The sequence below is a fragment of the Mesorhizobium sp. M0751 genome, assembly GCF_040320265.1.
Taxonomy (GTDB): domain Bacteria; phylum Pseudomonadota; class Alphaproteobacteria; order Rhizobiales; family Rhizobiaceae; genus Mesorhizobium.
The window spans coordinates 1-57,076 of sequence record NZ_JAMYPH010000022.1 but is presented as its reverse complement, the minus strand read 5'-3'; the positions used below and the strand labels follow the sequence as shown (position 1 = coordinate 57,076).

The window sequence follows — 57,076 nt, the reverse complement described above, 5'->3', positions numbered from 1 at the left end:
CCTTCAGCCTCGGCGGGCGCCGGCTTGCCGTGCTGCGGACGCTCAACCTCGACATTCGTTCGGGGGAATGCCTGGTTATCGTCGGCGCCAGCGGCTCGGGCAAGACCACGTTGCTGCGCATTCTGGCCGGGCTGGAGGCTGCCGACAGCGGCGCCGTCGCGATCGACGGCCAGCCGGTACATGGCGTCGGCGCCGAGCGCGCGGTGATCTTCCAGGAGCCGCGGCTGCTGCCCTGGCTGACCGTACTCGGCAATGTGGCCTTCGGTCTCGAGGTGCGGGGCGTCGCGAAGGCGGACGCCGAGGAGAAGGCCCGCTTCTACATCGCGCTCGTCGGTCTCGCCGAATTCGCCGACGCCTTTCCCCGGCAGCTTTCCGGCGGCATGGCCCAGCGCGTCGGCATTGCCCGCGCACTCACTGTCCAGCCCGAGATCCTTCTGCTCGACGAGCCGCTGGGGGCGCTCGACGCCATGACCAAGATCGGCATGCAGGAGGAACTCGCCCGCATCTGGAGAGAGGAGAACGTCACCATGGTCATGGTCACCCATGATCTGGAAGAGGCGATCTACCTTGCCGACCGGGTGCTGATCCTGCCCAGGGAGAAGGGCGGCGCGGCGCGGCTGATCGACGTCGACCTGCCTCGCCCGCGCGACCGCAGCGAAACCAGGTTCGTGCGCTACCGTGAAGAGTTGCTGCGCGAGTTTGGCCTGCACTGACGGAAGTGAACGGATTAGCCCATCTCTATTGGCCGGTGTGGTAACCCCGCAGGATGGGCAAGAAAAACCGCTGAGGAATGCTCAAGCGCGATCGGTCCTACGCATGAAAAGACGATATCTCGACGCTTTGAGCCCATATGCGATAGCTCTGGAATAGTAGGGCGCAGGAAGCCCCTCCCCTTACGCGCCAAACAGCCGCCGGTCCCAGTAGACAGGCTGATGGAGACGCGTCTGGATACTTGAAAACTCCGGATGCGCTGGATTGATCAGCACATTGCTATTGAGACGCGCCACGACGCTCGGCACCAGCAGGATGACGCTGCGCCGTTCTAAACACCAGGTTTCGCCAAATCCCTTGCTTACCGTCGCCGGCATCGTGTCCCAGCCGGGCAGTGACGGCTGCGAAAAAACCTCGTAGCTCAGTCCGCGCGGGATTGTGATTTCGAGGTAGTGCTGGTTGGGCGGCAGTCTGCCGCTGCCATGCACCAGCTTTTCCAGGAGGGCCGTCGAATAGTGCTCGCTGGTGTAGATGATAGGACTTCCGGGCGTGTTCCATCGCCCTGGTGCGACTGTCGAGCCTGTCGCGTCGAAGATCGGGTAGGTGCCGGCCGGATCGCCGACACGAAAGGACGATAGGGTGCGATCGAGAGTCTGCGCCTTCACGCAGCACTGCCATACTTCAGACCTCCGAGGATATCGACCACCATTTCGGCGCCGAACTCGCTGAGGATAACAATGTCGATCGGTCGCTTGTCCTCAATCATCGGATGCGGCCGAAACAAGAAATCGCGTGCTTCCTCTTCGTTCTGCCAGACATCGACAGCAAGCCCCCAGACCCGCGCCACACGGGCCAATCGTGTGCCCTCATCCGACGACAGGCGATGCGCCGTCTTGCGCCGCTCGTAGGTTGCCTTGGGGATCAGCCGGTATTTGAACTGAGCATCTCCCGGGGCAACGAGATGGGCAACGCGCTCGACCACCCCAATGGGAAGTCCATTCTCGATCCGGGAGATCAGCCCGAAAGGCGACCGCGCCGCCACCTCCTTAGCAGGCAGCCCCAACACGTCGGCTACATTTCCGAACGCCAGCATTCCACTCTCCATTCATGTGAGGCACAATATAGCCTCACATGATGCGCCCTGCAAGTCCCTGCGTCAGCGCGAACCGATCCGATCACCCTGCGATCCTTGCTGCCACGCGTTAGCTTTGGCGCCCGCCAGCAGCATCAGTCCCACCGACACCTCGCCTGCGTAGCCCTGCGAAAAGCGCTAAGGCGGCGAGTGCGAACCGCCTTGGTCGCGAATGATTGACACCAGGAAAAACGCGTTTCCGCCAGCGCTGAACAAGGAAACCCGGAAGAAAGAATGGCCGGGCTCGGATACGGCCCGGCCAAAGAAGGTTAAAGCCTTCAGGGAGGAACACCGTCCGGTGGAAATGGGAGGAGACCATCGAACGATTTTACCTGTTTGATCTTATTTCAACGCCTTGGCGACGAATAGGATTCCAAAGATCATATAAAACGGCACAAATTCGTGCGCCACATTACAGAACGTCACAAGCGCGCGGTTCCGGTCTTGAGAGGTCACCATAGTGGCGTAGCTTCGTCGGATCGTCCGGCACGAGGACATGACCGCGTGCTCTTCATGCACGCCATCGATGAAACAGTCTAAGTCGAGGACCGGATTGTCATCATGCTTCACCATCCCAGGCGAATCACGCCGCGGACGGCTACATCGCCGCCACAGCCGCTGCTTGCGGCTCTATGGTCGCCTACCTGAAACATCAGCCCATTCGAGTCTGCTGGGTTAACCACTGTCAATCCATGGGAAGCATCGTTGAACCCAATGGGTTGAACGAAACATCGGTTCAATGATTTAATCATAAGGCGAACAATCTTAAGTCGGATGGCACCTTATGAGTGACTTTGCTGTTCTGGGTCGCACGGTTGGCCCCCAGCACCCGGAAATTCAGACGCTCTTGCGTCAGGCGCGGGATCAGCAGGCTCGCGTCTTGTGTTTGTGTCGGCATCCCGGGGTGCCGATGTACATCGCCGCCGTCGGCGAGGAATTGATCATCAAGCGCATGCCGAACACCGGCAAGGACCATGCGGTCGACTGTGATCGCTATGAACTGCCTCTTGCACTGTCGGGAAAGGCGGAGATCCTGGGTCAAGCAATCATCGAGGATCCTGCATCGGAGGCGGCGCGGCTGAAGCTGGCCTTCGCACTGACACAAGGCAAGGCGCGACAGGGATCATCCGGCGAGGGGACTTCCCACCATACTGTGAAGGCCGATCCGAAGAAGCTCACGCTGCGAGGCTTGCTCGACTATCTCTGGGAAGAGGCGGAGCTGACATTGATGGCACCCGGCTTTGTGGGAAAAAGAAATTGGGGGTTGGTCCGGAAATTTCTTTGGGGCGCGGCCGATGCGAAGTCGAGCCAGAAGTTCCAGTTGCGCGAGCTGCTGTTTATGCCGGCAATGTACTCCCCTGAGCACAAGGATCGCCTGGCAGCGGATCGGGAGCGGGCTTTCGCGGCGGCAGCCAAGGCGAAGCACAAGAAGATCGTGATCGGCATTGTGAAATCGCTCGATCCTGCCCGGTTTGGCGGCAAGCTGTCGATCAAGCATATGCCCGACGCGCAGCTCTTCATGGATGAGAAAATGTTCAGGGCAGTGCCGAAGCGCTTTGCAGCAGAATTCGACCTGTGGCGACTTCACGAAAATTCGCGCCTGATCACCATCGCAACGGTCATGCAGATGCCGTCCGGCATTCTGGCGATCGACGAAATCGGCTTTATGAACGTGACGGAGAGTTGGATTCCGTTTCAGCACAACGACGAAAAGGAATTGATCGAGGTCTTGACCGGGGAGCATCGGCGGTTTGTGAAAACGTTGCGCTACAACGTCGTGCCGGCGGTGCCGATGGCTTTCGGTCTTCTGACTGATGCTGACCAGCAGGGAACCGCGCTTTTTGTCGTACCGCACGATGCTAACGAGGCGGTACGGGCGGAATTCGACCATCTGATTTCAAGCTGCGAGCTCGAGACTTGGCGCTGGGACGCAAGCGGCCCCCGGCCGGCGCTACCGGGCAAACAGCAGCGGCTTTCGCCTCCGCCCGGCAGGCAGGCTTTGGAATATCGACCGAACAACTGAAAAGCCGAAGCGCCTGCGAGGCTGCAGCTGTAATTGGATGCAGCAAGGACATAAAAATCGTGAACAAGCGAAAGACAAGATGACGGCAATGATTCGATGCGGTTGGCGAGGGTCCGTGAGCGCGACGAAGCCCGGACGACGGCTGGCGCACCCGTAGGGGCAGCCTACGTCTGAGCTTGCGTCTGGCGCCCGCGTTTGCGCTGGAAGCGATCGTTGATCGGGGCCGTGACCAGGGAGTGCGAAAAGGAGAAAGCGATGCTGAAGAAATTCGACATGGATCCGGGAACGGGCATTGTCATCGCAACAGTCCTCATTTTGGTGCTGTCCGGCGCCCGGCTTTTGAACCAGTGGGACAGTCTATCGTTTTGGCGAGAGCCGGGGCTGGTCGCGGCTATTGTTCTCGGATTGATTTCGGCGATTGCGCTTGCCGTCGCGTTCGTGGTCCGGCGATGGCCTCAGCAGAATGTACAGTATGATCCAACGCGCCGGGGACCGGTTATCGATTTGCAGGCGGATTCGAAGACTGACCAGCCTGGTTAGATGCGTTTCGGATATCGCGGAGGATGATGGCATTCGGATCGGGCACGTCGGCAAACTGCCACAGGCCAAGGTGCTGCTTTTTAGCGACCTCCTGCGCGACGATATAGGGAGCATGGACCGGAGCGCCGTTCGGAGTGACGGCCGCGAACGCCCAGCCGGTCGAGATCAGCGCCGTGCCGAGATCGATGCGAGAACCGGCTGCGGATCCTGAAGTAGGCTGCGCGACGCAAACGACGAAGCGCGTTTTGGTCGCGGCCTGCCAAGCGGCCGTGTAGCATTGAGGTTTGAGATCCCGGATGAGAGACACGAGCATTGCAAGGCTTGCCTCGCCGCAATCGACATGCCCCCCTGCCGCATTTGTGAAATATGTGCCTCGCAGGCAGGCTTGAACGCCGTAGAGACGGTGGGTCTCACCGGCATAGGTCCAGGTGTCGCCGGTGCTGAACGATGCTGTAGCGGGGATCGAAAACCAGGGATTGGGTTTGTCCTCGGCCAGTGCCGGAACACTGGCGAGGACGGCCGCGAGAATGGCGGCGGCGGCGAAGCCAGGTTTCATTATTGATACCTGCTCAGATTGAACCAGAACCGTTGTTTGCCGTCGGTCGTTGTGAGATCGAGATAGTTTGGCTCCGTCCTCTGCTCGCGCCGCGTCACAGCCGATGTTGGACGCGCACCGTAACTTGAGCCTCTCGGGTAAGTGCTCCAAGAGGCATTCGTCGCATTCCGCGCAGCACAGAAAGCGCCGTTATTGTCGGGCTTGTAGACGGTTTGTGAGCGAGAGCTGTTGTCGCTTCCGCTCGATTCCGTCTCGGGCGAGACGGCGATCGTGCCGTCCGGGCAGGGTTTGAATTTCTCATATCCGATACGACCGGAACTACCGGCCTCGGGGCATTGGGGCCAGGGCTCCCCATGCGCGACCATCCGGAAAGCGCGCTCGACCGGAGGCACACATTCCCCGACGCTCGCCCAACCCTGCGGGTTGAGGATGCACAGCAAGACCTTGCAGCCAAAATCATCAGCATGGGCCGGCGCCGCGGACAAAGCCGCCAAGGTTGGCAAAAACGCAACAACGGGAAGAACCTTGCTCATTTTCATTGTGTCTGCCTCAATTTCGCGATTGCAGTTCATCGAGTCATTGTATTAATTCAGCATTCCAGAATCGGCAACGGCGCAGGATTATTTTAATGATTCGATCCCGCAAAACGGTACTTGCAGCGGGTGCGATCCTGGTGACGTGCCAAGCGGCGTCTGCACAGGAAGCTTCGCAAAGATTCCAGGACCGCGTTACGGCTCCCGCCACCAGCGTTAATGCTGCCGTCGACGTGAATGGCCGGGTGATGCCGGCGTACCAGGTTGAAAGCCAGGGCGTGCAGCGGGTCGGTGCGCCGGGCGACGCTGACAGCGCACCCACAACTGTGACGTCGGCCAAGGCTGACAACCCCTGCCCCGGCGTCGCTGCGCTGTCGAAGGAAGAAGGACAGCGGATCGTCGAAACGGTCGCGCGCCAGCAAGGCTTTGCTCCGCCGCTCGTCTTCGCGGTTGCCCGGGCCGAAAGCCGCTTCAATACCGGTGCGCTATCGCCCAAAGGGGCCTATGGCCTGATGCAGCTTCTGCCGTCCACGGCGGCAAGCTACGGGGTCAATATCTGCGATCCCGCGGATAATGTGAAAGGTGGAATCGGCTTTTTGCGGGATCTGCATCGCAAATTTCCGAACCCGATATACATGCTCGCCGCCTACAATGCGGGCGAGGTCGCGGTTCTCAAATATAAGGGCGTCCCGCCCTACTCCGAGACGGTTGGCTACGTCGCCAACGTCATCAACGATTTCTACCAATGGCCATCGGTCGGGTCTGAGGCGGTGATGCCCGTAGGGGCGGTAAGCCTTGACCTGGCCGGCGTTCAACAGGCTGCGGCCGGCGCAGCTGATCAACGAAATGATCCGACATCCCGCACCAACTCCCGCAATGGCAGCACAATGTCGTCTCGCGAAGCGACGGCGCCGGTCTGGCAGGGCGGGATGGTACAAAACTTTGACTGAGGAGAAGCTTTGATGACCTTGTGGAAGATGATTGCTGCACGCAGCGCTGGTGTGGCGATGCCGCTCATGCTCTTGGCAACGCAGGCGATGGCTGGGGGCGGAAATCTCCAGCCGGTGCAAAGCACGCTGCAGACGTTGGTGCAGACCTTGACCGGTCCGATCGCGACGGCCTTGGCCGTTCTTTTCTGCATTTTCATGGGCTTCATGGCCTGGGCGGCACGCCTGTCATGGTTTGTGGCCGGAAGCTGGGTCTTGGGTATCGTGCTGGTCTTCGGCTCGGCTCAGATCGTCGAATTCTTTCAATCCGCGGTCGGCAGGTGATCGGCATGGCAGATGGCCGGATCGATCCTGGCGAGCCCAAATTGTTGATCACTCCGCTGGTCAAGGGCTTGACCCGAGCGCCGACGGTGCTCGGTATCCCCTACGAGCTTGCGGGGTTCATCGGCGTGCTGACCGCTGTCGTGTTCCTTGCAACCCATAATCTGGTCATGCTCTCTATCTGCGTGCCGCTCTATGCGGTTGCCAGGATCGCGATCATGCGCGATCCCATGTTCATCGAGATCATGTTCATCCGTTCACGCAAGACGCCGCCCCGAAGCGCCAGCTTCTGGGGTGCGCGCAGTTATCGGGTGTGACCGTGGCGATCGCGCGGGCTCTTCGCGATGAACTGAGTTTCGGGGCCGTGTCTCGTCGGGAGAATCCGGTTTCGGCCCATATACCCTATTCGCGGCATGTGTCCGACGAGGTGATCAAGACGCAGGACGGCATGTTGATGTCCTTCGTTCACATGAGCGGACTGTGCTTCGAGACGATCGATATCGCCGAGATCAATTCGCGCCTGCTCGGCCGCAACGATCTCATTCGGGGGTTGGCGAATTCCCGCTATGCGATCTACTCGCATATCGTGCGCCGCGAGGTGAAGCCCGCGATCGAGTCGAGCTTCGAAAACAAGTTCTGCCAAGAGCTGGACCAGCGCTATACGGCGGCCCTGCGCACCCAGCGCATGTTTGTGAATGATATCTACCTGACCATCGTGCGGCGCGAGCTGCAAGGCACGGTCGGGACGGCGGATCTCGTGATCCGCAAGCTTTTGGGACGAAGGGCTGCGGACGGTCGCTCTTCGAGCGAGGAGCGGGCGCTGATCGAACTCACGGACGTGATGAAAGCCGTCAAAGAGAGCCTGCAGGCTTATGGCGCGCGGGTTCTCACCGTCGTCAAGCGCAGTGACGTTTGGCATTCCGAGCCGCTGGAATTCCTGGTGCTGCTCGTCAATGGCGGATTTCCGCGGCCGATGGCCCTGCCGCGCATGAAACTCGCGGAGGCGCTAGCGACAAAGCGGCTGTTCTTCGGCCCGAATGCGCTGGAAATTCGCGGGGCGTTCCCTGGCGAAACGCGATACGGGGCCATCATTTCGGTAGGCGAGTACCCCTCCATCACGGGACCGGGGATGCTCAACCCCATGCTGAAGGTGCCGCACGAATTCATCGTCACGCAATCCTTCGCCATCATCGACAAGCCCCAGGCACTGACCCAGATGGAGCGGGTCGGGCGCAAGATCGACATGTCGGATGAAGCCGGCTCGATCGTGGCCGATCAACTTGGTGAAGCGCGCGATGAGCTTCTCTCCTCGGAAGCGCTCTATGGCTTGCATCATCTGACGGTGCTGTGCCTCGGGAAAACCATGGACGACGTGGCGCGCTGTGTGACCGACGTCGGCACGGCGCTGACCGAGGTGTCCGCCCTGTGGGTTCGCGAGGACCTGAATTGTGAACCTGCGTTCTGGGCCACCCTGCCCGGCAATTTCGCCTATGTGGCGCGCAAGTCGATGATCTCATCGAAGAACATGGCGGGCTTCTCCGCCTTTCATAACTATCCGAGCGGCCGGACTGGCGGGGTGCATTGGGGAACGCCGATAAGCGTCCTCGAGACGACGTCGCAAACGGCCTACTTCTTCAACTTCCATGTTCGAGACCTCGGCAACTTCACTCTGAACGGCCCCTCGGGCTCGGGCAAGACGGTGCTGCTCGGCTTTCTCGCGGCACAGGCGCAGCGCATCACGCCGCGCCCCAAGCTGGTGATGATCGACAAGGACCGTGGCCTGGATATCTTCGTGCGGTCGCTTGGCGGCCGCTATGAGGTTTTGAAGGCCGGCGAGCCTTCCGGCTTCAATCCGTTGCGCCTGCCCGATACGCCGCGCAACCGGGAATTTCTCTTCCAGCTTTTCAGCTTCATGCTGCGTCGATCCGACGGACACGCCCACTCGACGCGCGAGGAGCAAGTCATCCGCAACGCGATCGCCCAGGTGGCGAGCGCGCCGCCGGAAGGTCGAACCATGGAGGAGTTCGCCGAGCTGTTGCGCGGTGCGATGCGCGCCGGCGATGACGATCTCTATTCGCGCTTGCAGCCATGGATGAGGCCCGATCAGCGCGGTTGGTTGTTCAACAACGCGGAAGACTCGTTTTCGATGTCGTCCATTTTCGGCTTCGACATGACGAGCGTGTTGAGCGACACAACGACCAGCACGGCAGCCTTGCTCTATATCTTCCATCGCATCGAGGAGCTGCTTGACGGGCAACCGGTCATGATCTTCCTCGATGAGGGCTGGAAGCTGCTGGACAATGATATTTTCAGCTACTTCATCAAGGACAAGCTGAAAACCATTCGTAAGCTGAATGGCATCGTTGGCTTCGGCACGCAGTCAGCGGCGGACATCGTGAAGTCATCGATCGCCAACACGCTGATCGAACAGACGCCGACCAATATTTTTTTCCCCAACCCGAAGGCCGACGAGGAATCGCACAGGGCGTTCGGGCTGTCGGAGCGCGAGATCAAATGGATCCGCGAAACCCCGCCCGAAGCCCGCAAATTCCTGATCAAGCATGATCAGGACAGCGTCATTGCGCGCCTCAATCTGGGCGCGATGCCTGACGCGATCAAGATCCTCTCCGGTCGAATTGAGACGGTTCAGGAGCTCGACGCGCTGCGCGCGCGCGTCGGCGACGATCCGCAGGTTTGGTTGCCAATCTTTCTTGGGAGGGACCCGGAATGAAGACCATTATGGGCGCGACGGCCGCCCTTGTGACGATTTTCGCGGGATCGACGGCCATGGCGGCCGTGCCGGTTTCTGACAGCCCTATTCTGTCGCAGCGGAGCGAGGACAAGGCCGACAAGGTTCAGATCAAGCTCATCCAGGAGGACACGAAGTCCGCCACGCAGGGCGTCAATTGCTCGGTAACGACACCCAAAAAGGCGCAGAACGTGAAGAGCCCGAAGGCTTCGGTCGATCCGGCGAGTGGCCAGGCGTCCTTGGAACAGGCCAATCCGGACATCAAGGGCTCTTCGGCGTTCGCCTCGACCGGGTCGGGATCGGGCGCTGTCGGCGGCAATGCCGGCGAAAGGGGCCAGTTGGATATCACTGGTCAGGTTCTCGGGGGCATGAATGGCAGCATGTCAACGGTGGCCCCCAATAGGCAGTCCTTTGAGACCATGGGTCAGGATATCGGGACTGACAAAACGGTCATGGAAGCCTTCGACCGCAACAGCGCAATCCGCGCCCAAGGCGGGCTGACCTTCAACGAGGTGATCCAGGCGACAGGGTTCTTCGCCCAAGCTTTCAACGTGCGAAACATTGGCACTGCCACACTGACAAGTCGGGGATCCTCCGGCCTGGTGGTGCCCACTCCCGCGTCCCCGCCGCCTGGTTCGGGTGGCTCGACAAGCTGTCCGGGGGCTACGAGCGGCGGCGGCACGGCCGGCAACCTGTGCTGCCCGTCGACGGACGGCGCATGCACTGCGCCGCGCACGACCGACACGGTTGAAAACGTCTCGCCCGTGCTTTCGCAAATCCAACGGGACGCGAACAGCGCTCCCGTGACAATGACGACCGACGAACTGATGTCGGCCATCAAGCAATATCAGGCTCAATAGGAGAAAGCGCTATGCGTGGAATTCCGTTAACAGCGGCACTCTTGCTTGGCTTGGGCGGCATCGCCTTTGCGCAGGTGCCTACGATCGACGAGGCCAATCTGGAGCAGGCACGCCAGATTGCGTCGGCCACGAGCAAGATCCTCAACACCGACCGCAACATCATGAACTATACGCAAAAGACGCTGCAGGCCGTCACCGGCGACCGGTCGAGCCAGGCCGGCCAGCTCGCGCAGATGGCTTTGGGCAATGGCGGCTTCTCCATGGGGGAGGCGCCTTCGCTTGGTAGCGTGATCTCGGGCGGCTCGTTGTCGTTCGCCGGCCTCGGCAATGGATCGCAGGGCATCGTTTCGAACATGATCAATGGCTTGCAGCTGGTGAAAACCATTTCGGGCCTGATCAATGGCCAGACGACGCAGATGGATAAGAACTACAGCGCCCTGGTGAACGTCGCGGCCACTGTTACCGGGCTGGTGGACTCCTCGCAAAATGGGGTGAAGACCCGTTCCAGCGCTTTTCAGTCGGGCGCTCAACGGATCGGCACGGCGCAGGACATCAAGGGCTCGATCGATCAGAACAGCCAGATCATGGTGCAAACGGGTCTGACCGTGAACGAGCTGATCGGCGCGGTGAACACCGCTACGGCGGCCGCCAACCAGGAAAACATCGATCGTATGAACCTGATCACCCAGGCCTCGCGGGGGCTCGAGTACAAATCCGGCCAATGACGGTGCGCTTTCTTCTATCAGCGGCCGCCATCATTGGCGCTGTCGCGACCTCCGGGTGCGGCCACAAGCCGCTCAAGGCTCCATGCTCGCGCGACGAGGGACCGATGCAGCCGATGGCGTTCGCGGCGCCTGAACCAAGAACAGAAACGAAGAAGCCATTCGAGTGCGGTCCGATGCAGGCACTCAATAGTGATCCATCTCTGTTTCCAGGGGGGACGGCGAAAAAATGAACTTCAATATCACGACGCTTCTGCAGCAGGTCGACAAGTTCGGCAATAACTATGTATCGCAAGCCTACCAGAACCTCGCGTCGGCCCTGACCGGCGGCGGCCAGGTGGGTGTCGCCGGCCTGGTGCTGACGCTGTACGTGATATTCTGGGCCATGGGCATCTGGCAGGGAACCTCGACCGGATCGGGAAAAGAGATGGTCTGGCGGCTGTTCCGCGCCTTCGTGATCTACGCTCTGGCGACGAGCTGGGGGGACTTTCAAACATATGCCTATTCGTTCGCGAATGAGACACCTTCCGCGATCGGGAACAGCCTTCTCACGAGCGTTTCGGCCAATGTGACCGGGACATCGGCCGGGCTGAACTCCGTCAATTCCGTGCAGACGGCGCTGCAAAATATCTGGGATTCGCTCGCCAATTCCACGTCCGCCTTTATCAAGAGCCTTGGGGTGTTGAACTTCGGCGGCTACGTGCTGGCGGCGATCATCCTTGTCGTCGGCGCGCTGCTCATCGGCTATGCGATCTTCCTCATCATCCTGTCGAAGATCTTTCTTTGGCTTTTGCTGGCGCTCGCCCCAGTGTTCATCATTCTTATGCTGTTCGGCTATACGACCCGGTTCTTCGGCGGCTGGATAACCGCGATCGTGCAGTACATGAGCGTGCAAATTCTGGTCTACGCCTTCTGTGCCTTCTTCATCTCGATCACCCAGACCTATTTCGACGCGGTCAACCGGTCGAATGGTGCTGCGACAACGACCTTGACCGAAGCCGCGCCGCTGATCCTGATCTGCCTCGTCGGCGTGCTGCTGCTGTCGCAAATCACCAACGTTGCCGCCTCGCTCGCGGGCGGAATTGGTATTGGAACGCCTTCGTTTGGGCGCTTCTACGGCGGCGCCTTCGCAGCGATGGGCCAAGCCGGTCAGCGCAGGCTGATGGGACGCTTGGGCTGGAGCACGCGGCAGGAACGCCTGGCGGGTCGCGAGCGGGCGCGCGTGAGCCTCGCACAGAGAAGGTATGAGGATTCAGCGGAATATGCACGGCTTTCCCGAAAGCTGACGGATCCCGCATAGGTTTGGGGCACCAATGAGTGATGTGAAGGAAATCGCTGGGCGACCGGCTAAGGAAACCGAGTCTCCCTTGCCCTACTACGTGGATGCGGCAATCTGGGAAAAAGATATCGCGCGGCGCAATCGCTGGTCGCGATCTCTGGCGTGGTGTGTGGCAAGCGTCGCCTCGGTCATTGCCGTTGCAGCGGTGGGCGCGCTGATCCTTGCGCTGCCGCTCAAGACTTATGAGCCCTACATGGTGGTGGTTGACAAATCCACCGGGTTTGTCGAGGTCAAGCGGCCGCTGGCCGACGGGCCTTTGCAGCAGGACGAGTCGATGGGGATGTTCGATATCGTCCGTTATGTGAAGGCTCGCGAGACCTACGATCCGAAGGCGCTGAAGGACAACTTCGATCTCGCGCAATTGCTGAGCGCCGGCGATGCCTCGAGGGAGCTCGTCGAGCTTTTCAGCCCGGCAAACAAGGTGACGAACCCGGTCGTGCTCTATGGGCGAAACACCGTCGTGGCGGTGACCGTGAAGTCCGTGACATTTCCCAACCAAAGGACCGCCCTGGTCCGGTTCATGACGGAAGAAAAGAGCCAGGCGAACACCGTGCAGCGGCATTGGGTGTCGTTGATCCGGTTCCGCTACACCGGCGTGCCGGCCAAAAACGAGATCCGCTTTCAAAATCCGCTCGGCTTCCAGGTGCTCGAATATCGGCGCGATCAGGAGACGGCGCCGGCACCCACCGCGGAGACACCGCAATGAAGGTCGCCGGCATCCTGATGGCAATCGGGCTCGGCGTTTGCGCGGTTCAGCCGGCCCTTGCCGAACAGACCCCTCGGGCGGGATCTCGTGACAGTCGCATTCGCTTCGTCTGGTATCAAAAGGACGATGTGGTGTCGGTGCCGGCCAGCTATGGCGCCTCGACCATGATCGAATTCGGCGATGACGAGAAAATCGAAACCCTCGGCGCTGGCGACGTCCCGGCCTGGAGCATCGAGCCCAACAAGAAGGGCAATGTGCTCTTTGTGAAGCCGATCGAGAAGAATGCGGGCGGGAATCTCAATGTCCTGACCAACAAGCGCAGCTATGTGTTCTTCCTCAACGGCGAGTTTCGGCCGGTTGCGCAACAAGTCTATGCGATCAAGTTCCGCTATCCCGAAGAGGTGTCGGACGCGGCGCTGATGGACGAAGCCCAGGCCCGGGCGGCACAGCCGAACCGGCAGGGTTTCAAGGCCGAAAACGCCAACTCGTCCTATGCCTATAAGGGGTCGTCGGCAAATAAGCCGCTCGTGATCTACGACGACGGCGTGAAGACCTGGTTCCGCTTCGATCCGGCAAGGGAAGTGCCGGCGATCTATGTCGTCGACAGCGAGCGCAATGAGACGCTTGTAAATTATCGCCGCGAGGGCGCGTACATCGTCGTCGACAAGGTCAATTACCAATGGACGCTGCGCAATGGCAACGAAGCAACCTGCGTCTTCAATCTGAGACTGAACAATGTGAACGAACCGACCGGGCTCGAACCTTACGAGCCGCAGCGTGTCGGGGGTGGGACTGTTCGGAAAGTGAGGGGGCCTGATGCCATCTCCCAATGAGTACAGAATGCTCGCCGAGGAAGGAACAGTGGTCGCCCCGCCAAAATTCGGGGCGAGCACATTCTTCAAGATCGTGGTGCCGCTAGGTGCGGTGGTCTTCGCCGGCTGGATGATCTATGCGGCGACGCGTGCGCCAGACAAGCCGCTGTTGACGGCGTCGGATGGCGAGGAGTTTCACACCACACAGTTTCCCGCACCTGGGCTCGATACGCCGCGTCCCCAGCTTGATAACGGCACCCTGAAAATCCCGACGGCTCCCGAGGAGCCGCCGGCGACGCCGGCACAGCCGCCGTCGACGGTCGAGGCTCCGCCTCCCCCTCCACCAGCCTTGCAACCGCCTGCAGCTCCACCACAGGTGCAGGATGATTCCGAGGCCCGTCGTCTGGCTGAGGAAGAACGGCGCAGGCAAGAAGAAGAGGAGCGCCGCAAATGGGAGCGCTTGCGCGCCAAGCAGCTCGTCGTCGATAGCGGCGATGCGCCTGGCAGTGCATCAGCGCTCGGCGGCAATGGAGCGGATGCAGCGGCGGCCGTAAATGCGGGCGAGGGCGAGGGCGAGGAGGACCCCAATCGGCGTTTTTTGGCAAGGGCGAGCCAGAGCGGAGCGGATACATCGAAAGCCACGATGAACCCGCGCACGGACGCTCTGGTCGCCCAAGGGACGATGATCAAGGGCGTACTCGAGACCGCGATCCAGAGCGATCTTGCCGGTATGGTTCGGGCCGTCGTGTCGGAGGATGTGTGGTCGTTCGACGGTCGCAGGGTTTTGATCCCCGCTGGCTCCCGCCTTATCGGTGAATATCGCAGTGGTCTCGCAACCGGCCAAACGCGGGTGTTCATAGTGTGGACACGCCTGCTTCGATCGGACGGCATGTCGGTGCAGCTCGGCTCGACCGGCACCGACGAGCTCGGTCGCAGCGGCATGCCGGGCGAGGTCGACAACCATTATTTCGAGCGGTTCGGCTCGGCGATCCTTCTAAGTGTCGTGGGCGGTGCGACGCAATTCATCGCCAACCTTGGCAACGACCAGAATGGGTCGAACACCAACCAGGCCTACACGGACCCGCAGACCGGACAGACGGTGACAATCCAGACGCAGCCCAACCAATACTTGCAGAGCGCGCGCCAGATCGGCGCGCAACAGATTTCGCAAAGCCTCAACCGCATTGCCGAAGAGGCGCTTCGAAATTCAATCAACATCGCGCCCACGATCCATGTCGATCAGGGGTCGCGCATCATGGTGTTCGTCCGCCGGGACCTCGATTTTTCCGAGTTCTATCCGGACCCGGTGCGCGAGGCGTTGACGGAGATACGACGTGAGCGGGCCGCAAAGAACCGTCTTTCTAAATAAGGCGCTGGAGCCGGTGCGGCGCTGGCTCGACGACGATCGCGTGGTCGAAATCTGTGCAAACGGGCCTGGACTTGTGTGGGTCGAAATTGTTGGCTCGACACATATGGAGCCCTTCGACGTCCCCGAGCTCGACCGCGCCGCGATCACTTACCTCATGGAACGTATAGCGGCATCATCCTCGCAATCGATCAGCGAGGAAAATCCCTTGCTTTCGGCCGCCCTCCCCGGCGGCGAACGCTTCCAGGGCGTGCTTGCGCCGGCAACGCCGACAGGAGGCGCCTTCGCGATCCGCAAGCAGGTCGTGAAGGATATGCGCCTTGACGATTACCGGAAGCGGGGGTCGTTCGATGCGATCTCCGTCCAGGATCCCGGCGAATTGAGCGAGACCGACAGCGCCCTTTGCGAATATCTCGACGCCGGCAAGATCGAGGATTTCCTCCGCCTGGCCGTGCGGGAACGGTATTCGATCTTGCTTTCAGGAGGCACATCGTCGGGCAAAACGACGTTTCTGAACGCGATTTTGCACGAGGTGCCTTCGGATGAGCGAATCCTCACCATTGAGGATACGCGAGAGGTTAAACCACACCAGCCCAACTATCTGCCCCTCGTCGCATCAAAGGGCGACCAGGGCCTGGCGCACGTGACCGTTGAAACGCTGCTGCAAGCCGCCATGCGGTTGCGGCCGGATCGAATCTTCCTGGGCGAGATCCGGGGAGCGGAAGCCTATTCGTTCTTGCGCGCCGTCAACACAGGTCATCCCGGATCGATCACGACGATCCATGCGGACAGCCCGACCGGTGCGTTTGAGCAGCTAGCATTGATGGTCATGCAGGCTGGGCTCGGGCTGAGCAAGGCAGAAATCATCGATTACGTGCGGTCGGTCCTGCCGATTGTGATCCAACAAACGCGCCGGGGCGGCTGGCGCGGAACTTCGGCGATCTGGTTCAACCGCATGACCGAATGGAGAGCCGCCAGAAAGGTTCCCCAGAATGTCTCGCGTATTCGCTTATAGGCTTCTCCTCGGCCTCATCGGCCTCGCCGCCTTCTTTGCCCTTTGGAGCCTGGCCTACGAGCTGGTGGCGACATGGCGGTGGAATCCCGCGCTGCCCTCTGAAGGCGCCTCGCGCTGGGGGCTTCTAAAATACCAGAACGCGCAACGCAGCCTAAGCGGCCTGTTCGTTGCCTGGCAGCATTTCAGCCAGCGCCTGGCCTATCATCCCACGCAGGGCGAGACGATCATCCGGGGCGCGATCGCGGTCGCGGTTGTCGTGGCGATCGGCGTCGGCCTGATCTTTGCAAGCCTGATCAACCGCAAGCCAAAGCACTACGGCAATGCGCGGTTCGGCACGATCATGGACGCCGAAAGGAAAAACCTGCTGGCAAAGCAAGGCTTGATCCTCGGCAAGATGGGTGGGGCGACGATCCGCTCGGACGAGCCCGCGCACGTCTTGGTGGTCGGGCCGACCCGATCCGGCAAGGGCGTCAGCTTTGTCATTCCGAACGGTTACATGTGGCGAGGATCCTCGGTGTGGTTCGATCCGAAGCGGGAGAACTTCGACGCGTTCGGTGCGCACCGGCAGGCTCTCGGCGATAAGGTCTTTTTCTTTTCGCCCGGCGAGCAGGATTCGCATCGCTATAATCCGCTGGATTTCATCCGGCGCGATGCGCGCATGCCGACGGACTGCGCGGTGGTCTCCTCCTTCATCATCCCCGAGGCGACAGGAAGTTCCGAGATCTGGGCGCGCGCCGGCCGGCAGCTGCTTTCGGCCATGATCGGCTATGTGCTGACGTCACCACGCTATGAGGGGCAGCGTCATTTGCGCGCCGTCGCGATGCTTCTTTCGACCGGCGTGGATTTTCTCAGAGTGCTGACGAATATCCGCAATGAAGAGGAAAAATATCTGCCTTCGTGGGTCGTGCACGGGCTCAACCAGTTCATTGCGCTGGAAAAGGAAACGCGAAACTCGGCCTACTTCAACCTGACGGCGGCTCTCAACCCCTGGACCAATGATCTCGTTGCAGCCGCTACGGCGTCGACCGATTTCGATATCTCGAAGTTTCGCAAGGACCCGACGGCTCTCTTCATCGGCTGCTCGGTGGCGCAGCTCGATGTGTTCCGGCCCATCATCAAACTCCTGGTTCAGCAAATCCATGATGTGCTGATGGCTTCCTCGCCAGGCCCGGACGAGCCCTATCAGGTCCTGGTGATGATCGACGAGTTTCGCCAGCTCGGCAAAATGGAGTCCATCGTTTCCAAGCTGGCGATCAACGCGGGCTATGGCTTTCGCATGGTCCTGATCCTGCAGGATCTTGCCCAGCTTGACGAAGTCTATGGAAAAGCGACGCGGCACACCACGGTGACCGCGTGTCAGGTGAAGCTTTTCATCCGCATGAACGACGTGGAGACCTCGGAACATGTCTCTGTAATGCTGGGACCGACCACGATCGAGGTGCCCACCCCGATCATCAGGGCTGGTCAAGGTATATTTGGGGCCCGAGACAAGAGTTTAAGTTATCAGGAAAGGCCGTTCCGGACGGCGGCGGAGCTTCGGCAAATGCCGGCGAAGCAGGCCGTGGTTCTGGGCTCGAGCCCCCCTGGTTTCATGGTGCGCAAGATCACCTATTATAAGGACGCTCCCTATAAGGCGACCTATCAGGAATTTCGCCACCGGCGCTTGAAGGTTCCGCCTCTCTCACGATGGCAGGATCTTCCGCTGCGCTCCATGGCGGAGGTCGAAGCGGCGGCTAACAACGCGCCGGCGGCCCCTTTCGAGCTGGGGGAACCTGATACCGTCGAAGCGTCGGCTTCGGGCGATACAGCCTATGCCGATGCGGTGCCGCGTGCGACTGCGGCTGAAAGGGCTGATCCCATCGCGTTAAAGCCGAAAGTAAAGAGCGACAGCGCGGACGCACCACAGGTGCTGCTAAGCTCAGGCCTTTCAACGGGCGGTGAGGCTGAAGCAAAGAGCGAGGTCGCCGCTGAAGTTCCGGAGTTGAAGCCGAAGCGGGCCGATCAGACGGCTGATGATGCGCCGCGGCCGCTTCCCACGCTTGGCCGGCGATCGGCGCCGGCAGCGTCAAAGACGTCCGACCCGAGTGCGTCTGAAGGCAAGGCGAGTGTCTTGCAATTCCAAGTCCGGCCGGGAAACAAGTCCACGTCGATCGCCGCGCTGCTCGCATCGCTCGATCAGGAAGTGGAGGCCGGCGCTCGTTCCCTGTCACCGTCAGTGGATAGCGGAGATGTCGACGGGCTACCGTCAGCCGCTCTTGAGGCGCTGCAGGATCAAATTAGACGTCACGGCGATCGCTAGGACGTGAAATTCAGTTGAATACAAATGAGCGATTTGTGCCTTCGGTGCCTATGTCGAGTGAGAACAAGACGAAGCGTCTCTAATCCGATGGCGGGCGCATCGAACCGTTTCGTTGCGCCTCCCGGTTCTTGGTGGGGACGTGAGTTGATTGCTGGTCCGTAAAACGCGATTGATTTTCACTCTACCCAACATGTATCAAAATCGATACAGTGCACCCCGATGAAGGTGATTGAATGGCTTGGAAGCAGCCGGGCGGATGTTCGAGCGTTTCCTGACGATGCGCGGATAGAGGCCGGCTGGCAGCTCGAACTTGTCCAGCGCGGCGACGATCCCGACGACTGGAAACCTATGCAGATCGTGGGGGCCGGCGTCAGGGAAATCAGGGTTCGGGAGGCATCGGGAGCGTTTCGCGTCATCTATCTGGCGACCCTAGAGGACCGCGTTTTGGTGCTTCATGCGTTCCAGAAGAAGGCACAGGCCACATCCAAGAAAGACCTCGATCTGGCGGCTCAACGGCTAAAACGATGGAAGGCAGAACGATGAACGTAGAAATCTATGAGAACGTCTGGGATGCCCTGGCGGACACCGAACAGGAGGCAGCAAACCTTAAAGCGCGCTCGGCGCTGCTCTACGAAATCCGTAAGGCAGTCCAGCGTTGGGGCATTCCCCAGGAGGAAGCCGCCAAGCGGCTCGGCCTGACGCGCCCTCGTATCAATGATCTGCTGCGCGGTAAGCTCGCCAAGTTCTCGCTTGACGCGCTCGTCAACATCGCCGCCTCCGCTCACCTGGATATAGAAATCCGGGTGAAGGAGGTTGCATAATCACGAGATGTCTAATCCTCGTCTTTCCTCGGAGTACATCCGCGTTTGGACGCGAGCGTGTGCCGAACGGAGCCCCTGCAGCGTCCGGCTTAGGGAACAACGAGCCCACGCAGTGCTGCGTGGCGAGGCAACTACTGCTTTTGCGGCTTCTGTGAATCCGGCTCTTCGCCTTCGACTGGAGCGGTGTTGATGCTCCTCGACTGCAGGCGCTGCAGTTCTTCGAGCCGTTCGCCTTTGACGATCTCGGGATCAAGCCGCTCGTTAGGATTCTGTGCCAATGATCGCGCGGCTTCGCTTGCGGCTTGTGCCTCGCGCGCTTCCTTCGCGGCGATGCTTTCGGCGTTGCGCACCATTTCGCGGTCTTGCGCAACCTGCTCAAGCGAGGTCGGATCAGCCGATCCGGCTCGTTCGTCGCGGATCTCCTGCTCGATGGCGCGATTACGGATCTCGCGAGCGCGATCGGCCTCAAGCCGCTCAGCGGCCTCGATTTCCTGGGCGCGATGGATCAAAGCTTCGGCGCGCGCTCCGGCAATCCGATGGGCCTGGTCTTCGCTGACATGCGTGACGCCGCCTTCCTGCAGGGATTTGAGATCCGTCCGGATCGCCAGCAGTTCCATGGTGGGCGCTGCGCGCCGTAAGAACTCCGCTTTCGTCTGGCCGTTCATCATGGCCGCTGTCTTGTTAACGGTCTCGTTGATCTGTTTTAGGTTTTCCCGCATCTGGTCCGCGGTGGCATCTGAACTCATTTGAACACCCTTTCCATCTCGAATAGCGACCACAACAGTACCGGATCGGGAAGCTTGCGTCATCCGAACAATGAATTGACTCGCTATCGCGTTATCCGGCCGGGAAGCAGCAACCGAGTGCCAGTCCCGAAGGCTTGCCTGGGTGGCCTGCAGCTGGCGCGCCGAAATCGGAATCTTTATCGGGTTGGCCCTCGCGTGGTCGATCCGCTGGCGGGCTTTCTCGATGACGTGCGGGTTTGCACGGGCGTAGGCGCGGTCACGCGCCTCCCTGCCCGGCCGCGGCTTTTCGGCCGTGGCCACAATCGCCTTGTCGCGCGGGCCATAGCTTTGTGATGACGCTCGATAGGCCGCGGAGGTCGCGACGATTTTCATGCCCTGTGCTTGTGCGTGCTGGGCATAGAGCGCGCGCCATTCGCGAAGCTGGGCCGGACCTGGTCGCAAGCGCTCACCGTCCTCACCCTTCACCGCAACGATGGCGTGGACATGAATATGACCGCCCTCCTCGGCCATGTCGGCATGCATGCCGAAGGCGAATTTGTGATTGGGGAACTGCTCATGCAGGAACCCACGTGCGGCCCTTACCAGAGCTTGCCTGTCCTCGCCCGCCTTGGCCGACAGGATCATGTGCATGGTGTCGCGAGGCTTGTAGGAATTCAGGGTCTTGTCCCAGGACTGCGCGGTCTGCCGAATCGCCTCCTCAGACGCGATCGCGGCGCCGTCGGCGCCGATCGCCGGTCCGTCATGGCTAAGGCGCGCGAGCTGGAACACGACACCGGCTTTGCCGTGGCTGGGCTCCCCAATTGGCTTCACCGAAACGGTATCCTCCTTGACCCCAAGCGCCTCGGAGATCCGCGAGGCGGTCATGGCCCGGGTCGGTGCCGAGAACTGGCGATCCTGCTGGCGTCGATCCGAAAAGTGAAACCGATGCTTCACCTTGTCGTCCCCGTTCTCACCCCGCACGACGCTGTGTCCGGCCATGGTCGCGACGACGCGCGCGACGCTCGATCCGTCCTGCAGTGTGTCGATACGATAGGCGAAACCGTGGCCGGCGAAACCTGCCTGAACTGCCTGTGAAAGGCGCTCGGCATTCTCCTGCCCTCCCAGCGAAAGCCGAAACGTCGCCACATCCTCGCTCTCCCGCCGCTTGTCGAAACCCTTGCCCCACTGTTTCATTTCCTCGGCAACAGCTTCCTGCGTTGCCAGGATACGCGCGTCATGCGTCTCGAGCGCGACGCCCTCCTTCTGGATATATTGACCGATGGCGGCTGCCCTTGTGACGCCATGCCCGTAGGAAATCACCTTCAGAACGGCCGGCTGATACCCGGCCGCCAGCTTGTCGGCAGCGGCCCTCGGCGCAGGTCCGCCGGCAAGCTTCCGTCGCTTCGCTGGCAGGCCGAGGTTTAGGCGCCCGGCTTTACCGCGCGGCGGCTCCAGTTCCCCGGGAGACGAGCGCGGCACGGCGGGTTCCGGTGGCTGGCTTGCCCCGAGACCGCCCTCCCCCTTCCGGCCGCGAACCGTCTTGAACAACGCATCATCGCCATTTCCAGCAAAGGACAACAGGGCCCAACGCCGGCGCTTGCGGTTCTCTTCTTCAAAAGCCGCGCTCGCGCGAATCCGATCGGCTATGGCCTGTATAGAAGACTGGTCTAGGTTCACGCGCCCTCACCATCCAGCAGATGCGCCGCCTTCCGAAGTTTCAGGCCATGGGCGATCGTCATCGCCGTCAATTCGGCGTCGACAGCTTTCACCCTCTCATCCAGTGCTTCCCAAATCGGCAACGCCGCCTCCATGGGGGCAGCGTGGCCGGAATGAATGGCATGGAGAAGCTGGCTGAGGTTTCGGCCGACCATCCGGACTTCTGAGGCCAGCGCCGCGACAGTGCGTAAATTCTCAGCTGACAGAGCGGGACCGACATCCAGGCTGGCCCGGATAATGCGCCGCAACGTCTCCGCTCGGTCAAGCTGGAACACCTTGCAGGCCTCATCCAGGAGCGCGCCCGCCTCCGGCCCAATATCGATCCGGGAACGCTTTCGGGTGTCCTTGTGGGCGGCGCTGGTGTCCAAAATTCCTCGCTATGGCGGATGGGCCTCACGTCGAAGACGGTCCAGGTCGAAGCGAAGCGACGACCTGCTCAGCCAATTTGGACCCAAATTGCGTATCTTGTCAATTCAATATGAAACATTATACTGACTCACTGACACATTATCCAGAGCCGATCATGCATCCTGCGACATTGCACCGATGTGCAAATTCATATTATCACACAGGTACTTATGCGCCTCGGCACTTTGTTGCATCGGCGCATAGTCATAATGCAAGAAAGTCGCTTTGGCGCCAAATCGCCTATGCGCCTTGACGCCAAAGTGACGCAACATTGGGAAAAAACAATGCCGGAACAACGCGCGGTGCAAATCACAGTGGCCTCTCCCAAAGGCGGGGTCGGCAAGACCATGACCACCATCCTGCTCGCGGGCGAATTCGCCGCCGCCGGTCATCGGGTGACGGTGCTCGACACCGATCCGCAACTGTCCGCGCTGGAGTGGAGCAAAAACAGTCGCCGAGCCGGGTACGCGCTTTCAAACATCGACGTCATCCCCATCAGCTCGACCGACGACCTGATCGATCGCCTGGCGCAATCCGACGCCGAGGACCTGCTGCTGGTCGATGTGCAGGGCACGGCCGTGGCTGCACTCGGCCCGGCCGTCGCCAACGCCGACTTCGTGCTGATTCCGACGAAAGCGCACGTCTTCGATGTCAAGCAATGTCTCGGTCTGATCCGGCACATCCGCTCACTTGGAGGGCGCCACCGCGAAATTCCCCACGCGGTGATGCTCAACATGGTTTCGGGGATCGAACACAACACGATGGCCTTCCGCACAGCGATCCAGCTGCTGCGGCAGGCCAACGCAAGCGTGCTTGAGACCTTTTTGTCGCAACGGCCGACCTTCGCCTCAATCGCAACCGCCGGGACGCTTTACGAAGTCCAGCCTATGAACAAGGCCGTGCAGGACGCTCGCGACCAGACGAATGCCCTGACCGCCGAGATCATCCGCAAACTGAACGGAGCCACCCCGCAATGAACGAGAAAAGCGATCGGACCGCAAACCAATTGCCGCTGCCCGCCTTGAAACCGCGTGCCCGTTCGGATGATCCGTTCTCGCGCAACATGGCTGCCATTGTGGAATCCAGCATCAGCGAAACCGACAACCTGGAGCAGCAGACGAGAACCCAGTCTGCCAGAGCGGCGAAAGCGAAGCTCGAAAGGCCAAAGACAGACGGCGAGACAGCCCGGCTGCACACACGCATTCCGGTCTCGCAGATGATCGAGCTGCAGGTCCATTGCGCGCGCAACAGAACAACCATGCAGGAGGTGGTGCAGGGCTTGATAACGGAATTCCTTGCTCGGCAGCCGAAGTAGCCAGACGCGCTATCAGCGTCGATTTTCGTACGACCGACCGCCCAGGACTCTGGCCCAACGAGGATGGCTACATCTCTTCGGGGAAGGCCATCAAAGACGCTGCTGAGCAACTGACGTTCGGTTCCATCCATCATCAGAGTGAATCGATCCGCGTCCGCTGATTCAAACCATTCATTGGACGCGCGCGTCCGGCTGCGCGATTCTGTCCGCAATGATCGCGCAGCTCTATCGCCTCTGTATCGAACGCCGCGACGCGGATCGGAACATGGCGCGCTTCTATGCACTGTCGATCGAGGAGACCCTGTTCGGCCAGACCTGCCTGGTCCGGCGTTGGGGCCGGATCGGAACCACCGGCCGCACGGTACAGCACTCCTTTGATACCGAGGGCGAAGCCGTCGCCCTTTTCCTCGAGCTGCTGCGCGCCAAACGGATGCGCGGCTATCAGCCGCGATCCGCCCGACGCGCAGAAGCGATCCCGTCTTGACAGGTAGCCGGTAGAGTGACGGGAGCCAGGTTTTGGAACAAAGTCGCTCGTGTACGCGGCGCTGGCGCGATGTCGCCAGTCGTGAAGTCAGTGATCTCGACGCTGCCGCATGCTCGCACTTTCGGGGCCCTGCCGAAGCACTCACCGTTCCCACGGCCCGCGCCAGCGCAGTATAAAAGCAGGGCAACACCTGCCCTTGTGGCTTAACGCTTTGCTTTGCGCCAACCGGCGGCCACCGCCTCTTCGTCGCTGCAGAACCACCGCTCTCCCTTGCTGGTCGATATGACGGTGCGATCGTAATACTCTTGGCCAGGCATGTGATAGATGTGCTCACCACGGCCGTTGATGTTGCCCTTGATGTTGCAGGCACCGGGCGATGCAGCGAGCAGGGGAGCGATCGTCGATCGCTGTTCGTTGTCAGCGCGATGGTCGGCACGCCAGTCCCAGGGCGCTTCAAACGTTCCTGCCCAGATGCCAACCCTTGCTGCCTTGGCCTTCTCCTGCAGCATGGCGTAGGCACCTTGGCTGTATTTTGGCCAATCAAGAGCTTCGCCGTTCTCGACCATCCAGGCGGCGACGCTGGCACCATCGGCCCGCCTGCAATTGCCGACATAGCGGCCGTACCGATCCCATGACACAAACGTGCACTGGGTCGGTCGCGAGGCGGCGAGAAAGGCATCGAGAGCGGCGGCGGACTTCGCGCCACATTGATAGTGGAAGCCGTTGGCGTCGTCGCACTGCTGTGCTGACTCCGGTGCATCGATACCATTGAAGCGAATGCGCTGGCCATGGATCTCGATCGTGTCGCCGTCGATCACAGATGCGACCCCAGAAATTGCTACCGGTCTCGGCTTGATTACGTTCTGCAGATTGATTTCCGGCAGCGATCCGCTGTTATGCATGACAAACTGCGTCACCAGAGCGGAAGCCGCAGCCACGGTCACGAAGACCAGTCTCATCGGCACGCTGGCCCAGCGGCGTACGAGCGAGCGTCCTGCGCCAGTACGCTTGCGCAACGAGCTTGACCGATCATCGTAGCGGGATTTATCCAAGCCCCTTCTCCCCGGCGAAAGAATGCGCCCAAAATACTCACAAAGTCCAGAATCCTATCGGACCCGCTCAACGGCTCGCTTGTTATGAAATCGAAGGCACGTTGCCTATTCTAGGAGCTGTCATGAAACGGCTTCTATTCGCATCCGCCATGTAGGCCTTGTCTGCGGGCCCTGCATTTGCTCAGTCGAGCAGCACTATGTCATCTCTGCGAGCGATTGACGACGTTCTATCGAACGATCATTCCGCATATGAGTTCGAGGCCTACCAGAGGTTCAGATGGACGTGTTTCTTCGCGCCCAAGGGCACGAGTTCAACCGAGCAAGGCCCATAGAGGTCCTTCACCGATCCTGGTGCCGTTCCACCGGATGAACGCCTCGTCAAAAATATAATCGCATTAGCGGAAGTAAATTTCGACTGTTTCGGCTTGCCGCAAATTAGGGTCTCGGTGGCATAACTCGGGCATGACTATCGGGGTGCTGGCAGGAAGACTGATGCGCGGGCGTGGATGGATCAAGGCGTTGCGTCAGGACGATGCCCGACAGGTGCGTGCGCACATTGCCGAACTGGAGCGCAACCTCATTGCGACCACACCTCACGGGCGCAATCGACGTTTCGACGCCGGGAATGAACTTCGTATTGCGAAATCGCGCCTGGAGCGTCTCGAGGAATGTATCGCCGCAATAGCGGAGAAATGTGGGCGTTAGCGGAAGCTCGCTGCTTGCCGAACAGGCCGAAGCCGCAGCGAGGATTCCGGCAGCCCTGCCGGCGACAGGGCTGGGTCAGCCTCAAGCGATGTTTGATTTCATTCTCGGGTCAAGTTCCCGCGAATTGCCGATCAGATCGCAAAAGAGAAACAGTCATTCGTAGAAGACGGCGGATTCACCGTGCCGTTTTGCCGGGAATTCGACGACGAAATCGGCGTTCCGTCCTTACGCTGGGGATAATACCAATGTTCGCTGTTTGTTCTTTTCCAAAAGCGGTCGATAATATATAGTCTGGGTCTACATCAGCCCTCAGTGAGTCAGCCCGCCAATGACTGTCCAGCCCAGGATTCTCAATGAACCGACAATCAGCTGCCCAAGCTGCAAAACGGAGATCAAGCTCAACGAGTCGCTTGCGGCGCCGCTGATTGCCGCGACTCGCGAGGAGTATGATCGGCGTTTGGAGCAGAGCAACGCGTCAATGGCGGCCCGGGAGGAAGAGCTTAAACGTGAGCGGGCGGCGATCGACGCCGCCAAAGAGGACATCGGCAACCAGGTCGCTGAGCAAATCAAGCTTGAGCGTGCCGCAATCGCGGTCGAGGAAGCCCGCAAGGCAAAATTGCTGCTTTCGGTAGATCTGGAGGAAAGGGATAACAAGCTTGCCGAGCTGGAGGTAACGTTGAAGGCGCGCGACGAAAAGCTCGCCGAGGCCCAGCAGCAACAGGCGGAATTCCTGAAACAGCTGCGTGCACTTGACGATGAAAAGCGCGAGATGGCGCTGACAATCGAAAGGAAGATCCAGGAGGGATTGGACGCCGTTCGCGTAAAGGCTAGGTCCGAAGCCGAAGACGGCCTCAAAATGAAGGTTGCCGAAAAAGAAGAACAGATAGCCGGCATGCAGCGCCAGATCGAGGAGCTGAAGCGCCGTGCGGAACAGGGTTCTCAGCAGCTGCAGGGCGAGGTCCTCGAGCTTGAGCTCGAGTCTCTCATTGCCAGCCGGTTCCCGATGGACACCATCGAACCGGTCGCCAAGGGCGAGTTCGGCGGAGATGTCCTACACCGCGTGGTCGGACCCGCCGGCCAGCCATGCGGCGCCATTTTATGGGAATCGAAACGCACCAAGAACTGGAGCCAGGGCTGGCTTGGGAAGCTCAGAGGAGATCAACGAGCCGCGAAAGCGGATATTGCGCTGATGATCTCGGAAGCGTTGCCTCCCGGCGTGGAAACCTTCGATCTTGTGGACGGAGTTTATGTCGCCCATCCCAAGTGTGCGATCCCGATCGCCATCATGCTTCGGCAATCCCTGATCGAGCTGGCGAACTCCCGCCTCGCCCAGGACGGCCAGGCCACAAAAATGGAACAGGTCTACGGCTATCTGACCGGTCCGCGCTTCCGCCACCGTGTCGAGGCGATCGTGGAGAAATTCTCGGATATGCAGGAGGACCTCGCCAAGGAACGCAAGGTCACAACACGCCTGTGGGCCAAGCGCGAGGCGCAGATCCAAGGGGTGATCGAGTCGACTGTCGGCATGTATGGTGACTTGCAGGGCATCGCCGGAAAAGTGATGCAGGAGATTGAGGGGCTGGATGTGCTGGCGCTTGAAGCCTCTTCGCCTGAAACTGAATAGGAGACCTTCAGGTCGGCCAAGGCGATCAGGACTCCTCAAAACGACTGAGCCCAACTGAGACGCCACCAAAAGACGGGATCCGAGTCCCTGCTCCGCAGCCATCGCTTCCTCACGCTTTCTCGTTCCGCCTGCGGCTTGGTTGGGAACAGCCGAAGGCCCCGCCTTGCGGCGGAGCCCTCGTCGAGGCGATCAGTCCCGGTTGGGGCGAGACCAGATCAGCTGCAGGCCTTCCTCTCCTTCCACCTCGATCAGGGTAGCGTAGATCGGAGCGGGGAAGCTCGGGTCGTCCAGCTTGACCGAGAGATAGTCGCGGCCCTCGTTGGAGACCTTCTGCCAGGCGGCTCCGAGATCGACGCTACCCGAGTAGACGCGGAAGTGGGGGCCTTTGTCGGAAGGGTTCTCGACGCGGATCAGCTTGGCTTTGACGTTGAGATTGAGGGTTTTGATGGCTCCGGAAAAGCCGTTGCCGTTTGAGGTGAATGTGCCGATGGTAGCCATTTGTCGTCTCCGTGAGTTTCTCGGGCCGCGACCACCGCGACCTCGATGGCGGTCGATGGACCGGAGGCGATCGGCCCGCACCCACCGGGGTCCCCAATGCGCGGGCGCAATGGGGTGGTCCTTAGGGCCGCAACGACAGTGAAGGGCAGCCAGGGGGAGGCTTTCTTGTTCCGCGCGGAATGGCGGCGCAGCCGCCAGGGGAAGAAAGTCGCGACCGGCTGTTGCGGGTTTAAGAACGAGGCGCAGCGAAGCGAAGACGGCCTTCGGTCAGACCAGCCCCATCGAGGACGCAGGTGGTGGGCCTTTCCATGAAACCGCCGGCCAGACGACGGTCGAGCTCCCATCGGCATGATCACCGCAACTTCGACTAACGTCAGGCACCATCAAGCCTGGCCGTCCCCGTCACGCGTCATTGTAGAACGACGGACAGCTCGGAAAGAGCCGCACCCGCCTCCTGATATCGGTCGAACGATGACGGGCCGCGAGGCGAGTCCCAGGAGCCCGATAATCTGCTGTTCAAGCAGGAGCGGCCGCATAGCGGACATCGATAGGCATCTTTGGGCTGGACGCCGGCACCAGCCGGCTGATCAGGGTTCGGCCTCGGGTTACCGCCCGAACGGGGCCAGCCGCAAGGCGGGGCTCACCCTGATGTGCTCTGCCGAGCGAACGACGCTTGCCAAACTGGACCATCACACGCCGCACATCCTTCATTTGGCCAAAGGTCGAGCTGGCCCTAGCCGGCCACGTCAAGATGTCGACCTAGTTGAGGCAATCCCGCCGAGTTATGCGCTTCTCTATGGTCTCGCGGCTCGGCTTATCCGCATGGAAATCCCGGTCGACGGTGCCGGGGGTAAAGCGGGAATCGATGCCCGATGCTTGCCCTCAGCGACGTTGGGGAGATTTCGCGCAAAGGGCAGCACATTCGGCGAGGCAACCAGCGAAGATGGTCGTAGACAACGACCGCTTCCCTGCAAGTATCGGCGAATATAGGGCAAAAATAACCGTGTGCCGCCATCAGGACGAAGGGGTCGATTGCACTCCCGCGCCCAAACTGATGACGCGAAAGCGGATCGGGGAGGGCTCGGCGCTCTCCCCTTGCAACAGCGGAGCGCGTAACATCAGGCCGCACTCGCCATTTCTTCCGCCTGGGGCTGGAATTCGTGGAGATAATTGACCGCGCGTTGTGCGTGGGCGGCCGCCTGAAAGATCGCCCGCTTGTCGCTGCCCAGCAGGCTGGCCCAGCCCTGAATATAGGCGGCATGATCGGGCCTCGGCTCCAGCTCAGGGACGATATCGAGGTCTGCGCAGAGCATCGCGGCACCAAGCTCGACGAGCAATTCTTCGCGCGCCCGATCCGTGCGATCCTTGTGGTAGCGGCTGAGGTCCCTGTTCAGCCGCTGAGGAGCCGATGTCCAATGCAGGGTCTCGTGTGCTCTCGTGGCGACAAATGAAGCCATATCCCGGAAAACTTCCGGTGAGGGCAGCTGCACATGGTCGGTAGAGGGGCAATAATAGGCCTTGTCTCCGCCATACCGCACAACCGCTCCAGTGTTGTCGAAAAAACGGTCGGCATGCTCGATGCGCTGGACAGGATCGGCAGCAGGCTCTGGTGCCGCATGATAGTGCGGCGGCAGACCTTCAATCTGATCGGCGCAAAACACCGTGTAGGCCTTGAGGAACGGAATACCTCGCTCGACTTCCTCGCCATGCGCGTCGGTTTCGGTCCTGGTGAAGCGGCTGGCGTAAACAACCATGGAGCCGGTCTCGCCCTTGCGAACATGACCCCCGAGCTCCGCACTCTGCTTGAACGTCATCCAGACCGGAGAGACAAAGCCCCTCGCGACCGCCTCCGACCACAAAAGCAGTGTATTGATCCCTTGATACGGCAGGCCGTTGTGACGGAGCGGCCGTGTGATGCGACCGGTCGTATTCGCAACGCTCCACGGTTTGACCCAGGGACGCACGCCCTTCTGCAGATCCGCGACGATACGATCGGTGATTTTCGCGTAGATGTCGACGCGGGGCTTGTTGTTGTTCCTGTCCATTTCAAACCTCCATTCGAGGCCGCGCCAATCGCGGCCGTCACGAGGTCCGCACGCGCAGGACCGCAGGTCCGCGAACCCGCGGAGGATCGATGGGGAAGCTGAGGACCATCGCTTGTGGGCCGCAACGTCAGTGGAGGACGGCGCAGCCGTTTCGCGGCACGAGGACCGGAGCAGGACCATCATTCGTGACGGCCGCGATTGGCGCGGTCTTGATCACTTGCCGTGTCCATCTTTGAGCCGGGTGCCTTTGGCACAGCAAAGAGGCCGGCTCCCGAACGGACACCAGCCTCAGTATGAAAAGATCGGGCGGAGCCGAAGCTCCGCCCGATGGCAGTTAGCCAAGGGCCGCCATCTGGAGATCGGCTGCCTGCCGGTTGACGGTCTGGCCGGGGTTCTCGGTCTGGCGTTCGTAGGGCTTCCAGCTCTCGCCGACGATGTGCTCGTAGGCGGCAACGGCGCCCTCGGCGGCCATGCGCAGGGCATGTGCCTGAAGGCCCATTTCGGCGGCGAATTCGCGCTTGCGCTGGGCCTTGCTGTCGAAGCCGACCGGACCGTCAATGTCCTCGTCGCGGGTGTCATTGGCTAGCTTGGCCGTGGCATCCTTCGCCTCGGTGACGGCCTTCGAGTAGAACTGGCCTGCTCCAAAGGCGGAGCCGACATGGGACCCGACGATTCTTTGCAGGTGGATCTGCATGGCCTTTTCGGAAAGGCCCTCGGAGAGCGTATCGGCGCTTTCGATCAGACTGCGCTCGTGGAATTCACGGATGCCGTCACTGTCGAGGATGGAGAGGCCGAAGCTTTCGGAAATGAGGGTGGCCTGGCGGCCATCCGGGCAGCAGAGCCGGACCATTTCGAGGGTTGTGCCCTTGCGGAGCTGGACGACGCGGGCCTTGGCCTTGGTGGAGCGGGTTGAACTGGACATTGAGCTTTCCTTTCTAGCGATGCCCTCCAGGTGTTCCGGCCCTTGCCGGTCTTTCCTGCGGGTGCGGTCAAAAGGAACCGGCGGAAGCTGGACGCTTCAGGGTCCGGAGCCTGCCAGGCGAGCGAGGTTGGCTTGCGGACAAGCGGGGTCAGTTCTTCACTGGCCCTGCGCGGGACGCGGGCCAGCCTTGCCGAGATCGGCGGGATCCGGCCGCCCCGCGGCGCGATAGCGGCCTTGAAGCGGACAGCGGCCGGTTCAGACCGCAGCAAACCCGCCGGGAAGACGGGCAAGGGATGAATTCGGACATCGGCATGCGCGAGGAAATGCAGTGTTCATTCCCGCCGCCAATCCGCCTGCCCGCCAGGCTGCGCGAGGGACGTCAGCGGTTTGAACTTCGGCTCCTGCCGGTATAGATGAGCTGCGCCGGTCCGCCGCTGCGGATCAACTCTTTGGCCTGCTCCCATGTCGGGCTGGCAGCGTAGCGTGTTCAACTCCGAAACGAGGCCAGCAATGACCGATCAGAATGACGACTACGTCTATGACGACACGACAGGGGAATGGCGACCAGCATCGGAGATGGCTGCCATTGCAGCTTTTGCCGGGAAAATTGAAGTGCGCGATGCCGCCGGCAATGTGCTCGCCGACGGCGACTCCGTCGTCCTCGTCAAGGACCTCAAGGTCAAGGGTGCCGGCCAGGCCCTGAAGCAGGGGACCGTGATCAAGTCGATCCGGCTCACCGACGATCCCGAAGAAATCGATTGCCGACATGATGCGATCAAGGGGCTGGTGTTGCGAACGGAGTTCGTCCGCAAGCGCTGATCAGACACCAGTATTAGGCACGCAGCAGGTCCTGCGGGATCCTGTCACGCAGTGCTGCGATTGCAGCGTCCTGCCTGGCCAGTTTGCGTGAGAGCGCATCGATTTCGTGCTGCCTTTCCTGTGTGATCGCGGCAAGGTTCGATCGATACCGTTCCAGAAAGGTCCTGGCATCAGCAGCGTTTCGGCGTTGGGGGTCGGTACGCTGGGGCTTTAATTGCGGAATAATCGCCGTCATCCGCCTCAGGATCTGCCGGTCGATCATTTCGAGTTGGCGCTGTGTCTGGCGCCGAGCCTCCTCCATGCGAAAGAGCTGAGCGCGGCGACCGGAGACGGACATTATGTGTCCCTCCCCTGCCAATCCATGAAGCTCGAAGTCCCGCCATAGACGCGATGGCGCGCAACGTCGATGACGAATCCAAAGCGGCCGACATGGTATTCGTCGGTCGCAACGAGAAAGCGACGTTCCTCCGTGCCCGGTCCGCGCCTGCCGCCAGGGGTCGCGATAACCTCGGTGAAGCCGGGCTGGTGCCCGGAACGGATCGCCGACACCACGATCCAGTCATCGGTATGCTTCTCGAAAAATGCCCGCTCGTCCTTTTTCGCGGATTGGCCGGGTTCGAGAACCCTCCCGTGGATCGCCTCCCAGGCATCCGGGTACCAGTCGCGGATCGACTTTTCCGCACAAGCCCTCTCGAAGTCCGTGAAGAGTTGGGGGAAGGCTTGGGCGACGGCCGCCCAATGGCAGTCCTCTTCATACCAGCCATCATTGGCACGGAGCATCTCATGGACTTTGCGATTTCGCTCCGCCGACAGATGGAACCCGCCATGGCTTGCCGTCGAGTGAGCCACGACGCCCTCGGCATAGACGGTCGCTCCCTGCGACGTTCCCCATGGCGTGTGGGCTCGGGAGTGGATTTCGCGACGTCCGAGAGCCGCGCGCTGCTGCTGGTGGAGGGCGCTCTCCTTGACATGCGCGCGAAACGCCGCCTCATCGGCAAGCTCTCCGGCATGGCCGTAGAAATCGCCGCGCGTCCATTCGGCCATGGGCCGGCGGATACGCCAGCCCGTGACAAGATAGTGCCGGCCATCGCGGGCCGGAGCCATAGCGAAGGCGTGCTCACCGACAAGGGCAACGCAAAGCCCATTGGCGCTTCGGCCAAAAGTAACTTCCGGAGAACCGGGGGGTTCGACGACATGGGTTTCAGAAGTTCGCGCAGTCATGCTGCCGTCCTCCCTTCTACGGTGTCCGCCGCTACGGTGTCGGCCACGACCTGCTGAAACACGGCGTTCGGATAGCCGTGGCGGGTCAGCCATTCCTCGGCGGCCGCGCGATTGGCGGCAAGATGGACAAGCTCCGCATCGTCGCCGGCGCGGTCGAGCACCAGGACGGAGCCGATTGCGGGTCGCTCCTTGACCGAAAACTTCAGGTCGCTGTTCACCGAAAACGTCTGGTGGACGCGCAGCACAATGGTTCCCTGACTGCCATAGTCGCCCTTGTGCAGGGTGATCGAGGCGGGCAGCGTCGTACTGCCGATGCGGGCCTCGGCCTGTTTGCGGACCAGGCGACCGCCGCCGTTGCGATTTTCCCAGGCTGCGAGCTTCTTGCGATGCCGCTCTGGCGGGCGTGGGGATCCGTCGGAATAAGTCACGATGGATGCGAGTGGAACAAGGTCATAGATCAATTGGGCGGACATAGTTTTCTCCGTGGTGCTCATGGTGGAAACAGAACCGCCGCCGGTGATGTGCCGGCGGCGGAATGATCGTTCGAAGGGAAAGGCAAGGCGCAGCCGCCTACTCGGCGGCCACCTTGTAAGGCTCGATCTGTTCGTCCGTAAGGTCCTCGTCCTGCGCAGCGGAGTCGTCGCCAACGTTGTCATGCGCGGGCTCGAGAACCGCATCGCCTTCGAGCTCGTCCTGGTCCTCCGGCGTGCCGTCGTCAGGCTGTTCCCTGGCCTCGTTCTTCTTCAGCCAGGAGGTCAGCTTTTCCGGAGTGGGCGCAAACAGCGCCGACGGGTGGATGAAGCGGCCTTCCTTGAAATGCTCGACAAGGGCCGCACGGGTATCCTTGACCTTCTGACGGGGCAGGACGGATGTATCCGCGCAGGCGCTTTCCAATGCCTGCCGCGACAGGCATGACAGGAAATCCTCCGTCCCCATGTTGGCTAAGAAGCTGTCGGCGGCGATGACGTCGCCGGCGACACGGGCGACAACGCCGCTGTCCGAGCGATTTTCCCTGCAGGACAGAACGTCGATCAGCAAGGAACGCACGGCAATGCGCAGCGTGTCCATGTCGAACGCGAGCTTACCCTCCTGGTCGAACAGGCGCGCGGCATGTTCGCCGAGGCCTGCCGCCCCGTAAGAGGAGATGTCGCGGGCGCCAGATGCCACTGTCACATTTTGGCCGGCGAAGGCGAGAACGAGCAGCGCCATCAGCGTGTCGTCCTCGATCGGTGCGCGCGACAGCGCCTCGTGCAGTGCGTCGGTACGAAGGTCGCCGATCATCTCCATGCCTTTGCGCGTCACGTCCGGACGCGGCTTTGCCGTAACGACCATATCATCGCCATCGGCCTCGACATCAGCGCCATTCTTGTCCTTGGACTTTTTGACCGCCGGCATACGATACGCGACCGACTGCACCTTGCCGTCGCGGTCGAGATACATGGCGGTGTGATCGGATTTCGACGGCTTACCGTACAGACGCTCGGCCTTGGCCGGCAGCTTCGGCTCGCCCCACTGACCGGCTTCCACGATCACGCCACGCTTGGGCACAGCGTTTGCCATCCACTCCTGCTGGGCGCCAAGAAAGGCCTCGACATCCGTCGTGTAGCGGCTGTCCTCGTCGGCCGGAGCGAACAGGTCCTCGACCCAGGCAATGCCGTAGGCCTGGGCGAGATCGTCACCGAAGCTGGCGTCGCGCGCGTACATGCGGCGCTTCGTCAGGCCCTGCGCCACGCTCCACCACGACACCTGGGGATCGGCCTTGGAGGGCTTGTGCTTCTTCCAGACCTCCTTCTGTTCATCAAGCGAAGCCGAGGCGATGGTGCGCAACTGCTGCTCGTTGGGCATGTCGCCCTTGGCCATCTGCTCCAACATGGCCGGCAGAACGTTGGCCAGCAGGCGCAGCTTCCTGATCTGGCGGACGGGCAGCGCCAAAGCGACGGCGATCGCTTCCTCGGTCCAGCCGAGCGCGACCAGCCGCTCAATGGCGCGCCATTGGTCGACGGGATTGAGCTGCTCGTGAGCGAGCGTTTCCGCTAGCGAGCGCATGGCGCCGCCATCCTCGGCCCTCTCGATCACCAGCACGGCGATCTCTTCGAGACCGGCCGCGATCGCCTGCTTCACCCGACGATGGCCGGCATCGATGACGTAGCCATTGCCGCCATCGGTCTCCAGCGCGACGACAGGCGGCTGCACGATGCCGACGGCACGGATCGTAGCCAGCAGCAGCGCGTCGGCCTGCGGACTCGATTTCGAGCGTCGCGCCTTGTCAGGGTTATCCTTCAGCGCGCGCGGGTCGACAAACTTCAGTTCCATGGGGATGCTCCTTCAAGGGTTTTGCGGACACCGCTGATCGCTGCGTCCTTCCTCGTCTTCTTCCTGAAGACATCCCCCGGCCCGCGGAGCGGGCGGGCCGGTGCACCTGCGGCCGAGCATCCCTGCCCGGCTGGCCGAGCGGGGCTAACAGCCCTGCGCAGGACGACGCGGCCGGGATCGCGAGCGGCGCGGTTGAGCGCCAGCGTCAGCGGCCCGCCCGATCTGCGAGCGGGTTTTATTCCTCCTAAGTTTTCCTTTCCTCAACCCTGCGACGTAGATCGGGGCATGGCGATAAGCGGAACGGTTCTCTGCCTTGGCGCGGCCGCTCCGTGGCGAAAGCTCACAGGGTTTTTGTTCTACGTTGGTTTTTCTGAAGAGAAACCCGGGTGCTAGCGAGGGAACCTGGCATTGTCTCATTTCGGGACCAAAGTACTGGCATTGCGCTTGCTTCGGACGTGGTGCCGGTTGATCCCGGTCCTGATCGCGAATTTTGATCAGGTCTAGGCTCGCCGGGCCTGAGGTGGTTGGGGTTTCTTCGCCCGGCGAGTTCCGCCACGCTAAGAACAAAGGCCGGCGCCCTCGCTGAAGCTTATCCGAATGGCGCCGGCCACGGGCGGGATTGGGATCCGCCGCGCCTTGACATAGCTGAGTCGTTACGTAGCGTCAGGTGGTGGCGGACACTTTGGTTTTCCGCTTCGCGGGTGCCTTCTTGGCTGGTGCGACGGGTTCAGCCTTGCGCCCAAGCCCGATGGACTTCGCCAGTTGCGAACGCTGAGCGGCGTAATTCGGAGCCGTCATCGGATAATCGCGCGGCAAGCCCCACTTCTCGCGATAAGCGTCCGGCGTCAGCCCGAAGTCCGTGCTCAGGTGACGCTTCAGGGATTTGAACTTCTTGCCGTCTTCGAGACAGATAATGAAGTCTGGCGTCACCGACTTCTTTGGGTTGACCGCGGGAGTTTGCGGCTCAACGACAGGCGCGATCGGCGTACCAAGCCCGGACAGAGACTTGTGCACGGATGCGATTAGTTCAGGCAGGCCGGTAGCCGGTACAGGGTTCTTACTTACGTAGGCGGACACAATCTCCGCAGTAAGCTCGGCTAGTTCGGCGCCGCGGTGGTCGGATTCTTCTGTCAATGTGTCGGTCCTTTTGTCTGATTTGTCCCATCTCTATTTGACCAATGTCCAGTACGCAACCGGGCCTGATCTATTCTAAGCCAATGATGGCATCTGGCTTTGCGGCGTAGGGCAAGAGCGACGCCGAAATTGATGCGTTCTTTTTGGCCCCGGCTTTGCTGTAGACCAATAAAACTGACGGCCTATCAGCCATCTAAGTGACGGACCTATTATATGCCGATTAGCTAAAATAACGGAACGTCCAACGGACAAGCACGGAACCAAAGCGGTTACGTTAGACCTTTGCTTGCGTGGTGCAAGACTTTAGTCTTGCCGTCTTATGGTGAAGAACGGAAGTTGATCGGCACGACATAGGGCCATCCCGCAACGGATCAATAGTAAACTGAACTTAGGCGGCTATGGTGTGAACGCGGAAGTCGGGTCAGACCCGCTTGAAGTCCTTAAGCCCTAGGCGTATCCGCTGGCTTTCCGCGAAGGCAAGGGCGAACGATTCCAGGTCGAATGACCGGGTAAGTTCTTCGCCGTCCCCAACAACACGGACGAACCACTCGCCCATGGCCTCGACTATCTCAACGGACGTGTGGTTTGCGCCGCCTTTGGTGTCGTCCGTCGCAACTGCCTCGCCTCTGGATGGGGACAAGACGAAACAATATGACTGCTCGATCTTTCAAGCGCTAAAAGGCCGGCGCCTGCTTTTGCGGGGGGCTCTGGCAGGCGCCAGCCGGACGGTCCAATCAGGTCCGCCGCGATGATCCAGTTAGCTGATTCTTGACGTGACGTCATGTGGTCTGGCTGGCCGGAGCCGAGCATGACAGAAACGCGGCATCCAACATGTTAAGCAGTTCAGCGCGCCTCCTGCATCGCCTGCACCCGAGCCACCTTGAACCTTTGCCGCCGGTCAATGCCTGAGACAATGAGCGGCAGCCTGTATCGAGCCTGCTATGCGGCTGCACGCGGATCCTGGCCATCAATCGAAGACGCAAGATCGTTTTCGATTTCCGCAAGCTGCCGGCGCTTCTCAGCCAGTTCACCAGAAAATCCGAACTCGCCACCCTGACGCGAGCGATAGGAGGTGAGCCTGAGCTCGGCATCCTCAAGACGCTGGCGGTATTGTACCTGCTCGCCCTCGAAGCCGGCCAAGGCATGCTCGAGGCGAGAAATCGCACCAAGCGGCGTAGTGGTCACCGGCAGCTCGATTTCACAATCGGCGCCGGTGCGCATCAGCATGGTGGCATAGCGGTAACCGTCCTTGCCGAAACGCTGGCCCGAATATTCGACATCGAAACCGCCGATGGAGGCGATAGTGGTTTCGCCCTCCTGCTGAAGCTGCACGAGAGTCAGGATTTCCTTCATCAGCGCACGAGCGGCGAGTTTGCGCTCCGTGAACACGTCGCCCCCGACCACCATGCTGAACCCATCGCCGGTCGTCGGCACGAGGCGCTGCATATCCTTGCCGACCTCGCCGATGCGCCGGGTCGCGTATTCGATATCGCGCTCGGCATCGCGGATCTGCCGCCGAACGGCGTGCTCATCATCAATGTGGGCCGCGCGAAGGCGCTCCAGGCGGGCAATGTCTGCCTCCAGACCTGCCTTCTGCATCAGACGCGGATCGCCCGAGGCGATCGCCTTGGCCATAGCAAACTGGTTGGCCTGCCCCTCACCCATATCCTCCAACCGCCGAATGGACGTGTCTCCGGAGAGGGCGGCCGCGATGAACCGGGCCTTGCGCTCGTTGTTCTGCCACATCTGGGCGTCCATCGATCCTTCCGTGGCGTAGGCGAAGATATCGATGACATCGTGCTGGTTGCCCTGCCGCAGGATACGACCTTCGCGCTGCTCGATCTGGGAGGGAAGCCACGGCACATCGAGGTGATGCAACGCCTTGAGGCGGAGCTGCGCGTTGACGCCGGTGCCCATCGTTTCGGAGGAGCCGATCAGGAACCGGATTTTTCCGGCCCGCACATCTCCGAACAGGCGCTGCTTGGCCTCCGACTTCTTGAAGTCCTGCATGAACGCAATCTCCGATGCCGGAACGCCCCTGCGGACCAACTCGTCCCTGATCCAGCGATAGGCCGAAAAGCCTCTGGTTTTCTCGACGCTGATCGTGCCGAGATCGGAAAAAATCATCTGCGCGGCGCCAGGAAGCTCGAACGGCTTGCCGTCGGCGCGGACATAGCTGCTTTGCGCTGTTTCTTGCCAGATACCGAAGGCATTGCCGATCAGATCGTTGAGCTTGTTGTCCGGCTCATTGTCATTGTCGGGATCAACCAGGCGCAGGTCGATAGCAGCGTGCCGGCCATCGGTGATAACCGACAGCAGGATGTCGTCACCAGCTTCTGCCGGACGGTCTCGTTCCTCGATGGCCTTGATGCGGGCGTCGAGCACCATCTGGTAGCGCTTGAAGGCGGCGGACGGCTTGGCGGTGATGATCTGACGTGCGCCGGTCGAAAGCGCCGGCACCTTCACATAGTCTCGAAGGTCTTGCGGCATCACCACATCCGCGAAGGAGCGGAACATCGCAATCAGCTCCGGCACGTTGACGAAGGTGGCGAAGCGCGTCACCGGCTTGTATTTGCCGGATGGCTGCAATTCGAGTTCAGTCGTGACGTCGCCAAAGGTCGAAGCCCAAGCGTCGAACTCGTGCAGCCCGCGCTGAAGCAGCGCCTGGTAACCGAGATAGCGCTGCACCGAGAACATCTCGCCAAGCGTGTTGGTGATCGGTGTGCCCGAGGCCAGCACGAGCGCCCGGCCCGGATTCCTCGTCTCCACAAACCGGGATTTGACATAAAGGTCCCAGGCCCGCTGGGAGCCGTTCGGATCGACGCCCTTGAGCGTCGACATGTTGGTGGCGAAGCTGAGCTTCCTGAACTCCTGGGCTTCATCGACGATGACCTGGTCGACGCCGATCTCGGAGATGGTGAGCAGGTCGTCCTTGCGGGTCGCCAGCGCCTCCAGCCGTTCCTTGAGCCCCTCCTTCAGCCGCTCGAGACGCTTGCGCGAGACGCGGTCGTCGCTCTCGACCTTGGTCAGCAGCGTCTCGTAGAGTTCCAGTTCGTCGTGGATCATCTGTTGCTCGAATGCCGACGGCACGCCGATGAAGCGGAAGGCACTGTGCGTGATGATGATCGCGTCCCAAGCAGCGGTCGCCGCCCGTGACAGGAAGCGATGTCGCTTGGCTAAAGAAAAATTCGTCTCGTCGGCCACCAGGATTCGCGCGGTCGGGTAGAGCGCCAGAAATTCGCGGGCCGCCTGTGCCAGGCAATGGCCGGGAACGACCAACATGGCCTTGGCGATCAGGCCAAGCCGGCGCTGCTCCATGACGGCCGCGGCAATCGTCATGGTCTTGCCGGCGCCGACGGCATGGGCGAGGTATGTCGAGCCAGCCGAGATAATGCGCCAGATGCCGCGCTTCTGGTGCCCATAAAGAGAAAAGGCGCCGGAGGCGCCTGGAAGTTGCAGGTGATCCCCGTTGAATCTTCGGGGCGCGATGTTGTTGAAGCGGTCATTATAGACCCGCGCCAGCCGGTCGGTCCGGTCGGGATCGGACCAGATCCAGTTCTGGAAAGCGGTCTTGATCTTCTGCAGCTTTTCCTTGGCGGCTTCCGTATCCACGACATTGAGCACGCGCTTTTCAGCAGGGCCCTCCTTCACAGTGTCGAAGATCTGCGGCACCCGGCTGTTCAGCGCGTCGGCCAGGAGGTCGCTGGCATGACGCCGATCGGTGCCCCATTCGGACGTGCCGGCCGCCATCCATCCCAATTGCCGTGCTTCTACGGTCCACGATGCCAGTTCCGGCATATGATGGATCCTGATCTCGGCGCCCATAGTCTCCTTGACGAAGGCGGCAACATCGGCGGCGGGGATCCATGGTGCGCCAAGACGGGCCGTAATATCGGAAGGCCGAAGATCGGCCGGCTGAACCTCGACGAGGGCACGGACATTGCGCTCGAAGACGGGGTCGAAGGCGGCAGCGCCTTTTGCGGCCTTGAGCTTGTCGCGGACCTGGCCGGAGAGATAGGCGTCGGCCGTTTGCCAGGAACCGGTCTCGGGATCGCGGTAGACGGCGTCGCCAAGTTCGGTGATGACTGCTTCGGCATCGGCGTGCAGCAGCTCGGCGATGTGATCGATATCAACATGGCCGCGTTCGTTGAGCACGACGGCAAGCGCATCGGCAGCATTTGTGATGATGGGTGCCGCGGGCGGCGCGACGACGCGCTCGGTGAAAATCGCACCCGGCCGGGCGGTATTGGTTTCGAGATCGTAGTCCTCGATGGAGGCCACCAGCCAGCAATCGGGATCGTCAAGGAAGGGCTGCAGGTTCGGCCGGCGATGCGCCTCGCGGACCTCGCCGGTCTCGGCGTACTCGGTGGTTGAAACGACGGTCGTGTTGATGGGGCCGAAGGCGCGCACAAAATTCGACCAGGCGATGCGCAGCTTGACTTGGGCCGGCTTCCAGGGCCGGTCGAACTCCTGGGCCTTCAGGACTTCGCGCACGGCATCACGGATGGGGATCAATTTGCGGATGATACGCGCGTGCTTTTCCGGCACGCCTTCGCTCGCCCGGCCGTTGCGCACGGTGATGGTGACGGCAGCACCGTCGATCATCTGCGCCAGGGCGGCATTTTTCGCGACAAAGAAACTGCCCTCGCGCACGCCGGCGCCTTCCGGGAAGGCATCCACGACATCGTCGCTGTCCTCGACGTCATGATCAATCTCGTCCGGCTCGCCGTTGTAAATGGCTTCCGGAAGGAGCGAGATCGCAGCGGCGAGCGCCCGCTGCAGATCGACACCGGGATGAGGCAGGCAGGAATAGGCCTCGCCGTAAGGCCCCGAGATCGAGGCATGCGTGCCGAGCACGAAATCCGGGTGGCGCGCGAACCATCGGTTGACGCGGATCGCGCCCTCATCTGCGGTCGCGGCCCGAACTTCTTCGGTGTCGAGCCATGACAGGTCGCCCTCTGGCTCGCCGATCTTACGCTTGCGGAAGAACACGATGTCGACCGCGACATCCGTGCCGGCGTCGGTCCGGAAACTGCCCTGGGGCAGGCGGATCGCGGCGATCAGGTCCGCGGTCTTCGCGATATGCTCGCGCGCGGTGCTGTCGGCCTTATCAAAAGTGCCGCAGCTGGTCACAAAGGCGGCGAATGCCCCCGGCTTCAACAGGTCGACGGAGCGCGCGATAAAATAGTCATGCAGCCGCAATGCCATCGACCGATACGCCCGATCGGAGCGCACGGTTCGATCCGAAAACGGGGGATTGCCGATGGCGAGGTCGAAGCTCGCCGGCAGATCGGTGCGGGCGAAATCGCCGGCTATGATCCGCGCTTGCGGCTGCAACAGCCGCGCGATGCGCGCGGTGACGGGATCGAGTTCAATCCCGGTGACGTGGGAGACGCCGCGCAGGGACTGGGGCATCAGCGCCGGAAATAGGCCGGTTCCGACGCCTGGTTCAAGAACCCGACCGCCGCGCCATCCGAGACGCTGGAGACCTGACCAGATCGCCCGGATGATGAACTCAGGCGTGAAGTGGGCATATTGGGTGCAGCGTGCGAGCGAGGCATAGTCGATCTCGCCGACGGCATCTTCCAGGTCCGAGCCGATCTCGTTCCAGCCCTTACGGAATTCGGGCTCGCCGGGGCGGCGGAAGACACCATTGGCAAGGTCGGACGCGCCAAAGCCGGTGAACCGGATCAGCCGCTCCTGCTCCTCACGCGTGGCAGGACGATTGTCGGCCTCGATCTCGGCGGCGAGCCGGATCGAGGCGATGTTGTCGCGGGCCCGATCCTTCCAGCCACGGGCCAGCCCACGATCGCCGGCAAGATGAAAGTTCAGTCCATGAACCCGTCGAGGCTTCGACGTCGGTTGCCTGGCTGCAACCGCCGGCGTGACCGGCGAAGGCGCGGAGGAATCGGGATCATCTTCATCGCCCGGCCGGAAGTCAGCCGCGAAGGCCGTGACGCCAAGGCCAAGTCCGGACGAAATGGCCGTGCTGCCGAACAGGTCGATGGTAAAGGGGTCGTCATGAGCCATGGAAAATCTCCTTGGATTTGAGGGCGAGCACGATCGCGCGGACGGCGTTGGCGACCGCGTGAAGGGCTGGCAGGTTTGCTGGGGGTTAGCGGGCGATCAGGGACAGCGTGACTTCGGTCTCGGTGAGCTGCACGTTGAGATGCGTGCAGCGAAGGTTGCGATCGAACAGCGGGATCAGTTGCTCGGCGTCGATGAATTCGATGCCGTCGTCACCGCCGAAATGGCGCTGCTTGTAGTGAAACCAGTCGGGGTTGCCGATCGGGTGGCATTCTTCGGAATAGCAAATGAGCGCCTTCTGGCCTTCGGCCAGCTTGCCGTTCGAAAGCACATACACGCCCTCGTCACCAACCAGCCAGAGGCCGGGGATCTCGCCCTGGCCGGGCTTGAGGCCATAATAGGGATTGCGAAAACCCCCGTTGTTGGCGGCATCGGTTTTTCCGCGCTCGATGACCTTGCGGACGGCAAGAATGGGAAAAGTGAACATCGCATCCCCCTCACGCGGCAACGGCGGCGGGAAGGTGGCGCAGATGCACCGGCAGCTTCGCCGCGATCTCATCATCGGTGAGCTCGTCGAGCAGCTTCGGCATGGCGCCCTGCCAGCCGCCATAGCAGAGCACCGTGCGCTTGCCGCGATGCTCCGGCAGCCAGCGGTCCCCGGCATAGCCGCGGTACTCGTCGTGCGTGGCGCTCCAGATATGCTCTAGCCGCTCTTCGCGCGTCATCGCCTTCACCGGCCAAGACTCGCGCTCGATGATGGCATCGCGCATTTCGGCAGGCGATCGCGCCACATTCAGATCGCAGTAGGCATGGAAGTGGCGCGTTTTGCCGTCGATGCGCAGCGTGTAGAAGATGCTGGTGATGCTGTCGGTAAGGAACTCGCGCAGCGCGAACATCTCGCCTCGCATCCAGAGCGGTGGCAGGATCTCCAGCATGTAGTCGTGCTCGCCGCAGCCGACTTGAAACCACTCCCCGCTATAAAGAGATCCGGCATCGACGTGATCTCGTTCCGGGCGCTGCGCATGGCGATCGAACATGCGAAACATCTGCCGGCGGTCGGCGATGCCCTGGTAGACTTTACGATTGGGAAAAAAGGGGTTCATCGGCGGGCTCCTTCAGCCTCGTCGGGCCTGAGCGCGCAGCACCCTCGTGGATGCCCATCGTCTTCAGCCCTTCATGACCCCTCCCCTGCGGCCGCCTCTCCGTCCGGGCGGGTCAAGGGCCGGCGCAGCCGGGCGAAGCTTCACCCTTGCACGCGACCGGCGGGCATGCGGCAGCCGGGTTTCCTTTTCTTTTCTCCCTTTCCTTGTTGCCCTCCCCAATTTGGCGGTGCGAACCGGCTGTCATGGCAACGTGCGCACCGTTTCGAGCGGACATGACTACGGCCGGCGATCTTCAATTCTGCGCTGCGGTTGAGTGATCGGCGCCATCAGGCGGATGCCGCGTCCTGCAGCATCGCATTCCAGTCTTCGGCGCGCGGCTTCAGCCGCTCAAAGTCACAGGCGAGCTCGTCGGCAAGCTCACGCAGCCTCGACACGAATGCCTCGCCCTGCGGGTTGGCGTCGGTGGCCGCTACAACCCGCGTGTTCGGCCTCCCCGCCAACAGGCGAAGCGCCGTGTCCGTCGCCGGCGACCAGCCGCCGCCGGTGCTGGCATACAGCGTGTCGCGCCGGATCCGTTCGAGCGCGGCCAGGCTCATGGCATCGATCGCAGCTTCGCTGACGCAGATCCGGGTGGCCTTTACCGTTCCCAACCGGAACAACACCTTGCCGCCTCCGGCCGCAAAGCCACGCCATTGCGGTCCGCGCTCCTCCCAGCCGGTGACGAGACCGGCTGCGTCGCTGTGGGCGGCCCACATGCTGCCGCGCGGGCCTTCCCTCAGAACGTTCTGAGCGATCGCAGTCGCGATGACCTGTTCGGGAATGCGCCGCTCATCGCGCAGATAGCGCCAGGTAGTCGACCCGCGCCACGGCTTGCGTCGGGCCGCCCATCGCTTCGGAACCGACTGGTCGGGTCGGGTCTCCCGAGACTGCAGTTTCCATGCCGGCTCGCTCGGCACGAACCCCGCAAGCGAGGCTACCTGCAAGAGGGCTTCCAGGAAATCGCCGCCGTCCAGATGCTGGACCAGCGAATAGACATCTCCCTTTGCATTCGACAACGGGTCGAACCATCCCTTACCGTCATGGATGACGATGATGATATCGTCGCCATGACGGTATTTGACCGCTTTGCGAGTGCTTTCCTTTAGGTCGACCGTAAAGCCGCTGGTCTCCAGCACCGCGGCACAGCCGACCCGGCCGCGCAGCGCTTCTATATCCGTCTTTTCCATTTTTCTCTCCCGAGAGCCTTCCGGCCGGCCTTTCTTCAAGTCAATTTGTTCCGCACAATTGGCGGAACACTCCCCAACCGCCGCGAAGAGCAAAGGGCGCAAGGGCGCGGCTTTCGCCGCGGCGCAGCCTCCCTTGCGGCCTGCCGCTCGCAAGCGGCACGCCGTGGCATAGAGGCCGGTTCAATGAACCGGCCGGCCTCCTGTGTATGGACAGTATTCGGCGATCGCCTCGACCTCGTCGCCGTCGAGGTCTTCGGCAGGGAGAACGCCGTACTCGTTGTCATTGACCTTGAACAGGATGACCGGCGTCATCAGGGTGCGAGCGAGGTTCCAGGCGTGGCTCTGAGCGAGGCTGAGTTCGTGCGACATTTGTTTGGCTCCCGTGTTCGCGGGGACCATTCCCCGCTCGACAGGCGCCCGTCGGGTCCAGCCGGGACCGCGATCATCGCGATGGCGAAGCCTTGAGCGACGGCACGCTTGCGTAGTCCGACCCCGAAGCGGGTTGATCGGCAAGGTCCGGGCTGGAACAAGGGAATTAAGCCGAAAGAGCGGGAAATGGACTCCGGACAGGAGCCAAGTCACTCGCCACGAAACCGCGCGGATTCATGCCTGCGGCACTTTGCGGCTGAGTTATGCCGGCTTCATCAAGGCCTCGGCGAAAAAACCGTTCTTCCTGTACCGACGAGACCGCCACGATAGTGGCGTCCGCACAAAGAACCCCATCCGGGCAATAACCATGACCGACGAGAATACGAGTGGCCCATAAGCCTGATCGGGCTGACCGCCGATAGCGTTGTCGCCTAGGGTCGGAGCTGCAAAAGCCGCGTTCCAGGATCTTGCAGGTATCGATAGGGGAGTCTGGAAAGTCGACCGGCACAATCCTGCGCGCGCATCGTAGATACTTCGTTTCAGTTTCCAAGATCCAAGATCTGCACGCAACGCCGTCAGGTCCCGGAGTCTTACTCGTAATCGGAAAAGCGGAGGCCGCGTGCGGCCAGTCTTGCCTCTGACGATTGCCATCACGCAAGTCGGCCGAGCCTTTCGGCCACTTCTTCACCGCGATCGAATTCTCGCGCTCACAGGTAGGAATAGAGAACGACGGGCCGTGTTCAGGCTCGGTCATTCTCCGCGATCCCTCAAGGTGACGGCGTCCAGGCCAGCGAGAATTTCATCACGCTCGGCTCCCTTGTGGTCTTCGACACGATACGCCCGCTGTGCGCTTCGTCCCGACAATCGGTCGAACTGCTCAGCGGTCAGGAGCACATCTTGCGCTTGCCGCGCTTTGTGTTCTCGACAGGCCCTCGGTATGCCGCCTCGACACCTCGCTGGACTTGTTGCCGAGGTCGGTTAGCGTAAAGCTGGTCATCCCGGCTTGACCCGTAAAATCGGTAAAATAGCTGTTTTTGGCAATATGGCTACATTCCCTGCTTGAGGCGCACGCGGGCGAACTCGAGGAGCGCGCAGGCTATCTCGTCCTCGGTCCAGCCGGATTCCCCTGCTCGCTGAACCAATTGTTGGAGGGCCGGACCCAAGGCGAGCTGGCACTGAGGGCCGCGGTCCGGATGGTTGACCGGGTAGCCTGGTTGCACGATCGCAATGCTTGATGGCTTCATTGCAGGCCATGGGCTCTCGCCCTTCTCCTTTAGCCAAACGAGGCGCGCCAACTCATGTGTTGTTCGTGTGCGGCTTGGCAATTGCTTCATCTCGTCAATCAGCCGCTCCAGCGATCCCGCGCGTCCCAACTCCCTAAAAAAATGGTGCGGCGTGACCCTGCCGAGCCTGTGCATCTGGGCGAGGTTCCACACATAGGGATAGTCGGCCATGAATTCGGTTCGAGGCGAGGTCTTGGACGGCTTAGCCTCGGTCAGAATGCCGCCGCCCACGAACTGATCGGCACTTCCGATGATTTGGCCCACCCTGGATGTCGACAAGCCATGTTCCTGCGCCAGGTCGGCGAAGCGCTTGCCCTTCAGAAAGCCTTCGACCAGAGCGACGTTCCTATTGCCGGTGGGGCTAAAACCCCAATAGGCGCGCAGTTTTTCCAGCATGATCCCGCTCGTAATCCGGTTGTTCACCCCCGGCAAACCCTAACCGGCCAAATCGGCGCTTGGAAGCCCCCAAACTCACGTCATGACTATGTGCGTATGTTGCTGCGAAACCGGCAACTGACAGAATAATCAGGGAACTCCTTTTCTGACCTTGCGGCCGGCGGTTGCCATGTGAATACGAAACATGCTGGCGATCACCATGATTCATAGCGGAACCAAGGGGAAGGCGCAGATCAAGTAGAGCATGGTTGCCCATTTCACTGGATCCTGCGCAGAAACCTGATCACTCAATCCCTGATGCGAGGCTTCGTAAGCGGGACATTGAACGCTTCATGGGACAGCGCAAAAGATATACTGCAGCACTTCCATTTTGAAAAATTGCACGGAGGATCGGAGTGCCAAAGCCGGTGACGTGGCCGCCAACGGCGAGCCGGTCAGCTTGTGCACGACGGGGGAGGCAGCCCTAGCCGGACGAACATTGCAACAACTGCCGACACATTCATTGCTTTCAGCGACAACCGACACTAGCACCAACACTTGGCCGAAAATTTTTCGCGCCGCAGATGTCGTCTCAGCCTACGTCTCCAGCAATCCGGTCCCGGTGGGCGACCTCCCTGCCCTGATCGGCCAGGTGTACGAGGCCCTAGGCACAAGCGGTAGCGTCTCAGCAGCAGAGCCGCCGCTGCCGGCGAAGCGGACGCGCAAGAAGGTCGCAGCTTAGTTTCGGCAACTAGATTCGTGCTGGAGCGCGCATCTGCCATCGGCATAATCTGCATCTGCCGGGAATATGAAAAGGCGGGGCCAACGCCGCCTTCCCTTAAAAAAGCTATTTCATAAGGAATTCGCAAGCCGGGGCAGCAATCTGCTGCCCCGGCTTTGCGGTTGGGCCTGCCGGGATGCAGGAGAAAATCAGCCGGCTTTGCTGAGATTGCCCGCAGAGGACTTGCCGGTTCGGCGGTCCTGCTCGATCTCAAAATTGATCTTCTGGCCGTCAGCGAGGGTCGACATACCCGCGCGTTCGACAGCGGAAATGTGGACGAAAACGTCCTGGCCTCCATTGTCGGGCTGGATAAATCCAAATCCCTTGGTGCTGTTGAACCACTTCACGGTCCCGGTCGCCATATCTACGCATTCCTTCGTAACAATTGCATTGTGGCCTGGCCGTTGTGCCAGGCCGGTTCATATCAAGGCATTGAAATTAGACGCAGCAAGGAAACAATTGCAACATTGTTCGGATGGGCGTCACGACCGGTCAGTTAAGACAACACCGCGACCCTGCGCAATTGCTGGGCAGCCATACGCCGGGTGCGTCGCCAATGAGCGGCTGTCAACCGAACCTAAGATCAATCCAGCTTGCCGCGTGGCGGAGCTGGATGGAAAGCAGGGAGTGGCTGCCGATCCATGGTCATCGTTCCCCACGAACTCAAGTTAGGTGAAAGCCGGTTTGTGCGCTATCGCGAGGGGAGGGATTGCGCGAGTTCGGCCTGCATTGAGCAAGCTGTCAACTCGCCAGCATTTGTCGGCTGGCAGGGCCGGAAGCTCAAAGGCCATCAAAACGGCATCGACCTTCAGTCGGTGTTTACCATTCGCTTCTATCTTTCGCGCAGCGGCAAGGTTCTGAGTACCGCACACAAAGGCCTGCTCCAGACAATGGAGCGGGCTTTCTTGTGTCACTTGGGAGACGGCTCCAACAATGCTGTCTACAGGAAAACGGTCCGCAAGGCTGTGCGGCTTGTGAGGTGGCTGGGGCTGGTCGTGCGAATGGGCAGGCCGAAGGCAGGCCGGTTTCGGGCAACACTCTGCCCGCGTCAGGCTGGGCCCAAACTGGGTTATGGCGTCACGGCCCGCAATTTGGTCGATTCATAGTCGAACGAAACACGATTTCGTCCACGCTGTTTCGCTTCAAAAAGGCATCGTCCGGCGGTGCGAAGGACGTCTTGAGCATCTGCATCGGGAGAGATTTCCGCGCCGCCGATGCTGACAGTCACTTTCACGCCGTCCTGTTGGCCTTTCGCCATCGGACCCGCCTCGACAAGACGGCGTATGTTTTCCGCAATTGTACCTGCCTGCTCTTTACGCGCGCTGCGCAACAACACACCAAACTCTTCTCCGCCAAGACGACCGATCGAGTCTCCCGGGCGTGTCAGATATACGAGCGCCTTTGCAATTCGAACCAATGCCTCGTCACCTTTGCAATGGCCGTGTTGGTCGTTGATCAAAGAGAAGTGATCCGGATCGATCAGGAGCAGTGTGTCGCATTCACCTTCGTCACGCTTCCTATCCATCCTCGCGATAAATTCACCGCGACTGAGAAGGCCTGTCATCGGGTCGTGACTGGATACGAAGGTGAGCCTGTCGTGCGCCTCTCTCAGGGCTGTGTATGATTTCTCCAACTTGTCACATGTTTCCTGAATCGTTTCCCCCTGGGTGAAGATAAAGGCGCTAACGGGCATTCCGATCAGGATGGGGATGACGGTGCATTCCACCCAACTCAGCCAATCGATCGGCATCTGCAGGCCAAGTCTTGCCGTGAACGACAGGCCGAAAGTCGCGACGACTGCAATTATCGTCACGACTGTAGATTTGCCCAGAATACGTTTGCCGCGCGGCGTCATAGTGTTGCTATAGACAATCCGGCTGAATGACATGTTACCAGCTTGATTAGGATTGTTCTGGACACACCGGCGAGGAGCCGAACCCGCGCGGTCCTCAAGGCCAGGTCGAGCAAATGCGCCCGCGTCCTGCCGACACTTCGCCTCGGTCGGTTCTTGGGCCCATTATGCTGGCCGCGAGGGAAATGACATTTTGACCCGCAGTGAATTTCAGATTCTGGCTGGAAAAACCCGCCGCCTGCTGTAAACAGCGCGGGCCTGCTCACGGATAGGGGAAATCATGACGCTTGTTTCGCCCATGGAAGGTTCGGCCGCAGATAGGGGAGCTGCCAGAAGCCGCCGCCTGTGGAGCCAAGCCGAGGCCCGCGCCCTCTACGAGTCTCCCTTCAACGAACTGCTGTTTCGCGCACATTGCGTCCACCGTGCGAACTTTGATCCCAACCGCGTTCAGCTCAGCCGGCTGCTGAGCATCAAGACCGGCGGCTGCCCCGAGGATTGTGGTTATTGCAGCCAGTCCGCGCACCACAATTCCGGACTGAAGGCCTCGAAGCTGATGGCGGTCGAACGCGTCATCGAGGAAGCCCGCAAGGCGCGCGATGCGGGTGCGACGCGCTATTGCATGGGCGCGGCGTGGCGCAGCCCCAAGGCGCGCGACATGGAGGTCGTGGTCGCCATGGTCGAAGGCGTCAAGGCGCTCGGCATGGAAACCTGCATGACGCTAGGCATGCTCGATGTTGAGCAGGCGCAGCAGCTAAAGACAGCGGGGCTCGACTACTACAATCACAACATCGATACGTCCGAGCGCTATTACGGCGAAGTCATCACGACGCGCTCGTTCGCCGACCGGCTCGAAACATTGGACAATGTTCGCGATAGCGGCATCAAAGTCTGCTGCGGTGGCATTGTCGGCATGGGCGAGGAACCGGTCGACCGCGTGGACATGCTGGTGACGCTCGCCAATCTCCCCGAGCCGCCCGACAGCGTCCCGATCAACATGCTGATCCCGATTGAAGGCACACCCCTTGGTCATGAGCGGCCAATAGAGCCGATCGAATTCGTGCGCACCATTGCGCTTGCCCGTATCCTGATGCCGCAATCCCATGTTCGCCTGTCGGCTGGCCGCACGGCAATGAGCGAGGAAATGCAGGCACTGTGCTTCTTTGCCGGCGCCAATTCCGTCTTTGTCGGCGATACGCTGCTGACGGCGGACAACCCGAGTGAGGATAAGGACACTGCGCTCTTTCGCAAGCTCGGTATTGAACCAATGGAGCTTTCCGCCCGGTGAGCGCAGGGGGTTTGCTCGACCGTTACGAGACGACGCTAAATGGGCTCGCGCGCAAGAACCGGTTGCGCGCGCTGTCGCCGCGGGCTGGCCTTGATTTCGCCTCCAATGATTATCTCGGTCTGGCAGCGTCGCCGCGCCTGGCCAAAGCCGTCGCAGCAGCACTCGCAGCCGGCACGCCGATCGGCGCCACGGGGTCTCGCCTGTTGCGCGGCAATGGACCCGAGCACGAGACCCTCGAAGCCGAGGCGGCACGTTTCTTCGGCGCCAAACGTGCGCTTTTCTTCGGCGGGGGCTATGTCGCCAATTTCGCCGTCCTGACGACCCTTCCGCAAAAGGGCGACCTCGTCGTCCTCGACGCACTCATCCATGCCAGTGCCCACGAGGGCGCGCGGGCCGGGCGGGCGGCGATGGTGGAGGCGCCCCACAACGACGTCGGCGGCTTCGAAGCCGCCATCTTGGCCTGGCGGCGGTCGGGCGGCACGGGGCGCCCCTGGATCGTGGTCGAGAGCCTCTATTCCATGGACGGCGACCGCGCGCCCTTGGCCGATCTGGCAGTGCTCGCCGGCCGACACGACGCATTCTTGCTGATTGACGAGGCCCATGCCACCGGCGTGTATGGTCCCGACGGACGCGGCCTTGCGCACGACCTCGAAGGCCGCGACAATGTTGTCGTGCTGCACACTTGCGGCAAGGCGCTTGGCGTCTCCGGTGCGCTGGTGACCGCACCCACGGCAATCATCGACTATTTCATCAACCGTTGCCGACCGTTTATCTATGCCACCGCCCCCTCGCCGCTGATGGCGGTCGCTGCAACCGAGGCGCTTGCCATCCTTCGTGACGAACCCGAGCGCCGCGAGCGGCTGGCGGCACTCGTCGCCTTCGCCGGCCGGGAGATCGAAGCTCGCTGCGCAATTACGCCGAGCGGCTCGCAGATCCTGCCGGTGATCGTGGGCGACAACGCCCGCGCCATGGCGCTCGCCAGCGCGCTGCAGGCGCGCGGTTTCGATGTGCGCGGTATCCGCCCGCCAACCGTGCCCGAGGGCACGGCTCGGCTCAGGATTTCGCTGACGCTCAATGTCGAGCAGGCCGACGTCGCTGCGATGATCAAGGCACTGGCAGAGGAATGGGAGCGAATGGCGGCATGAGCCAAACCTTCGTCATTACCGGCACGGACACCGGAATCGGCAAAACAGTTCTCGCTGCCGGTCTTGCCGGTCTGCTCAACGGCGCCTACTGGAAACCGGTGCAGTCGGGGCTCGACGGCGAAACCGATACCCAGACGGTAGTAAGACTCGCGGAGCTTCCCCCAGAGCGGATCGTCCCGGAAGCCTGGCGGCTCGAGCGACCGCTCTCGCCGCATCGCGCTGCCGAACTCGATGGCGTTTTGATCGATCCGGACCGCCTCGTTCTGCCCGTAATGGCGCGTCCGCTGATCGTCGAGGCCGCAGGCGGTGTTATGGTGCCGCTCACCCGCAAAATCCTGTTCATCGATGTGTTCGCCCGCTGGCGCGCTCCGGTCGTGCTTTGTGCGCGCACGGCGCTCGGCACCATCAATCACACGCTTCTGTCGATCGAGGCGCTGCGCCGCCGCGATATCCCGCTTCTGGGTGTTGCGTTCATCGGCGATGCGATGCCCGACACCGAATGCACGATCGCTGCGATCGGCAAGGTGCGTGTGCTTGGCCGCTTGCCTTTCCTCGATTTGCTGGGGCCCGACACTCTCCTGTCGGCCATGGCAGCGCATTTCGACATGGTGCCTTTTCAGCAGGCCAGCGTATGAGCCGCTCAGCCGTCTGGCATCCCTTTACCCAGCACGCCGTCGAACCGGCCCTGCCGAAGATCGTTCGGACCGAAGGCGCATACCTGCAGACGGATGACGGAAGGCGTATCCTCGACGCGATATCCTCATGGTGGGTGGTGACCCACGGCCATCGCCATCCGGCGATCGTCAAGGCAATCCGCTCAATTGCCGAAACGCTCGACCAGATCATATTCGCCGGTCTCACCCACGCGCCGGCCGAAGAACTGGCGAGCGCGCTCATTGGCCTGGCGCCGAAGGGACTCGACTGGGTCTTTTATTCCGACAGCGGCTCGACCAGCGTCGAAGTGGCGCTCAAAATGGCGCTCGGCTATTTCCGCAACATCGGCGTGCCGCGCTCGCGTGTCGTTGTGATGGAATCGAGCTATCACGGCGACACGATCGGGACGATGAGCGTCGGCGCCCGCGGCGTCTTCAACGCAGCCTATGAATCCCTGCTCTTTGACGTCGATACCATCCCCTTCCCTGCCAACGGCCGCGAGCAGGAAACCCTCGACGCCTTCGAGGCGTTCAGCCGTGATCGCAAGGCGGCGGCCCTGATCGTCGAACCGCTGGTCCTGGGGGCAGGCGGCATGCGGATGTATTCGCCCAGCATCCTGGCTGAATTGAAACATATCGCCGAGGCCTCAGGGACGTTGTTCATCGCCGATGAGGTGATGACCGGCTGGGGGCGGACAGGCACCCTGTTTGCCTGCGAGCAAGCAGCTATTGCGCCCGACATATTGTGCACGTCGAAAGGGCTGACCGGCGGCGCGATCCCGCTTGCCGCCACGCTCGCCACTGACGCCATCTTTCGGGCGTATTATTCGCCGGACCGCAGTCGCACCTTCTTTCATTCGAGCTCCTATACCGCCAATCCGATCGCCTGCGCGGCCGCACTTGCCAACATCGCTGTCTGGCGCGATGAGCTGGTCATCGAGCGCGTCACAACACTGACGCGACTGCAAGCCGAAGGGGCTCGCCGCTTTGCCGAAGATTCCCGCTTCGCCGATGTCCGGGTGACCGGCACGATTGCCGCCTTCGAACTGGCGGTCGCCAACTCCGGCTACCTGGCTGAAATCGGCCCGAAGCTGCGCGCTTTCTTCCTTGAGCGCGATCTCCTGGTACGCCCACTCGGCAATGTGATTTATCTTCTGCCGCCCTATTGCGTAAGCGCCAGCGAGCTTGGTCGCCTGCATGACGCAATCGACGAGGCCGCCGACCTTGTTGGGCAAGCCCGATGATCCGAGGCGCGAAAATCACCGGTTTCGGCCACCACGCGCCGGCGCGGGTCGTGCCGAATGCCGAGATCGAGGCCTCGCTTGGCCTCGAGGCCGGCTGGATCGAGAGGCGGACCGGCATCCGGTGGCGTCGCTGGGCGGAGCCCTCCGACACCTTGTCGGGCCTGGCCGGGAAGGCAGGAGACATGGCACTGGACATGGCTGGCATCGACCGCGCCTCGATCGGCCTGCTGCTGCTGGCAACATCGACTCCCGATCATCTGCTGCCGCCGAGCGCGCCGCTGGTCGCGCACCGTCTCGGCCTTGCTCATTCCGGAGCCGTCGATCTTGCCGGCGCCTGCGCCGGTTTCGTCTATGCGCTGACCTTCGCCGACGCCTTCGTGCGCACCCACCGCAAGCCGGCGCTGGTCATTGCCGCCAACATCTTGAGCCGCCGCATCAACCCGGCTGAACGTGCCAGCGCGGTGCTGTTCGCAGATGCCGCGGGCGCCCTCGTCCTGGTCCCGTCGTCCGACCCGCATCACGGTGTCCTCGGCGCCTCGCTGAGTTCCGACGGATCGGGTTATGGCCTGATTCAGATCCCGGCAGGCGGCAGCAGCCGGCCCTTTGCCGGAGATATCGACATAGCCGAAACCCGGATGACGATCGCCGACGGACGCGCCGTGTTCGCCAAGGCGGTCGAGATGATGGCGCGCTGTTCGCTCGAGGCCCTGGCGGCAGCGGACGCTTCAGCTCAGGCCGTGGACCGGTTTGTTCCGCACCAGGCCAACGCCCGCATTCTCGACGCCGTGGCCGACAAGCTCGATATTGGCCCTGAGAAGGTGGTGAGAAGCATTGCAGAGTTTGGCAATTCCTCTGCCGCGACAATTGCCCTGTCGCTGTCCCTCTCCCATCAGGCCAAGCCGTTTGCGCCTGGCGAAAGGCTTTTGCTCGCCGCGGCCGGCGCCGGGCTTACCGGCGGCGCACTCGTGATCGGCGTCTAGGGGCAATGACTAGTGCGCTTGCAAGAAGTGACGGCGAACGGCTCTCTGGGCGTTGATGTTTGCCTAGTAGGAAGAGAGCGGTCAGCTGTCATCCTGCACCATAAGGAACAGCGAATGTCGGTCGGAAGATACTCCTGGAACAGTCTGGCGCGGGCTCCCGGCATCCATCAATCGCCTCGCAAAATGTCTGCTTCGCGCGCGGCCGTCACAATCGCGCCTCGGGCGGCGGTGGAATGAGCTTCACCCCGCAGCACTTCAGGCCTTCAGGCAAACCGCCTGCAATCGATTGTGAGTCTGGCTTTGGGCGCATCTCGGCCGCGTTCGTTGCACCGTCGTCGGTGCAGGTGCAGCGGTGCCAGCACCGACCGTTCCAACCGAAGATCGCTGAACTGGGTGCTCCAGTCCGGCTAACGTCGAATGACGATGATGCCGGCGAGTGCGATGAGACCTATGCCGAGCATGGAAGCGCCGTCCAGACGTTCCGAGAACAGTAGGACGCCCCACAACACCGCAAATGCCAGATAGGAGAAGTCGCAGGTTGAGATCATGGCCGACGGTGCCCACTGGTACGCGACAGCAGTGCCGACGCTGCCGATCAACATTGTGATACTTAGCAGCACCATCAGCCCCCATTGGCTCCAGCCTATCGGTACCCACTCGCCTATCATCAGACTCTGCCCGCCATCGCTGCCGGCAATTATTGCCGCCAGGCTTGCCCCACCTGCCACAATGATCGCGATCAGATTGAATGTGAGCGCCAGAAAGAACGGGTTTTCAGCGCGAGTTTTGGTCCGCGTCAGCACCATCGCCAGGGCATAAAGAATGGCGGCCGCCAGGGGCATGAGGGTGTGGACACTGATGTCGCCGGCCTGCGGCTTCAGCATGAGTAGTACCCCTACGAACCCGAGCGCCACTCCGAGCCAACCTTGCAGGCCGACAGGTTCGCGGACCCAGAAGGCCGCAAACAGCGTAATGAACAGCGGGATCGTGTAATAGACCGCGGCCGCTATCGAGAAATCGAGCCGCGAAAGCGAAGCGTAGTAGATCAGCAGACTGGACAGAAGCAGGCTGCTTCGAACCATGGCCCAGCCAGGGCTGGCTGGGCTCAGCGATACCTGCGGCAACCTCCATTTGATGATCAAGATCAACAATGGGACGGTGACGCAGGACCGCAAGAAGATGAACTGCGACAGCGGCATGTCCGAGACCGTGATCTTGATGATCGCATCTGCGATCGAAAGCGTCAGGTCAGTGAAAATCATCGCCGTGACGGCGATGCCTACCCTGTCCGTCCCAGCGGTCATTTGACGGATCGACATGTTCACATTCCTTGCGCTACCGAGTCGACGCTACCCAGCCCAGAGCGTTCCAACAATTCCGATCGAACGGACATACTGTCCGTGCCATTGTACAATCGGCGAGAACACGGGGATGCGTCGTTGGATAGCGTGGACGACATGATACTTCTGGCCGAAGTCGCTGAAACGGGCAGCTTTACGCGCGCGGGGGAGCGGATCGGGATGCCTAAGTCCACGGTCAGCCAGCGCATCGCCCAGCTTGAGGCACGTTTGGGACTGCGGCTCCTCAACCGTTCCACCAGGCACGTAAGCCTGACTGGCAGCGGTCAAATTTATCTCGAATACTGCCGCCGCGTTCGTGCAGAGGTTTCCGCCGCGAATATGGCGATGACCAATCTTAGGGAACAGCCTGTCGGGAAGCTGAAGATCACCTGCCCGGAGGTGACAGCGACGTATTTCATGCCGAGCTTTCTACACGGATTTACTACCCAGTTTCCCGGCATCGCCATCGAGTTGATCGCCACAAACCGGCATCTCAACATCATCCGCGAGCGGGTTGATTTCGCCTTTCGCGTTGGCACAACCACAGGTCAGGACATAATCATTCGGCGTATCTCCTCCATAAAACGGGTGCTTGTGGCCGCGCCAACATTTCTGGCAAGTGGCATTCCTCTTCGGGAACCGACCGATCTGCTCCGGCGGCGCTGTCTGGTGCATGATGCGCAACCCGAATGGGTATTCTCGTCGGACGACACACCGCTCGTTCTACGGCCACCGCCTGCCGCGACCTCGGATTCAATGGGATTCCTATTGCAATCCTGCATCGCCGGCGGCGGGGTTGCCCTCCTCCCCGCTTATGTTTGCCAACCTTCCCTGGCCGTCGGCCGGCTTGTAGAGGTACTGCCGGACTGGGAAATCCGTAAGCGCCTCGCCGATCACCTATGGGTTTGGGCTTGATGTTTTCCGGAATCGCCAGGGCATGAGTTCCTCGATCTGGCTCTGTGGATGGCCGTTGATGATGG

Annotated in this window: 55 protein-coding genes (1 of these 55 cut by a window edge); 32 read left to right on the top strand and 23 right to left on the bottom strand. The window is 61.3% G+C overall.

Annotated elements, in window-relative coordinates; translation table 11 throughout:
- Positions 1-713 carry the 3' portion of an ABC transporter ATP-binding protein gene (locus NKI19_RS27040; RefSeq protein ID WP_352567031.1) on the top strand. Its footprint begins 52 nt before the window's first position, so 713 of the gene's 765 nt are visible here — the last part of the coding sequence; its start codon lies off the left edge, out of view; the stop codon is at positions 711-713.
- 180 nt (positions 714-893) lie between these two features.
- Here NKI19_RS27040 and NKI19_RS27035 read toward each other — a convergent pair whose 3' ends face one another.
- Positions 894-1,376 carry an RES family NAD+ phosphorylase gene (locus tag NKI19_RS27035; RefSeq protein WP_352567033.1) on the bottom strand — a complete coding sequence of 161 codons (483 nt, stop codon included), beginning with the start codon at positions 1,374-1,376 and terminating at the stop codon, positions 894-896.
- Positions 1,373-1,804: an Xre family toxin-antitoxin system antitoxin gene (locus tag NKI19_RS27030; protein WP_023755433.1), complete on the bottom strand. Its 432-nt coding sequence runs from the start codon at positions 1,802-1,804 to the stop codon at positions 1,373-1,375. Before NKI19_RS27030 ends, NKI19_RS27035 begins: the two co-directional genes overlap by 4 nt.
- An 823-nt stretch (positions 1,805-2,627) precedes the next feature.
- Between NKI19_RS27030 and NKI19_RS27025 the strand changes: the two genes are divergently transcribed.
- Both NKI19_RS27025 and NKI19_RS27020 read left to right on the top strand, forming a co-directional pair.
- Positions 2,628-3,866: a DUF1173 family protein gene (locus NKI19_RS27025; protein WP_352567035.1), complete on the top strand. Its 1,239-nt coding sequence runs from the start codon at positions 2,628-2,630 to the stop codon at positions 3,864-3,866.
- A 255-nt stretch (positions 3,867-4,121) separates the two neighbouring features.
- The gene (locus NKI19_RS27020; protein ID WP_352567037.1) at positions 4,122-4,406 is read left to right on the top strand and encodes a hypothetical protein; all 285 of its coding nucleotides are present in this window, start codon (positions 4,122-4,124) and stop codon (positions 4,404-4,406) included.
- Here NKI19_RS27020 and NKI19_RS27015 read toward each other — a convergent pair.
- A complete protein-coding gene (locus NKI19_RS27015) occupies positions 4,363-5,112 on the bottom strand; it encodes a thermonuclease family protein (protein ID WP_352567039.1) in 750 nt (249 codons plus the stop codon). The genes NKI19_RS27020 and NKI19_RS27015 overlap by 44 nt on opposite strands.
- A gap of 203 nt (positions 5,113-5,315) precedes the next feature.
- On the opposite strand from NKI19_RS27015, the gene NKI19_RS27010 reads away from it, so the two are divergent.
- The 15 genes from NKI19_RS27010 (at position 5,316) to NKI19_RS26940 (ending at position 19,452) form a co-directional block, all read left to right on the top strand.
- On the top strand, positions 5,316-5,591 hold the full coding sequence (locus tag NKI19_RS27010; protein WP_352567040.1) for a hypothetical protein: 276 nt from the start codon (positions 5,316-5,318) through the stop codon (positions 5,589-5,591).
- A complete protein-coding gene (locus NKI19_RS27005; RefSeq protein ID WP_352567042.1) occupies positions 5,591-6,445 on the top strand; it encodes a lytic transglycosylase domain-containing protein in 855 nt (284 codons plus the stop codon). The genes NKI19_RS27010 and NKI19_RS27005 overlap by 1 nt, the downstream gene beginning before the upstream one ends.
- A gap of 12 nt (positions 6,446-6,457) precedes the next feature.
- A complete protein-coding gene (locus tag NKI19_RS27000) occupies positions 6,458-6,766 on the top strand; it encodes a TrbC/VirB2 family type IV secretion system protein (protein ID WP_352492028.1) in 309 nt (102 codons plus the stop codon).
- Positions 6,767-6,771: 5 nt separating this feature from the next.
- On the top strand, positions 6,772-7,080 hold the full coding sequence (locus tag NKI19_RS26995; protein ID WP_023819753.1) for a VirB3 family type IV secretion system protein: 309 nt from the start codon (positions 6,772-6,774) through the stop codon (positions 7,078-7,080).
- Positions 7,081-7,082: 2 nt separating this feature from the next.
- Positions 7,083-9,494, top strand: coding sequence for a VirB4 family type IV secretion/conjugal transfer ATPase (locus tag NKI19_RS26990; RefSeq protein WP_352567078.1), 2,412 nt, complete (start codon positions 7,083-7,085; stop codon positions 9,492-9,494).
- A complete protein-coding gene (locus NKI19_RS26985; RefSeq protein WP_352567044.1) occupies positions 9,491-10,372 on the top strand; it encodes a hypothetical protein in 882 nt (293 codons plus the stop codon). Before NKI19_RS26990 ends, NKI19_RS26985 begins: the two co-directional genes overlap by 4 nt.
- 11 nt (positions 10,373-10,383) lie before the next feature.
- Positions 10,384-11,097, top strand: a complete 714-nt coding sequence (locus NKI19_RS26980) for a type IV secretion system protein (protein WP_352567046.1) — start codon at positions 10,384-10,386, stop codon at positions 11,095-11,097.
- Between the two features lie 334 nt (positions 11,098-11,431).
- Positions 11,432-12,394, top strand: a complete 963-nt coding sequence (locus NKI19_RS26975) for a TrbL/VirB6 family protein (protein WP_352567048.1) — start codon at positions 11,432-11,434, stop codon at positions 12,392-12,394.
- A gap of 13 nt (positions 12,395-12,407) precedes the next feature.
- On the top strand, positions 12,408-13,139 hold the full coding sequence (locus NKI19_RS26970) for a VirB8 family type IV secretion system protein (RefSeq protein WP_352567050.1): 732 nt from the start codon (positions 12,408-12,410) through the stop codon (positions 13,137-13,139).
- Complete coding sequence (virB9, locus tag NKI19_RS26965) at positions 13,136-13,972, top strand: P-type conjugative transfer protein VirB9 (protein ID WP_352549319.1); 837 nt, start codon at positions 13,136-13,138, stop codon at positions 13,970-13,972. Before NKI19_RS26970 ends, virB9 begins: the two co-directional genes overlap by 4 nt.
- A gap of 91 nt (positions 13,973-14,063) precedes the next feature.
- On the top strand, positions 14,064-15,320 hold the full coding sequence (virB10, locus tag NKI19_RS26960) for a type IV secretion system protein VirB10 (RefSeq protein ID WP_352567052.1): 1,257 nt from the start codon (positions 14,064-14,066) through the stop codon (positions 15,318-15,320).
- The gene (gene virB11 / locus NKI19_RS26955) at positions 15,286-16,332 is read left to right on the top strand and encodes a P-type DNA transfer ATPase VirB11 (protein WP_352567054.1); all 1,047 of its coding nucleotides are present in this window, start codon (positions 15,286-15,288) and stop codon (positions 16,330-16,332) included. The genes virB10 and virB11 overlap by 35 nt, the downstream gene beginning before the upstream one ends.
- A 340-nt stretch (positions 16,333-16,672) precedes the next feature.
- The gene (locus tag NKI19_RS26950) at positions 16,673-18,631 is read left to right on the top strand and encodes a type IV secretory system conjugative DNA transfer family protein (RefSeq protein ID WP_352567056.1); all 1,959 of its coding nucleotides are present in this window, start codon (positions 16,673-16,675) and stop codon (positions 18,629-18,631) included.
- Between the two features lie 219 nt (positions 18,632-18,850).
- A complete protein-coding gene (locus NKI19_RS26945) occupies positions 18,851-19,174 on the top strand; it encodes a type II toxin-antitoxin system RelE/ParE family toxin (RefSeq protein WP_023819763.1) in 324 nt (107 codons plus the stop codon).
- On the top strand, positions 19,171-19,452 hold the full coding sequence (locus tag NKI19_RS26940; protein ID WP_006205593.1) for a helix-turn-helix domain-containing protein: 282 nt from the start codon (positions 19,171-19,173) through the stop codon (positions 19,450-19,452). Before NKI19_RS26945 ends, NKI19_RS26940 begins: the two co-directional genes overlap by 4 nt.
- Before the next feature lie 131 nt (positions 19,453-19,583).
- Here NKI19_RS26940 and NKI19_RS26935 read toward each other — a convergent pair whose 3' ends face one another.
- Together NKI19_RS26935 and NKI19_RS26930 are read right to left on the bottom strand one after the other, a co-directional pair.
- Positions 19,584-21,656 carry a relaxase/mobilization nuclease domain-containing protein gene (locus tag NKI19_RS26935; RefSeq protein ID WP_352567058.1) on the bottom strand — a complete coding sequence of 691 codons (2,073 nt, stop codon included), beginning with the start codon at positions 21,654-21,656 and terminating at the stop codon, positions 19,584-19,586.
- Positions 21,657-21,850: 194 nt separating this feature from the next.
- Positions 21,851-22,261, bottom strand: a complete 411-nt coding sequence (locus tag NKI19_RS26930) for a hypothetical protein (protein ID WP_352567060.1) — start codon at positions 22,259-22,261, stop codon at positions 21,851-21,853.
- Between the two features lie 324 nt (positions 22,262-22,585).
- Between NKI19_RS26930 and NKI19_RS26925 the strand changes: the two genes are divergently transcribed.
- From NKI19_RS26925 to NKI19_RS26915, 3 genes are all read left to right on the top strand, one after another.
- Positions 22,586-23,278, top strand: a complete 693-nt coding sequence (locus tag NKI19_RS26925) for a ParA family protein (protein WP_352567062.1) — start codon at positions 22,586-22,588, stop codon at positions 23,276-23,278.
- Positions 23,275-23,616 (top strand): hypothetical protein, encoded by a 342-nt coding sequence (locus NKI19_RS26920; RefSeq protein ID WP_352567064.1) that lies wholly within the window; start codon positions 23,275-23,277, stop codon positions 23,614-23,616. Before NKI19_RS26925 ends, NKI19_RS26920 begins: the two co-directional genes overlap by 4 nt.
- Positions 23,617-23,827: 211 nt before the next feature.
- Positions 23,828-24,100 carry a WGR domain-containing protein gene (locus NKI19_RS26915; protein WP_023819768.1) on the top strand — a complete coding sequence of 91 codons (273 nt, stop codon included), beginning with the start codon at positions 23,828-23,830 and terminating at the stop codon, positions 24,098-24,100.
- 203 nt (positions 24,101-24,303) lie between these two features.
- On the opposite strand, the gene NKI19_RS26910 is transcribed toward NKI19_RS26915, so the two are convergent.
- Positions 24,304-25,152: a thermonuclease family protein gene (locus NKI19_RS26910; protein ID WP_352567066.1), complete on the bottom strand. Its 849-nt coding sequence runs from the start codon at positions 25,150-25,152 to the stop codon at positions 24,304-24,306.
- A 462-nt stretch (positions 25,153-25,614) separates the two neighbouring features.
- Here NKI19_RS26910 and NKI19_RS26905 point away from each other — a divergent pair, with 462 nt between their 5' ends.
- Together NKI19_RS26905 and NKI19_RS26900 are read left to right on the top strand one after the other, a co-directional pair.
- A complete protein-coding gene (locus NKI19_RS26905; protein WP_352567068.1) occupies positions 25,615-25,857 on the top strand; it encodes a hypothetical protein in 243 nt (80 codons plus the stop codon).
- A gap of 328 nt (positions 25,858-26,185) precedes the next feature.
- The gene (locus NKI19_RS26900; protein ID WP_352567070.1) at positions 26,186-27,481 is read left to right on the top strand and encodes a DUF2130 domain-containing protein; all 1,296 of its coding nucleotides are present in this window, start codon (positions 26,186-26,188) and stop codon (positions 27,479-27,481) included.
- Between the two features lie 189 nt (positions 27,482-27,670).
- Here NKI19_RS26900 and NKI19_RS26895 read toward each other — a convergent pair whose 3' ends face one another.
- The 3 genes from NKI19_RS26895 to NKI19_RS26885 all read right to left on the bottom strand — a co-directional run bounded on the left by NKI19_RS26895 (position 27,671) and on the right by NKI19_RS26885 (position 30,946).
- Positions 27,671-27,979 (bottom strand): DUF736 domain-containing protein, encoded by a 309-nt coding sequence (locus NKI19_RS26895; protein WP_023819777.1) that lies wholly within the window; start codon positions 27,977-27,979, stop codon positions 27,671-27,673.
- A gap of 1,118 nt (positions 27,980-29,097) precedes the next feature.
- Positions 29,098-30,024 (bottom strand): ArdC family protein, encoded by a 927-nt coding sequence (locus tag NKI19_RS26890; RefSeq protein ID WP_352567398.1) that lies wholly within the window; start codon positions 30,022-30,024, stop codon positions 29,098-29,100.
- A 334-nt stretch (positions 30,025-30,358) separates the two neighbouring features.
- The gene (locus NKI19_RS26885) at positions 30,359-30,946 is read right to left on the bottom strand and encodes a hypothetical protein (RefSeq protein WP_352567400.1); all 588 of its coding nucleotides are present in this window, start codon (positions 30,944-30,946) and stop codon (positions 30,359-30,361) included.
- 510 nt (positions 30,947-31,456) lie between these two features.
- On the opposite strand from NKI19_RS26885, the gene NKI19_RS26880 reads away from it, so the two are divergent.
- Positions 31,457-31,765, top strand: a complete 309-nt coding sequence (locus tag NKI19_RS26880; protein ID WP_352567402.1) for an alkylphosphonate utilization protein — start codon at positions 31,457-31,459, stop codon at positions 31,763-31,765.
- Positions 31,766-31,778: 13 nt separating this feature from the next.
- On the opposite strand, the gene NKI19_RS26875 is transcribed toward NKI19_RS26880, so the two are convergent.
- From NKI19_RS26875 to NKI19_RS26825, 11 genes are all read right to left on the bottom strand, one after another.
- A complete protein-coding gene (locus NKI19_RS26875; RefSeq protein ID WP_352567404.1) occupies positions 31,779-32,027 on the bottom strand; it encodes a hypothetical protein in 249 nt (82 codons plus the stop codon).
- Between the two features lie 74 nt (positions 32,028-32,101).
- Positions 32,102-32,986 (bottom strand): DUF7007 domain-containing protein, encoded by an 885-nt coding sequence (locus NKI19_RS26870; RefSeq protein ID WP_352567405.1) that lies wholly within the window; start codon positions 32,984-32,986, stop codon positions 32,102-32,104.
- A complete protein-coding gene (locus NKI19_RS26865) occupies positions 32,983-33,459 on the bottom strand; it encodes a UCP036055 family protein (protein ID WP_352567406.1) in 477 nt (158 codons plus the stop codon). The genes NKI19_RS26870 and NKI19_RS26865 overlap by 4 nt, the downstream gene beginning before the upstream one ends.
- A gap of 97 nt (positions 33,460-33,556) precedes the next feature.
- Entirely contained in the window at positions 33,557-35,299 is a 1,743-nt protein-coding gene (locus NKI19_RS26860) for a ParB N-terminal domain-containing protein (RefSeq protein WP_352567407.1), read from the bottom strand.
- A gap of 663 nt (positions 35,300-35,962) precedes the next feature.
- Entirely contained in the window at positions 35,963-36,433 is a 471-nt protein-coding gene (locus NKI19_RS26855) for a Ros/MucR family transcriptional regulator (RefSeq protein ID WP_352567408.1), read from the bottom strand.
- Between the two features lie 939 nt (positions 36,434-37,372).
- Complete coding sequence (locus NKI19_RS26850) at positions 37,373-42,463, bottom strand: helicase-like domain-containing protein (RefSeq protein WP_352567409.1); 5,091 nt, start codon at positions 42,461-42,463, stop codon at positions 37,373-37,375.
- 85 nt (positions 42,464-42,548) lie between these two features.
- Positions 42,549-42,947, bottom strand: coding sequence for a DUF3085 domain-containing protein (locus NKI19_RS26845; protein ID WP_352567410.1), 399 nt, complete (start codon positions 42,945-42,947; stop codon positions 42,549-42,551).
- Between the two features lie 10 nt (positions 42,948-42,957).
- Positions 42,958-43,563 carry a DUF1419 domain-containing protein gene (locus NKI19_RS26840; RefSeq protein ID WP_352567411.1) on the bottom strand — a complete coding sequence of 202 codons (606 nt, stop codon included), beginning with the start codon at positions 43,561-43,563 and terminating at the stop codon, positions 42,958-42,960.
- A gap of 326 nt (positions 43,564-43,889) precedes the next feature.
- Complete coding sequence (locus NKI19_RS26835; protein WP_352567412.1) at positions 43,890-44,789, bottom strand: DUF3991 and toprim domain-containing protein; 900 nt, start codon at positions 44,787-44,789, stop codon at positions 43,890-43,892.
- Between the two features lie 180 nt (positions 44,790-44,969).
- The gene (locus tag NKI19_RS26830; RefSeq protein WP_006205770.1) at positions 44,970-45,158 is read right to left on the bottom strand and encodes a hypothetical protein; all 189 of its coding nucleotides are present in this window, start codon (positions 45,156-45,158) and stop codon (positions 44,970-44,972) included.
- Between the two features lie 1,046 nt (positions 45,159-46,204).
- Entirely contained in the window at positions 46,205-46,837 is a 633-nt protein-coding gene (locus NKI19_RS26825) for a hypothetical protein (RefSeq protein WP_352567413.1), read from the bottom strand.
- A 412-nt stretch (positions 46,838-47,249) separates the two neighbouring features.
- Between NKI19_RS26825 and NKI19_RS32915 the strand changes: the two genes are divergently transcribed.
- Positions 47,250-47,558, top strand: coding sequence for a MucR family transcriptional regulator (locus NKI19_RS32915; RefSeq protein ID WP_502899340.1), 309 nt, complete (start codon positions 47,250-47,252; stop codon positions 47,556-47,558).
- A 188-nt stretch (positions 47,559-47,746) separates the two neighbouring features.
- Here the strand turns inward: NKI19_RS32915 and NKI19_RS26815 are convergent, their stop codons facing one another.
- Entirely contained in the window at positions 47,747-47,959 is a 213-nt protein-coding gene (locus tag NKI19_RS26815; RefSeq protein WP_352567414.1) for a cold-shock protein, read from the bottom strand.
- A gap of 279 nt (positions 47,960-48,238) precedes the next feature.
- Here NKI19_RS26815 and NKI19_RS26810 point away from each other — a divergent pair, with 279 nt between their 5' ends.
- Positions 48,239-48,703 (top strand): hypothetical protein, encoded by a 465-nt coding sequence (locus NKI19_RS26810; protein WP_352567415.1) that lies wholly within the window; start codon positions 48,239-48,241, stop codon positions 48,701-48,703.
- Here NKI19_RS26810 and NKI19_RS26805 read toward each other — a convergent pair.
- Entirely contained in the window at positions 48,667-49,452 is a 786-nt protein-coding gene (locus tag NKI19_RS26805) for a GGDEF domain-containing protein (protein ID WP_352567416.1), read from the bottom strand. The two genes, NKI19_RS26810 and NKI19_RS26805, sit on opposite strands and share 37 nt — an antisense overlap.
- A 295-nt stretch (positions 49,453-49,747) precedes the next feature.
- Here NKI19_RS26805 and bioB point away from each other — a divergent pair, with 295 nt between their 5' ends.
- Genes bioB through bioZ form a run of 5 tightly spaced genes read left to right on the top strand, consistent with a single transcriptional unit; the run spans position 49,748 to position 54,756 of the window.
- Entirely contained in the window at positions 49,748-50,734 is a 987-nt protein-coding gene (gene bioB / locus NKI19_RS26800) for a biotin synthase BioB (protein ID WP_352567428.1), read from the top strand.
- Complete coding sequence (locus tag NKI19_RS26795; protein ID WP_352567417.1) at positions 50,731-51,879, top strand: 8-amino-7-oxononanoate synthase; 1,149 nt, start codon at positions 50,731-50,733, stop codon at positions 51,877-51,879. Before bioB ends, NKI19_RS26795 begins: the two co-directional genes overlap by 4 nt.
- Positions 51,876-52,514, top strand: a complete 639-nt coding sequence (gene bioD / locus NKI19_RS26790; protein ID WP_352567418.1) for a dethiobiotin synthase — start codon at positions 51,876-51,878, stop codon at positions 52,512-52,514. The genes NKI19_RS26795 and bioD overlap by 4 nt, the downstream gene beginning before the upstream one ends.
- Positions 52,511-53,776, top strand: a complete 1,266-nt coding sequence (locus NKI19_RS26785; protein ID WP_352567419.1) for an adenosylmethionine--8-amino-7-oxononanoate transaminase — start codon at positions 52,511-52,513, stop codon at positions 53,774-53,776. Before bioD ends, NKI19_RS26785 begins: the two co-directional genes overlap by 4 nt.
- Positions 53,773-54,756: a 3-oxopimeloyl-[acyl-carrier-protein] synthase BioZ gene (gene bioZ / locus NKI19_RS26780; protein WP_352567420.1), complete on the top strand. Its 984-nt coding sequence runs from the start codon at positions 53,773-53,775 to the stop codon at positions 54,754-54,756. Before NKI19_RS26785 ends, bioZ begins: the two co-directional genes overlap by 4 nt.
- A gap of 407 nt (positions 54,757-55,163) precedes the next feature.
- Here the strand turns inward: bioZ and NKI19_RS26775 are convergent, their stop codons facing one another.
- Positions 55,164-56,075, bottom strand: a complete 912-nt coding sequence (locus tag NKI19_RS26775) for a DMT family transporter (protein ID WP_352567421.1) — start codon at positions 56,073-56,075, stop codon at positions 55,164-55,166.
- A gap of 138 nt (positions 56,076-56,213) precedes the next feature.
- Here NKI19_RS26775 and NKI19_RS26770 point away from each other — a divergent pair, with 138 nt between their 5' ends.
- The gene (locus tag NKI19_RS26770; protein ID WP_352951253.1) at positions 56,214-57,011 is read left to right on the top strand and encodes a LysR family transcriptional regulator; all 798 of its coding nucleotides are present in this window, start codon (positions 56,214-56,216) and stop codon (positions 57,009-57,011) included.
- The last annotated feature ends 65 nt before the right edge of the window (positions 57,012-57,076 follow it).

Coding starts and splice junctions, on each gene's coding strand:
- NKI19_RS27030 (WP_023755433.1), bottom strand. CDS start 1,804: ATGCTGGCGTTCGGAAATGTAGCCGACGTGTTGGGGCTGCCTGCTAAG.
- NKI19_RS27025 (WP_352567035.1), top strand. CDS start 2,628: ATGAGTGACTTTGCTGTTCTGGGTCGCACGGTTGGCCCCCAGCACCCG.
- NKI19_RS27020 (WP_352567037.1), top strand. CDS start 4,122: ATGCTGAAGAAATTCGACATGGATCCGGGAACGGGCATTGTCATCGCA.
- NKI19_RS27010 (WP_352567040.1), top strand. CDS start 5,316: ATGCGCGACCATCCGGAAAGCGCGCTCGACCGGAGGCACACATTCCCC.
- NKI19_RS27005 (WP_352567042.1), top strand. CDS start 5,591: ATGATTCGATCCCGCAAAACGGTACTTGCAGCGGGTGCGATCCTGGTG.
- NKI19_RS27000 (WP_352492028.1), top strand. CDS start 6,458: ATGACCTTGTGGAAGATGATTGCTGCACGCAGCGCTGGTGTGGCGATG.
- NKI19_RS26995 (WP_023819753.1), top strand. CDS start 6,772: ATGGCAGATGGCCGGATCGATCCTGGCGAGCCCAAATTGTTGATCACT.
- NKI19_RS26985 (WP_352567044.1), top strand. CDS start 9,491: ATGAAGACCATTATGGGCGCGACGGCCGCCCTTGTGACGATTTTCGCG.
- NKI19_RS26980 (WP_352567046.1), top strand. CDS start 10,384: ATGCGTGGAATTCCGTTAACAGCGGCACTCTTGCTTGGCTTGGGCGGC.
- NKI19_RS26970 (WP_352567050.1), top strand. CDS start 12,408: ATGAGTGATGTGAAGGAAATCGCTGGGCGACCGGCTAAGGAAACCGAG.
- virB9 (WP_352549319.1), top strand. CDS start 13,136: ATGAAGGTCGCCGGCATCCTGATGGCAATCGGGCTCGGCGTTTGCGCG.
- NKI19_RS26950 (WP_352567056.1), top strand. CDS start 16,673: ATGGACGCCGAAAGGAAAAACCTGCTGGCAAAGCAAGGCTTGATCCTC.
- NKI19_RS26945 (WP_023819763.1), top strand. CDS start 18,851: ATGAAGGTGATTGAATGGCTTGGAAGCAGCCGGGCGGATGTTCGAGCG.
- NKI19_RS26940 (WP_006205593.1), top strand. CDS start 19,171: ATGAACGTAGAAATCTATGAGAACGTCTGGGATGCCCTGGCGGACACC.
- NKI19_RS26925 (WP_352567062.1), top strand. CDS start 22,586: ATGCCGGAACAACGCGCGGTGCAAATCACAGTGGCCTCTCCCAAAGGC.
- NKI19_RS26920 (WP_352567064.1), top strand. CDS start 23,275: ATGAACGAGAAAAGCGATCGGACCGCAAACCAATTGCCGCTGCCCGCC.
- NKI19_RS26915 (WP_023819768.1), top strand. CDS start 23,828: ATGATCGCGCAGCTCTATCGCCTCTGTATCGAACGCCGCGACGCGGAT.
- NKI19_RS26905 (WP_352567068.1), top strand. CDS start 25,615: ATGACTATCGGGGTGCTGGCAGGAAGACTGATGCGCGGGCGTGGATGG.
- NKI19_RS26900 (WP_352567070.1), top strand. CDS start 26,186: ATGACTGTCCAGCCCAGGATTCTCAATGAACCGACAATCAGCTGCCCA.
- NKI19_RS26895 (WP_023819777.1), bottom strand. CDS start 27,979: ATGGCTACCATCGGCACATTCACCTCAAACGGCAACGGCTTTTCCGGA.
- NKI19_RS26890 (WP_352567398.1), bottom strand. CDS start 30,024: ATGGACAGGAACAACAACAAGCCCCGCGTCGACATCTACGCGAAAATC.
- NKI19_RS26885 (WP_352567400.1), bottom strand. CDS start 30,946: ATGTCCAGTTCAACCCGCTCCACCAAGGCCAAGGCCCGCGTCGTCCAG.
- NKI19_RS26880 (WP_352567402.1), top strand. CDS start 31,457: ATGACCGATCAGAATGACGACTACGTCTATGACGACACGACAGGGGAA.
- NKI19_RS26875 (WP_352567404.1), bottom strand. CDS start 32,027: ATGATCGACCGGCAGATCCTGAGGCGGATGACGGCGATTATTCCGCAA.
- NKI19_RS26870 (WP_352567405.1), bottom strand. CDS start 32,986: ATGACTGCGCGAACTTCTGAAACCCATGTCGTCGAACCCCCCGGTTCT.
- NKI19_RS26865 (WP_352567406.1), bottom strand. CDS start 33,459: ATGTCCGCCCAATTGATCTATGACCTTGTTCCACTCGCATCCATCGTG.
- NKI19_RS26860 (WP_352567407.1), bottom strand. CDS start 35,299: ATGGAACTGAAGTTTGTCGACCCGCGCGCGCTGAAGGATAACCCTGAC.
- NKI19_RS26850 (WP_352567409.1), bottom strand. CDS start 42,463: ATGGCTCATGACGACCCCTTTACCATCGACCTGTTCGGCAGCACGGCC.
- NKI19_RS26845 (WP_352567410.1), bottom strand. CDS start 42,947: ATGTTCACTTTTCCCATTCTTGCCGTCCGCAAGGTCATCGAGCGCGGA.
- NKI19_RS26840 (WP_352567411.1), bottom strand. CDS start 43,563: ATGAACCCCTTTTTTCCCAATCGTAAAGTCTACCAGGGCATCGCCGAC.
- NKI19_RS26835 (WP_352567412.1), bottom strand. CDS start 44,789: ATGGAAAAGACGGATATAGAAGCGCTGCGCGGCCGGGTCGGCTGTGCC.
- NKI19_RS26830 (WP_006205770.1), bottom strand. CDS start 45,158: ATGTCGCACGAACTCAGCCTCGCTCAGAGCCACGCCTGGAACCTCGCT.
- NKI19_RS26825 (WP_352567413.1), bottom strand. CDS start 46,837: ATGCTGGAAAAACTGCGCGCCTATTGGGGTTTTAGCCCCACCGGCAAT.
- NKI19_RS26815 (WP_352567414.1), bottom strand. CDS start 47,959: ATGGCGACCGGGACCGTGAAGTGGTTCAACAGCACCAAGGGATTTGGA.
- NKI19_RS26810 (WP_352567415.1), top strand. CDS start 48,239: ATGGTCATCGTTCCCCACGAACTCAAGTTAGGTGAAAGCCGGTTTGTG.
- NKI19_RS26805 (WP_352567416.1), bottom strand. CDS start 49,452: ATGACGCCGCGCGGCAAACGTATTCTGGGCAAATCTACAGTCGTGACG.
- bioB (WP_352567428.1), top strand. CDS start 49,748: ATGGAAGGTTCGGCCGCAGATAGGGGAGCTGCCAGAAGCCGCCGCCTG.
- bioD (WP_352567418.1), top strand. CDS start 51,876: ATGAGCCAAACCTTCGTCATTACCGGCACGGACACCGGAATCGGCAAA.
- NKI19_RS26785 (WP_352567419.1), top strand. CDS start 52,511: ATGAGCCGCTCAGCCGTCTGGCATCCCTTTACCCAGCACGCCGTCGAA.
- bioZ (WP_352567420.1), top strand. CDS start 53,773: ATGATCCGAGGCGCGAAAATCACCGGTTTCGGCCACCACGCGCCGGCG.
- NKI19_RS26775 (WP_352567421.1), bottom strand. CDS start 56,075: ATGTCGATCCGTCAAATGACCGCTGGGACGGACAGGGTAGGCATCGCC.
- NKI19_RS26770 (WP_352951253.1), top strand. CDS start 56,214: ATGATACTTCTGGCCGAAGTCGCTGAAACGGGCAGCTTTACGCGCGCG.